This window comes from Escherichia albertii (assembly GCF_028622335.1).
GTDB lineage: Bacteria > Pseudomonadota > Gammaproteobacteria > Enterobacterales > Enterobacteriaceae > Escherichia > Escherichia albertii.
On record NZ_CP117568.1, the window covers coordinates 1,614,803 to 1,672,473 of the forward strand.

General features: G+C 51.5%; 55 protein-coding genes (2 of these 55 running past the window's edge). 13 read left to right on the forward strand and 42 right to left on the reverse strand.

The window, feature by feature from the left end; genetic code table 11:
• Positions 1–934: the 5' end (the start) of an alpha2-macroglobulin gene (gene yfhM, locus PS053_RS07840; protein ID WP_256879216.1), read on the reverse strand. It extends 4,037 nt beyond the left edge of the window; 934 of the gene's 4,971 nt are visible here — the first part of the coding sequence; it begins with the start codon at positions 932–934; its stop codon lies off the left edge, out of view.
• Between the two features lie 206 nt (positions 935–1,140).
• Here yfhM and sseA point away from each other — a divergent pair, with 206 nt between their 5' ends.
• On the forward strand, positions 1,141–1,986 hold the full coding sequence (gene sseA, locus PS053_RS07845) for a 3-mercaptopyruvate sulfurtransferase (RefSeq protein WP_000108595.1): 846 nt from the start codon (positions 1,141–1,143) through the stop codon (positions 1,984–1,986).
• Positions 1,987–2,032: 46 nt separating this feature from the next.
• Here sseA and sseB read toward each other — a convergent pair whose 3' ends face one another.
• The 11 genes from sseB to trmJ form a co-directional block, all read right to left on the reverse strand.
• Positions 2,033–2,809 carry an enhanced serine sensitivity protein SseB gene (gene sseB, locus PS053_RS07850; protein ID WP_256879215.1) on the reverse strand — a complete coding sequence of 259 codons (777 nt, stop codon included), beginning with the start codon at positions 2,807–2,809 and terminating at the stop codon, positions 2,033–2,035.
• Between the two features lie 141 nt (positions 2,810–2,950).
• The gene (gene pepB, locus PS053_RS07855) at positions 2,951–4,234 is read right to left on the reverse strand and encodes an aminopeptidase PepB (protein WP_059270934.1); all 1,284 of its coding nucleotides are present in this window, start codon (positions 4,232–4,234) and stop codon (positions 2,951–2,953) included.
• Between the two features lie 58 nt (positions 4,235–4,292).
• A complete protein-coding gene (gene iscX / locus PS053_RS07860) occupies positions 4,293–4,493 on the reverse strand; it encodes a Fe-S cluster assembly protein IscX (protein WP_000523614.1) in 201 nt (66 codons plus the stop codon).
• Between the two features lie 11 nt (positions 4,494–4,504).
• Positions 4,505–4,840, reverse strand: coding sequence for an ISC system 2Fe-2S type ferredoxin (gene fdx / locus PS053_RS07865; protein WP_001124471.1), 336 nt, complete (start codon positions 4,838–4,840; stop codon positions 4,505–4,507).
• 1 nt (position 4,841) lies between these two features.
• Positions 4,842–6,692: a Fe-S protein assembly chaperone HscA gene (gene hscA, locus PS053_RS07870; RefSeq protein WP_001196620.1), complete on the reverse strand. Its 1,851-nt coding sequence runs from the start codon at positions 6,690–6,692 to the stop codon at positions 4,842–4,844.
• Between the two features lie 16 nt (positions 6,693–6,708).
• Positions 6,709–7,224, reverse strand: coding sequence for a co-chaperone HscB (hscB, locus tag PS053_RS07875; protein ID WP_000384428.1), 516 nt, complete (start codon positions 7,222–7,224; stop codon positions 6,709–6,711).
• 96 nt (positions 7,225–7,320) lie between these two features.
• Entirely contained in the window at positions 7,321–7,644 is a 324-nt protein-coding gene (gene iscA, locus PS053_RS07880; RefSeq protein WP_000028953.1) for an iron-sulfur cluster assembly protein IscA, read from the reverse strand.
• A gap of 16 nt (positions 7,645–7,660) precedes the next feature.
• Positions 7,661–8,047, reverse strand: a complete 387-nt coding sequence (iscU, locus tag PS053_RS07885; protein WP_000331708.1) for a Fe-S cluster assembly scaffold IscU — start codon at positions 8,045–8,047, stop codon at positions 7,661–7,663.
• A gap of 27 nt (positions 8,048–8,074) precedes the next feature.
• Complete coding sequence (gene iscS / locus PS053_RS07890) at positions 8,075–9,289, reverse strand: cysteine desulfurase (RefSeq protein ID WP_001295373.1); 1,215 nt, start codon at positions 9,287–9,289, stop codon at positions 8,075–8,077.
• Between the two features lie 115 nt (positions 9,290–9,404).
• A complete protein-coding gene (gene iscR / locus PS053_RS07895; RefSeq protein ID WP_001241354.1) occupies positions 9,405–9,893 on the reverse strand; it encodes a Fe-S cluster assembly transcriptional regulator IscR in 489 nt (162 codons plus the stop codon).
• 267 nt (positions 9,894–10,160) lie between these two features.
• The gene (gene trmJ / locus PS053_RS07900) at positions 10,161–10,901 is read right to left on the reverse strand and encodes a tRNA (cytosine(32)/uridine(32)-2'-O)-methyltransferase TrmJ (protein ID WP_000940025.1); all 741 of its coding nucleotides are present in this window, start codon (positions 10,899–10,901) and stop codon (positions 10,161–10,163) included.
• Between the two features lie 118 nt (positions 10,902–11,019).
• On the opposite strand from trmJ, the gene suhB reads away from it, so the two are divergent.
• The 3 genes from suhB (at position 11,020) to csiE (ending at position 14,294) form a co-directional block, all read left to right on the forward strand.
• On the forward strand, positions 11,020–11,823 hold the full coding sequence (gene suhB / locus PS053_RS07905; protein WP_000553445.1) for an inositol-1-monophosphatase: 804 nt from the start codon (positions 11,020–11,022) through the stop codon (positions 11,821–11,823).
• A gap of 145 nt (positions 11,824–11,968) precedes the next feature.
• Complete coding sequence (locus PS053_RS07910; protein WP_025238575.1) at positions 11,969–12,823, forward strand: alpha/beta hydrolase; 855 nt, start codon at positions 11,969–11,971, stop codon at positions 12,821–12,823.
• A 190-nt stretch (positions 12,824–13,013) separates the two neighbouring features.
• Positions 13,014–14,294: a stationary phase inducible protein CsiE gene (csiE, locus tag PS053_RS07915; RefSeq protein ID WP_000982977.1), complete on the forward strand. Its 1,281-nt coding sequence runs from the start codon at positions 13,014–13,016 to the stop codon at positions 14,292–14,294.
• Here the strand turns inward: csiE and PS053_RS07920 are convergent.
• Positions 14,286–15,425 carry a 3-phenylpropionate MFS transporter gene (locus PS053_RS07920; RefSeq protein WP_256879214.1) on the reverse strand — a complete coding sequence of 380 codons (1,140 nt, stop codon included), beginning with the start codon at positions 15,423–15,425 and terminating at the stop codon, positions 14,286–14,288. The two genes, csiE and PS053_RS07920, sit on opposite strands and share 9 nt — an antisense overlap.
• A 414-nt stretch (positions 15,426–15,839) precedes the next feature.
• Here PS053_RS07920 and PS053_RS07925 point away from each other — a divergent pair, with 414 nt between their 5' ends.
• A complete protein-coding gene (locus PS053_RS07925) occupies positions 15,840–16,262 on the forward strand; it encodes a DoxX family protein (RefSeq protein ID WP_001094735.1) in 423 nt (140 codons plus the stop codon).
• Between the two features lie 47 nt (positions 16,263–16,309).
• Here the strand turns inward: PS053_RS07925 and PS053_RS07930 are convergent, their stop codons facing one another.
• The 6 genes from PS053_RS07930 to PS053_RS07955 all read right to left on the reverse strand — a co-directional run bounded on the left by PS053_RS07930 (position 16,310) and on the right by PS053_RS07955 (position 25,238).
• Complete coding sequence (locus PS053_RS07930) at positions 16,310–17,182, reverse strand: aldose 1-epimerase (RefSeq protein ID WP_001029472.1); 873 nt, start codon at positions 17,180–17,182, stop codon at positions 16,310–16,312.
• A 10-nt stretch (positions 17,183–17,192) separates the two neighbouring features.
• A complete protein-coding gene (locus tag PS053_RS07935) occupies positions 17,193–18,287 on the reverse strand; it encodes a zinc-dependent alcohol dehydrogenase family protein (RefSeq protein ID WP_256879213.1) in 1,095 nt (364 codons plus the stop codon).
• A 32-nt stretch (positions 18,288–18,319) separates the two neighbouring features.
• A complete protein-coding gene (locus PS053_RS07940) occupies positions 18,320–19,318 on the reverse strand; it encodes an ABC transporter permease (protein WP_025238570.1) in 999 nt (332 codons plus the stop codon).
• A gap of 24 nt (positions 19,319–19,342) precedes the next feature.
• Positions 19,343–20,854 (reverse strand): sugar ABC transporter ATP-binding protein, encoded by a 1,512-nt coding sequence (locus PS053_RS07945; RefSeq protein ID WP_105198417.1) that lies wholly within the window; start codon positions 20,852–20,854, stop codon positions 19,343–19,345.
• 22 nt (positions 20,855–20,876) lie between these two features.
• Positions 20,877–21,860 (reverse strand): substrate-binding domain-containing protein, encoded by a 984-nt coding sequence (locus PS053_RS07950; protein ID WP_025238568.1) that lies wholly within the window; start codon positions 21,858–21,860, stop codon positions 20,877–20,879.
• Positions 21,861–21,956: 96 nt separating this feature from the next.
• Positions 21,957–25,238, reverse strand: coding sequence for a DUF5107 domain-containing protein (locus tag PS053_RS07955; protein WP_054411145.1), 3,282 nt, complete (start codon positions 25,236–25,238; stop codon positions 21,957–21,959).
• Between the two features lie 117 nt (positions 25,239–25,355).
• Here PS053_RS07955 and PS053_RS07960 point away from each other — a divergent pair, with 117 nt between their 5' ends.
• A complete protein-coding gene (locus tag PS053_RS07960) occupies positions 25,356–26,549 on the forward strand; it encodes an ROK family protein (RefSeq protein ID WP_010342872.1) in 1,194 nt (397 codons plus the stop codon).
• Positions 26,550–26,750: 201 nt separating this feature from the next.
• Here the strand turns inward: PS053_RS07960 and glyA are convergent, their stop codons facing one another.
• The gene (glyA, locus tag PS053_RS07965) at positions 26,751–28,004 is read right to left on the reverse strand and encodes a serine hydroxymethyltransferase (protein WP_000919159.1); all 1,254 of its coding nucleotides are present in this window, start codon (positions 28,002–28,004) and stop codon (positions 26,751–26,753) included.
• Between the two features lie 329 nt (positions 28,005–28,333).
• Between glyA and hmpA the strand changes: the two genes are divergently transcribed.
• The gene (gene hmpA, locus PS053_RS07970; protein ID WP_059219101.1) at positions 28,334–29,524 is read left to right on the forward strand and encodes an NO-inducible flavohemoprotein; all 1,191 of its coding nucleotides are present in this window, start codon (positions 28,334–28,336) and stop codon (positions 29,522–29,524) included.
• Between the two features lie 47 nt (positions 29,525–29,571).
• On the opposite strand, the gene glnB is transcribed toward hmpA, so the two are convergent.
• From glnB to qseE, 4 genes are read right to left on the reverse strand one after another with little or no spacing between them, the layout of a single operon-like run.
• Positions 29,572–29,910 carry a nitrogen regulatory protein P-II gene (gene glnB, locus PS053_RS07975; RefSeq protein WP_000717692.1) on the reverse strand — a complete coding sequence of 113 codons (339 nt, stop codon included), beginning with the start codon at positions 29,908–29,910 and terminating at the stop codon, positions 29,572–29,574.
• Between the two features lie 60 nt (positions 29,911–29,970).
• Complete coding sequence (glrR, locus tag PS053_RS07980; RefSeq protein ID WP_256879212.1) at positions 29,971–31,305, reverse strand: two-component system response regulator GlrR; 1,335 nt, start codon at positions 31,303–31,305, stop codon at positions 29,971–29,973.
• Complete coding sequence (gene qseG, locus PS053_RS07985) at positions 31,295–32,008, reverse strand: two-component system QseEF-associated lipoprotein QseG (RefSeq protein ID WP_024164742.1); 714 nt, start codon at positions 32,006–32,008, stop codon at positions 31,295–31,297. The genes glrR and qseG overlap by 11 nt, the downstream gene beginning before the upstream one ends.
• 17 nt (positions 32,009–32,025) lie before the next feature.
• Positions 32,026–33,456: a two component system sensor histidine kinase QseE/GlrK gene (gene qseE / locus PS053_RS07990; RefSeq protein WP_256879211.1), complete on the reverse strand. Its 1,431-nt coding sequence runs from the start codon at positions 33,454–33,456 to the stop codon at positions 32,026–32,028.
• Positions 33,457–34,078: 622 nt separating this feature from the next.
• On the opposite strand from qseE, the gene PS053_RS07995 reads away from it, so the two are divergent.
• Positions 34,079–34,660 carry a GNAT family N-acetyltransferase gene (locus PS053_RS07995; protein ID WP_025238561.1) on the forward strand — a complete coding sequence of 194 codons (582 nt, stop codon included), beginning with the start codon at positions 34,079–34,081 and terminating at the stop codon, positions 34,658–34,660.
• Between the two features lie 68 nt (positions 34,661–34,728).
• Here the strand turns inward: PS053_RS07995 and purL are convergent, their stop codons facing one another.
• Positions 34,729–38,616 carry a phosphoribosylformylglycinamidine synthase gene (gene purL, locus PS053_RS08000; RefSeq protein WP_256879210.1) on the reverse strand — a complete coding sequence of 1,296 codons (3,888 nt, stop codon included), beginning with the start codon at positions 38,614–38,616 and terminating at the stop codon, positions 34,729–34,731.
• 257 nt (positions 38,617–38,873) lie between these two features.
• On the opposite strand from purL, the gene mltF reads away from it, so the two are divergent.
• Complete coding sequence (gene mltF, locus PS053_RS08005) at positions 38,874–40,430, forward strand: membrane-bound lytic murein transglycosylase MltF (RefSeq protein ID WP_025238559.1); 1,557 nt, start codon at positions 38,874–38,876, stop codon at positions 40,428–40,430.
• Between the two features lie 143 nt (positions 40,431–40,573).
• On the opposite strand, the gene tadA is transcribed toward mltF, so the two are convergent.
• The gene (gene tadA, locus PS053_RS08010; RefSeq protein WP_024164741.1) at positions 40,574–41,077 is read right to left on the reverse strand and encodes a tRNA adenosine(34) deaminase TadA; all 504 of its coding nucleotides are present in this window, start codon (positions 41,075–41,077) and stop codon (positions 40,574–40,576) included.
• Positions 41,078–41,134: 57 nt separating this feature from the next.
• Positions 41,135–41,770, reverse strand: coding sequence for a phosphatidylglycerophosphatase C (gene yfhb / locus PS053_RS08015; protein WP_000190666.1), 636 nt, complete (start codon positions 41,768–41,770; stop codon positions 41,135–41,137).
• 208 nt (positions 41,771–41,978) lie between these two features.
• Between yfhb and PS053_RS08020 the strand changes: the two genes are divergently transcribed.
• Complete coding sequence (locus tag PS053_RS08020) at positions 41,979–42,827, forward strand: MurR/RpiR family transcriptional regulator (RefSeq protein WP_137647028.1); 849 nt, start codon at positions 41,979–41,981, stop codon at positions 42,825–42,827.
• Between the two features lie 55 nt (positions 42,828–42,882).
• A complete protein-coding gene (gene yfhL / locus PS053_RS08025) occupies positions 42,883–43,143 on the forward strand; it encodes a 4Fe-4S dicluster ferredoxin YfhL (protein ID WP_001196296.1) in 261 nt (86 codons plus the stop codon).
• Positions 43,144–43,336: 193 nt separating this feature from the next.
• Here the strand turns inward: yfhL and shoB are convergent, their stop codons facing one another.
• The 13 genes from shoB to rseD all read right to left on the reverse strand — a co-directional run bounded on the left by shoB (position 43,337) and on the right by rseD (position 53,506).
• Positions 43,337–43,417 carry a type I toxin-antitoxin system toxin ShoB gene (gene shoB / locus PS053_RS08030; RefSeq protein ID WP_000128776.1) on the reverse strand — a complete coding sequence of 27 codons (81 nt, stop codon included), beginning with the start codon at positions 43,415–43,417 and terminating at the stop codon, positions 43,337–43,339.
• A 419-nt stretch (positions 43,418–43,836) separates the two neighbouring features.
• Positions 43,837–44,217: a holo-ACP synthase gene (gene acpS / locus PS053_RS08035; RefSeq protein WP_059224992.1), complete on the reverse strand. Its 381-nt coding sequence runs from the start codon at positions 44,215–44,217 to the stop codon at positions 43,837–43,839.
• Positions 44,217–44,948, reverse strand: a complete 732-nt coding sequence (pdxJ, locus tag PS053_RS08040) for a pyridoxine 5'-phosphate synthase (RefSeq protein ID WP_059277076.1) — start codon at positions 44,946–44,948, stop codon at positions 44,217–44,219. Before pdxJ ends, acpS begins: the two co-directional genes overlap by 1 nt.
• Positions 44,949–44,959: 11 nt before the next feature.
• A complete protein-coding gene (gene recO, locus PS053_RS08045; protein ID WP_024165400.1) occupies positions 44,960–45,688 on the reverse strand; it encodes a DNA repair protein RecO in 729 nt (242 codons plus the stop codon).
• A gap of 131 nt (positions 45,689–45,819) precedes the next feature.
• Positions 45,820–46,725 (reverse strand): GTPase Era, encoded by a 906-nt coding sequence (gene era / locus PS053_RS08050; RefSeq protein WP_000020751.1) that lies wholly within the window; start codon positions 46,723–46,725, stop codon positions 45,820–45,822.
• The gene (gene rnc / locus PS053_RS08055; protein WP_001068343.1) at positions 46,722–47,402 is read right to left on the reverse strand and encodes a ribonuclease III; all 681 of its coding nucleotides are present in this window, start codon (positions 47,400–47,402) and stop codon (positions 46,722–46,724) included. Before rnc ends, era begins: the two co-directional genes overlap by 4 nt.
• 274 nt (positions 47,403–47,676) lie before the next feature.
• The gene (lepB, locus tag PS053_RS08060) at positions 47,677–48,651 is read right to left on the reverse strand and encodes a signal peptidase I (RefSeq protein ID WP_000002550.1); all 975 of its coding nucleotides are present in this window, start codon (positions 48,649–48,651) and stop codon (positions 47,677–47,679) included.
• A gap of 15 nt (positions 48,652–48,666) precedes the next feature.
• Positions 48,667–50,466, reverse strand: coding sequence for a translation elongation factor 4 (gene lepA, locus PS053_RS08065; RefSeq protein ID WP_000790164.1), 1,800 nt, complete (start codon positions 50,464–50,466; stop codon positions 48,667–48,669).
• A 197-nt stretch (positions 50,467–50,663) separates the two neighbouring features.
• Positions 50,664–51,143 (reverse strand): SoxR-reducing system protein RseC, encoded by a 480-nt coding sequence (rseC, locus tag PS053_RS08070; RefSeq protein WP_059270953.1) that lies wholly within the window; start codon positions 51,141–51,143, stop codon positions 50,664–50,666.
• Entirely contained in the window at positions 51,140–52,096 is a 957-nt protein-coding gene (gene rseB, locus PS053_RS08075; protein ID WP_000812039.1) for a sigma-E factor regulatory protein RseB, read from the reverse strand. Before rseB ends, rseC begins: the two co-directional genes overlap by 4 nt.
• The gene (gene rseA / locus PS053_RS08080) at positions 52,096–52,746 is read right to left on the reverse strand and encodes an anti-sigma-E factor RseA (protein WP_001168444.1); all 651 of its coding nucleotides are present in this window, start codon (positions 52,744–52,746) and stop codon (positions 52,096–52,098) included. The genes rseB and rseA overlap by 1 nt, the downstream gene beginning before the upstream one ends.
• Positions 52,747–52,778: 32 nt before the next feature.
• Positions 52,779–53,354 (reverse strand): RNA polymerase sigma factor RpoE, encoded by a 576-nt coding sequence (gene rpoE / locus PS053_RS08085; RefSeq protein ID WP_001295364.1) that lies wholly within the window; start codon positions 53,352–53,354, stop codon positions 52,779–52,781.
• Positions 53,351–53,506, reverse strand: a complete 156-nt coding sequence (rseD, locus tag PS053_RS08090) for a rpoE leader peptide RseD (protein WP_010342848.1) — start codon at positions 53,504–53,506, stop codon at positions 53,351–53,353. Before rseD ends, rpoE begins: the two co-directional genes overlap by 4 nt.
• Before the next feature lie 255 nt (positions 53,507–53,761).
• On the opposite strand from rseD, the gene nadB reads away from it, so the two are divergent.
• Entirely contained in the window at positions 53,762–55,384 is a 1,623-nt protein-coding gene (gene nadB, locus PS053_RS08095; protein ID WP_059255860.1) for an L-aspartate oxidase, read from the forward strand.
• Here the strand turns inward: nadB and trmN are convergent.
• Positions 55,369–56,106 carry a tRNA(1)(Val) (adenine(37)-N(6))-methyltransferase TrmN gene (gene trmN / locus PS053_RS08100; protein ID WP_010318577.1) on the reverse strand — a complete coding sequence of 246 codons (738 nt, stop codon included), beginning with the start codon at positions 56,104–56,106 and terminating at the stop codon, positions 55,369–55,371. The two genes, nadB and trmN, sit on opposite strands and share 16 nt — an antisense overlap.
• A 131-nt stretch (positions 56,107–56,237) precedes the next feature.
• Between trmN and srmB the strand changes: the two genes are divergently transcribed.
• The gene (gene srmB / locus PS053_RS08105) at positions 56,238–57,566 is read left to right on the forward strand and encodes an ATP-dependent RNA helicase SrmB (protein WP_161538805.1); all 1,329 of its coding nucleotides are present in this window, start codon (positions 56,238–56,240) and stop codon (positions 57,564–57,566) included.
• 32 nt (positions 57,567–57,598) lie between these two features.
• Here srmB and PS053_RS08110 read toward each other — a convergent pair whose 3' ends face one another.
• Positions 57,599–57,671: the 3' portion of a LysR family transcriptional regulator gene (locus tag PS053_RS08110; RefSeq protein WP_256879209.1), read on the reverse strand. Its footprint extends 809 nt past the window's final position; 73 of the gene's 882 nt are visible here — the last part of the coding sequence; its start codon lies off the right edge, out of view; it ends in the stop codon at positions 57,599–57,601.

Consider the following 57,671-nt stretch of genomic DNA (forward strand, 5'->3'; position numbering starts at 1 on the left):
GGGTAAAGATATCCAGACGATTACGGTAACGGTGAGCCGACACGCCGATATCACTCAACGTAAACAACGTTGCCGGATTGCTATATTCATAATGTCCAGCCTGATTCATTACCGCCAGATAAACTCCCGCTTGCTGAAGTGGTTTGATATCGCCCAGCGGCAGCAATAATTTTTCGCGGGTGTTACGCGCAGGATTGAGATCAAAACGTCCGGTATAGACCAGGTCCGCCATCTGCAGCAGTTTGTCTGATTGCCAGTTCGCCAGAGAATTGCGGTATTCCCACTGGCTAATGAAAGCTGGAAGAGATTCAGGCTTCACACGGAAGAAATTAACATCGACATTGTTAACGTTGAGTGCCATTACCGGCAATCCTTCCACAACTTTACCGGGAAGCAATGAACCACGGCTGGCAAAACCGACGCTGGGCTGGATATCACGCGTAGTGATCGTTTTTTCGTAATCTTTACTGAAAGTGGCGTTATTGAGCGCCTTAATTTCTTGCCCAATAGTAACGATCAAATCACGTTTAGGCTCAAGGTGGCGTAAACGCAGTTCTTTAAGATTATCTGACAGTTCCCAGGCGCCATCCACTTTGCCGCTTTTTTTATCGACAACATGGACGACACGCGAGAAATCTTGCTCCGGGTCAAGCGGAATGGAAAAAGTCAGCACTAGCGTTGCTGCGCCATCCAGCTGTACTTCAGAAAGATCCAGCAAAGTTAGTGCTTTACCCGCACTCTGTTGTACCAGTTTTTGTCGTTCTGGCACGGAGAGTTTTGCAGAACTCGCGTTTTCCGAAGATGCCTCTTTCGTCACTTCAGAAGATTGTCCAGCAGGCGTCTCTTTTTTCACCGCTGTTGGCGCGTTATCGTTGTTATCACACCCTACCAGCGCCAGTATTAACATGCAGGCGGCTACGCGTAACTTTTTCATTTATCATCCCTGCCACAATGGCCCGTTATCAACGTCGAATAATTATTATGCGTGAGAATACACTTTATGTAATTCAGTATCACACCTACAGAATCTGAATTTTGGCGATAAATGTGGCTCAATCCGCCAAATTAACCTCTTTTACTTGTCGCTTTTCGGCAAACATCCGACAATTTAGCTTAACCCCGGCAAAAATGGAGATGCCTATGTCCACCACCTGGTTTGTTGGAGCCGACTGGCTCGCCGAACATATTGATGACCCGGAAATTCAGATTATTGATGCCCGCATGGCACCACCCGGGCAGGAAGATCGTAACGTTGCCCAGGAATATCTGCACGGTCACATTCCCGGCGCCGTTTTTTTCGATATAGAAGCGCTTTCCGATCAAACTTCCCCACTCCCGCACATGCTGCCTCGCCCGGAAACATTCGCCGTTGCAATGCGTGAGCTGGGCGTCAATCAGGACAAACACCTGATTGTCTATGACGAAGGCAATTTATTTTCTGCTCCGCGCGCATGGTGGATGCTGCGTACTTTTGGCGTAGAGAGGGTATCGATTCTGGGCGGGGGATTAGCAGGTTGGCAGCGCGATGATTTGCTGTTAGAAGAAGGCCCGGTGGAACTGCAAGAAGGGGAATTTAATGCCACGTTTACCCCAGAAGCCGTAGTAAAAGTGACCGATGTGTTGTTGGCAAGCCATGAAAAAACAGCACAAATTATCGATGCTCGCCCGGCGGCGCGTTTTAACGCGGAAATCGATGAACCCCGCGCAGGTTTACGTCGCGGACATATTCCCGGCGCGCTGAATGTTCCGTGGACGGAACTGGTGCGTGAAGGTGAACTAAAAACGACCGATGAGCTGGATGCGATATTTTTTAGCCGCGGCGTCAGCTATGACAAACCCATTATCGTCAGTTGCGGATCTGGGGTAACGGCAGCCGTCGTGTTGCTGGCGCTCGCGACGCTGGATGTGCCAAATGTGAAATTGTACGACGGCGCATGGAGTGAATGGGGCGCGCGGACAGATTTACCCGTCGAACCAGTGAAATAAGCCTTTGCAACAAGTAAGCCCGAATGCCGCCCTTTGGGCGGCATATTTAAATTATCCGATTCTGTTTAAAGTCACGCAAAAAGCCACCCCAGCGACGTTCATAGAATGGCGCAATATGTTCGGTAATAAAGTGGCTAATTCCTTTTTCCCCTTTTTTCACCTGGCAAATATCGATGGGTTCATCGCCAGGTAATGTATCAGTCGCCACACTTCCCGCTGCCTGAATAATTTCTTCAATATCGCCATCGGCTTCAATGCCAATAAGTAAATTAGGCTGTGCCTCTTCGCTCTCTTTAATTGAGCAAATAAAAGCACGCTTCACCGGCTTAATGGTTTTAAATAAGGTGGTGAGTGAATCAATCATTTGTGCTGGCGGCTCTGCGACTTCCGATAATATCAGCGACTCACCGCCTTCCAGTACTTCCTGACTGCTCAGCGGATTTCCCTCTTCACCAATTAGCAAACTGATTTCACGCGGCATAAATTCTTTACCGATTGGCAGTTTGGCATTAAGGAAGAGCGTTTCACCAAGGGTCATCTCAAACAGTGTGCGAACAGGCATGACGACAAATGCCTGTTCATCTTCAACCGCCTGTTGAAGTGCTTCTAACGAGGTGAAAAAAGGAATGACGCTGGTGCCATCTTCTTTTTCCCAGTGCTGTAAATCGAGCGCGCTGTCCTCAACCACAGCCTCGCCCTGCGCCGCCGTACCTGGCACCCAGACGGTGGATTCCAGTAGAGTACGGAAAAAGGCCGGACGGTGCGCCGGTTCGGTTGCTGCTTTTTCCAGCAGGTCTTCAAGTTCGTTTTTAATTTCGGACATAAGAACCACAATTCATTCAACGTTCGGGACGAAAGTGCCTGATGCGCTACGCTTATCAGGCCTACAAGGGAATCGCAATCTATTGAATTTGCAGAATTTGTAGGCCGGATAAGGCGTTTACGCCGCATCCGGCATATGAGTTTACGCCGTTAACAGATTAGCAATCGTGCGCACACCCAACCCGGTCGCCCCCGCAGACCACTGTTCAACCGGCGCTTTGCGATACGTTGCCGAGCAGTCGATATGCAGCCAGCCTTGTTGATAATTCTCAACAAAGTGCGACAGGAATCCCGCGGCTGTGCTCGCGCCTGCCGGATAAGCAGCACTACCTGTATTGTTCAGTTCGGCAAAGTTAGACGGCAACTGGTTGCGGTGAAACTCCGCCAACGGCAGACGCCAGAACGGTTCGTTCTCCTGGGCGGCACTCGCCAGCAAGCGTCCAGCCAGCGCATCGTCAAAGCTGAACAGCGCGTGATAATCATTACCCAGCGCAGTTTTCGCCGCCCCGGTGAGGGTCGCCGCATCAATAATCAGCTCTGGTTTCTGCGCACTGGCGTCAATCAGGCCATCTGCCAGAACCAGACGCCCTTCCGCATCGGTGTTCATCACTTCAACTTTTTTACCGTTGCGATAGGTGATGATATCCCCCAGTTTGAACGCATTGCCACTGATCAGGTTATCCGCACAGCAGAGGAACAGCTTCACGCGCTTGTTCAATCCGCGCGTAATGGCAAATGCCAGCGCCCCGGTAACCGTTGCCGCACCGCCCATGTCCGACTTCATCGAGTCCATAAACGCGGTCTGTTTGATGCTGTAGCCGCCGGAATCAAAGGTGATACCTTTACCTACCAGACACGCATACACCGGCGCTTCTTTATCGCCAGTTGGGTTGTAATCCAGCGCCAGCAATACCGGAGAACGTTCTGAACCGCGCCCGACAGTGTGCAGCCCCATATAACCTTGCTCACGCAGATCTTCGCCTTTGGTGATCCGATAAGTCACACGATCGCCCGCGACGTTGCTGATCAGATCCACAGCACGCTGTGCCAGTTGTGATGGCCCCAATTCTTCAGCCGGTGCGTTGATGGTGTCACGTACCCAGTCGATGATCATCAGGCGGTTATCCAGTTCCTGACGTTGGGCATCGTCCAGCTCAGGCCACTCGACTTTACGCGTGCCTTTCGGGGCTTTGTAACCTTGCCAGAATGCCCAACAGCGATCCGCATCCCAGCCTTCACCGCTTAACTGAACATGCTTGATGCCCAGACCGTCAATCTTGCGCGCCGCACGCTGGATAAGCCCCAGATCGTCTGCCCCGTTCAAATGCAGGGTAATGCCATCATTATTAATGCTGTAAGTTGCTTTATCTCCCCAGCGCGCGTCGGCAGGTTGGGTAGAAAGGGTAATTTTCATCGCTTCTGTCATTTTAGTTATCCTTATTCGTTTAACAGCAAAACGGGCTACCCCCAGGCAGCCCGTTCATTTACTCGGCCTCGTCAAGCCAGACCAACAAAATCGCTTCGAGGATTTTCTCGTTCGATGCCTGCGGGTCGTCGTCGAAATCTTCCAGCTCGCAAATCCACTGATGCATATCGGTGAATCTAACCGTTTTCGGATCAATATCGGGATACGCATCGTACAGTGCTTCGCCTATTTCGCGGCTATCGGTCCACTTAAGTCCCATACTAACCTCTGTTAATGCTCACGCGCATGGTTGATAGTGTAACGCGGGATTTCGACCACTAAATCTTCATCGGTGACGCGCGCCTGACAGCTTAAACGGCTTTCCGGCTCCAGCCCCCAGGCTTTATCCAGCATATCGTCTTCCTGCTCTGAGCTTTCCGGCAGCGAGTCAAAACCTTCACGAACGATGCAGTGGCAGGTGGTGCAAGCACAGGATTTTTCACAGGCGTGTTCAATCTCGATACCGTTACGCAGCGCAACGTCGAGAATGGTTTCACCGCTATTTGCTTCCAGAACAGCGCCATCAGGGCAGAGATCCTGATGAGGCAAAATAACAATCTTTGGCATATTAAACCTCGTCCACGGAATGGCCTTTCAGCGCACGACGAACCGACTGGTCCATGCGGCGAGCGGCGAAATCCTGGGTTTGTTTGTCTACGTTTTTAATCGCTTGTTCGATGGCGTCAACATCATCACCCTGCGCTACTTCACTCAAGTGAGCAGCAGCGTCATCAATGACCTGACGTTCTGCGGCGCTTAACAGCGCGGCATCAGCAGCCAGCGCACCGTTCAGGCTTTCCAGCACACGCGCCGCTTCTACTTTTTGTTCAGCCAGCATACGTGCTTTTACGTCCTGCTCGGCATAGCTCATCGAATCTTTAATCATTGAGGCTATTTCGTTGTCAGTCAGACCATAAGAAGGTTTGACCTGGATAGACGCCTCAACGCCGGTGGATTTCTCCATCGCGGTTACACTCAGCAGACCGTCGGCATCGACCTGGAACGTCACGCGGATATGCGCACCGCCAGCCGGTAACGGCGGAATACCGCGCAGTGTAAAACGCGCCAGCGAGCGGCAGTCCTGCACCAGTTCACGCTCACCCTGCATAACATGGATAGACATCGCTGTCTGTCCATCTTTAAAGGTGGTGAAATCCTGGGCGCGGGCCACCGGAATCGTGGTATTACGCGGGATCACTTTTTCTACCAGACCGCCCATGGTTTCGAGACCCAGCGACAGCGGGATCACATCAAGCAGCAGCATTTCACTGTCTGGCTTGTTACCCACCAGAATATCCGCCTGAATCGCCGCACCAATAGCGACGACTTTATCCGGGTCGATGGAGGTCAGCGGCGGACGACCGAAAAATTCACCCACCCGTTCACGCACCAGCGGCACGCGAGTAGAACCACCAACCATCACCACTTCCAGAACTTCATCGGCTTCTACGCCCGCATCTTTCAGCGCGCGACGACAAGCCAGTAAGGTCCGTTTTACCAGTGGCGCGATCAGTTCGTTGAATTGTTCGCGGCTGATTTCACCCTGCCAGCCCGCAACATTCACGGTCACAGAGTCCGCATCGCTCAGCGCGATTTTGGCCGCAATGGCGGCATCCAGCAATTCACGCTGAACGCGGTTATCGCTACGATCAGGAATACCTGCCTGTTCGCGAATGTAATCTGCTAACAGATGGTCAAAGTCATCGCCGCCGAGCGCGGAATCACCGCCGGTCGCCAGCACTTCGAACACGCCGCGACTTAAGCGCAGAATGGAAATATCAAAAGTACCGCCGCCAAGGTCATAAACAGCGATTACGCCTTCCTGACCGGAATCCAGCCCGTAGGCGATAGCCGCAGCGGTCGGTTCATTAAGCAAGCGCAGAACATGCAGCCCCGCCAGACGCGCCGCGTCTTTGGTGCCCTGACGCTGGGCATCATCAAAGTACGCCGGAACGGTGATAACCACACCATCCAGCTCGCCTGCCAGGGCTTCAGTCGCCCGCGCCGCCAGTGCTTTGAGGATGTCCGCGGAAACGCGCACCGGATTCAGCAGCCCCGCCGCCGTTTCAATCATCGGCAGACCGTTTTCGCTGGCCTGGAATTGATAAGGCAAATGCGGATAGCGTTGCTGGATATCAGCCAGCGAGCGCCCCATCAGGCGTTTAACAGAACTAATGGTATTGGCGGTGTCTAGCGCTGCGTTAGTACGCGCGTCATACCCCACTGAATGTCCTTGCTGTTGATAATGAACAACAGACGGCAACAGGTGACGGCCTTCATGGTCGGCTAACGTTTCGGCCTGACCACTGCGTACTGTCGCCACCAGCGAGTTGGTTGTGCCCAGGTCGATACCGGCCGCCAGACGACGCTGATGCGGCGCAGCACTCAAACCAGGTTCACTAATTTGTAATAAGGCCATGTTTAGCTTCCAGAAATTAAAAATCGAGCAGTTTTTCTTCGAGTTGTTCGGCACTGCTTCGCAGTTTATCGAGAAAACGCAGCTTACGCACGGTATCCGCCGCCGCGTCCCACGTCTCATTGTCTAACTGTTCAACCATCAGCTGATGGCGGGTATCAAACATTTTTTTCACACGTTTGATAAAGCTTTCCAGCCGCGCTTCATCTTTCGCCTGTTCGATCTCGTCCAGTTCTTCGCGCAGTTCCAGCTGTTCCATCAGAAAGGTCGTGTCGCGCACAGTATGCTGTTCGCTGGCGAGATCAAAACCGTGCAGCGAAAGCAGATATTCCGCCCGCATCAACGGATGACGTAACGTTTGCCATGCCTGGTTAATAGTTGCAGATTGCTGTACAGCGGCGAGTTGCTCCGCCGGGCTTCCACTGGCGAATTTATCAGGATGATACTGACGTTGTAGATCCTGAAAACGCAGGCTTAGCGCCTGGGTATCGACTTGATAACGGGCAGGCAAGCCAAAGAGGGTGAAGTAATCCATAACATTCTCAGGGCTGCGATCCACTGCAATAGCAGCGGATCAGGTAAAACAAACCCCACGCGCAGGCGACCACGGTGGGGTTATCGGGTATGCGCATCAAACGTGGAAGCTTTCGCCGCAACCACACTCATCTTTAACGTTCGGGTTGGTGAATTTAAACCCTTCGTTCAGGCCTTCTTTTACGAAGTCCAGTTGCGTACCGTCCAGAAATTGCAGGCTTTTGCCATCGACCACGACTTTCACGCCTTTGTCTTCAAACACGATGTCTTCCGGCGTCGGTTCGTCAACAAATTCCAGTACATAAGCCATACCTGAACAACCGGAGGTTCTCACGCCCAGACGCAGGCCAAACCCTTTACCGCGGTTAGCCAGAAAGGTATTTACTCGCGCTGCTGCACTGTCGCTCAGTGTAATCGACATAACCAAACCTCAACTCTTATTTTGCTTCACGTTTGCTTTTATAGTCCGCAATGGCGGCTTTGATCGCGTCTTCTGCCAGAATAGAACAGTGAATTTTCACCGGCGGCAGTTCAAGTTCTTCAGCAATATCGGTGTTTTTGATCGCTTGAGCTTCTTCCAGAGACTTCCCTTTCACCCATTCGGTCACCAGAGAGCTGGAAGCAATAGCGGAACCGCAGCCATAAGTTTTAAAACGCGCGTCTTCAATGATACCTTCATCGTTGACTTTAATCTGCAACTTCATCACGTCGCCACAGGCCGGTGCCCCCACCATGCCGCTGCCGACGTTCTCGTCGTTATTGTCAAAGGAACCCACGTTACGCGGATTCTCGTAATGGTCGATAACTTTTTCGCTGTAAGCCATTATAAATTCTCCTGATTCCGATACCGATTAATGATGAGCCCATTCGATGCTGTTCAGATCCACGCCCTGCTTGTACATTTCCCACAGCGGAGAAAGGTCACGCAGACGACCGATGGATTTACGAACTAACTCGATGGTGTAGTCGATCTCTTCTTCAGTAGTAAAACGACCTAAAGAGAAACGGATAGAGCTATGTGCCAGCTCGTCGTTCAGCCCCAGCGCGCGCAGCACGTAGGACGGTTCGAGGCTTGCAGACGTACAGGCGGAACCTGAAGAAACCGCGAGGTCTTTCAGCGCCATAATCAGCGACTCACCTTCAACGTAGTTGAAGCTGACGTTGAGAATGTTCGGCGCACCGTGTTCCAGGTCACCGTTCAGGTAAACTTCTTCGATATCTTTGATGCCGTTCCACAGACGGTTACGCAGGCCACGCAGACGTTCCATCTCGGTCGCCATCTCTTCTTTTGCGATGCGATAGGCTTCGCCCATACCGACGATCTGGTGAACAGGCAGCGTGCCGGAACGCATACCGCGCTCGTGACCGCCACCGTGCATTTGCGCTTCAATGCGTACGCGCGGTTTACGACGCACATACAGTGCACCGATACCTTTCGGGCCATAGATTTTGTGGCCGGAGAAAGACATCAGGTCAACTTTCAACTGGCTCAGGTCGATAGGCAGTTTGCCCACACTCTGAGTAGCATCAACGTGATAGATAATGCCACGAGCACGGCACATTTCGCCGATAGCCGCGATATCCTGCACCACGCCGATTTCGTTATTTACGTGCATGATAGAAACAAGGATGGTGTCGTCACGCATCGCCGCTTCGAGTTCTTTCAGATCGATAATGCCGTTACGCTGCGGCGCCAGATAGGTGACTTCGAAACCTTCGCGCTCCAGCTGGCGGCAGGTATCCAGTACCGCTTTGTGTTCGGTTTTACTGGTGATGATGTGCTTGCCTTTTTTCTGATAAAAGTTGGCAGCACCTTTGATCGCCAGGTTGTCAGATTCGGTTGCACCAGAGGTAAAGACGATTTCACGCGGGTCAGCACCAACCAGATCGGCAATCTGATTACGGGCGATATCTACCGCTTCTTCAGCCTGCCAGCCGAAACGGTGAGAACGGGAGGCCGGGTTACCAAAGGTTCCGTCCATCGTCATAAACTGCATCATTTTCTCGGCAACACGCGGGTCCACCGGCGTGGTTGCGGAGTAGTCGAGATAAATCGGTAATTTCATTGCTCTATAAACTCCGTACATCACTCAATGCAAGGAATCAGGCTACCGGCTGGATGTACGACCGTGTTTACGGAGCGCGATACGCCCCGGCCTGATTCTGAATACTTTTTATCTTTTATGCGCGCAACTTAACATCAATTGCATCGTTACGATTGCTGCGTGGCGCGTCGTGAGTATGCTGACGACCAGACACATCCAGCACTTCCTGGTTATTAACCAGTTCGCCTAAAGTAATGTTATTGAGAAAACCGGTGAGACGGTCGCTCAAATCACGCCACAGCGCGTGGGTCAGGCACTTATCGCCGCCCTGGCAGCCGCCTTTACCCTGACAACGGGTGGCATCTACAGATTCGTCAACGGCGCTAATCACTTCGCCAACGGCGATGCTGCTGGCATCTTTGCCTAACAGATAACCACCGCCTGGTCCACGTACGCTGGAAACCAGACCATTTTTACGCAGACGGGAAAACAGTTGTTCCAGATAAGAAAGGGAAATTCCCTGACGTTCAGAAATATCAGCCAACGGTACCGGGCCTGCTTCGGAGTTGAGCGCAACGTCCAGCATTGCGGTCACGGCATAGCGCCCTTTAGATGTCAGTCTCATGTCTTACTTCACCTCAAACTCGCCCCTGCCCGGGGTTTTTTATTGTAAAAGTGGGGGTATTGCATAGCAGGGTCAAGTCTGACATTCCCGAGTAATTTGGTCAACTATTTACTTGACTGATTTAGTCGGGTATTTAACCTTCAGTGCCATTTTTTTCGTGGCGTTTGTACCTGTTGTCGGATGCGGCGTGAACGCCTTATCCGACCTACGGGTCTGTACACTGTAGGCCTGATAAGACGCATTACGCATCACATCAGGCAATAACGGTTATTCGGCCTTGTTACCTTTATTCTGCTGCTCAATAGAAGCCAGAATCCCGCGCAGGATATTCAACTCCTGGCTTTCCGGGCGCGCACGGGTAAACAGACGACGCAGCTTATTCATCACCTGCCCCGGATGGTTTTCACGAATAAAACCGGTTGCCAACAGCGTTTGTTCGAGATGACCATAAAAACGCTCCAGATCATCGACCAGCGGATACGGCGTCTCTTCATGCTCAACCTGCTCGCCGTTTTCCTGAGTCGCCAGCCAGGCCATGCGCACTTCATAAGTAATAACCTGTACGGCCATCGCCAGGTTCAACGAGCTGTATTCCGGGTTAGCCGCAATCGCGACATGGTAATGGCATTTCTGCAATTCTTCATTGGTCAGGCCAACGCGCTCGCGACCAAAAACCAGCGCCACTGGCGTATTAGCGGCTTCGGCGACGCTTTTCAGCCCGCATTCACGCGGGTCGAGCATTGGCCACGGCAACGTGCGCGAACGCGCGCTGGTGCCAACCACCAGGCTACAACCGGCTAACGCTTCGTCGAGCGTATCGACGATGTGAGCATTACCAATCACATCGCTGGCCCCTGCGGCCAGGGCAATCGCCTGGGAGTCAGGTTTCACCAGTGGATTAACCAGCCACAGATTGGTTAATCCCATTGTTTTCATAGCCCGGGCAACAGACCCCATATTGCCGGTGTGTGACGTCTCCACCAGCACAATTCGAATATTTTGCAGCATTGTCTTTCTTCGTCTAAAGATTATTTGCGCATCTTATCATAAAACGAAGACAGATTCCGATCTCGCTGCTATACTCTGCGCCGTTTTCCCGTTCTTTAACATCCAGTGAGAGAGACCGATGCATCCGATGCTGAACATCGCCGTGCGCGCAGCGCGCAAGGCGGGTAATTTAATTGCCAAAAACTATGAAACCCCGGACGCTGTAGAAGCGAGCCAGAAAGGCAGCAACGATTTCGTGACCAACGTAGATAAAGCTGCCGAAGCGGTGATTATCGACACGATTCGTAAATCTTACCCGCAGCACACCATCATCACCGAAGAAAGCGGTGAACTTGAAGGTACCGATCAGGATGTTCAATGGGTTATCGATCCACTGGATGGCACCACCAACTTTATCAAACGTCTGCCGCACTTCGCGGTATCTATCGCTGTTCGTATTAAAGGCCGCACAGAAGTTGCTGTGGTTTACGATCCTATGCGTAACGAACTGTTCACCGCGACTCGCGGTCAGGGCGCACAGTTGAACGGCTATCGTCTGCGCGGTAGCACCGCTCGCGATCTCGACGGCACTATTCTGGCAACTGGCTTCCCGTTCAAAGCAAAACAGTACGCCGCCACCTACATCAACATTGTTGGCAAACTGTTCAGCGAATGCGCTGACTTCCGTCGTACTGGTTCTGCAGCGCTGGATCTGGCCTATGTGGCTGCTGGTCGCGTTGACGGTTTCTTTGAAATCGGTCTGCGTCCGTGGGATTTCGCGGCAGGCGAGCTGCTGGTTCGTGAAGCGGGCGGCATCGTCAGCGACTTTACCGGTGGTCATAACTACATGCTGACCGGTAACATCGTTGCCGGTAACCCACGCGTTGTTAAAGCCATGCTGGCGAACATGCGTGACGAGTTAAGCGACGCTCTGAAGCGTTAATGACTCAGGCGGGTGATATCCACTCACCCGCCCTCGCCTTTCAGGCGCTATTCCGAAATACTTCCTCACCGCTTTACTTTCTTTCGCCACTCTCCCACCATCTTTCCCCGATTAATGGATGATAAAGAAGTCACAAGGAAAGGTTATGGCGCTGCCAGTAAACAAACGCGTTCTCAAAATTCTGTTTATTCTCTTTGTTGCTGCTTTCTGCATTTATTTAGTACCGCGCGTCGCCATCAACTTCTTCTATTATCCAGATGACAAGATTTATGGTCCCGACCCCTGGGCGGCAGAATCTGTTGAATTTACTGCCAAAGATGGCACTCACCTGCAAGGATGGTTTATTCCTTCGTCGACGGGTCCCGCCGAAAAAGCCATCGCGACTGTTATCCATGCTCATGGCAATGCCGGGAATATGTCCGCACACTGGCCGCTGGTCAGTTGGTTACCCGATCGCAATTTCAATGTATTCATGTTTGATTATCGCGGGTTTGGTAAGTCAAAAGGAACGCCATCACAAGCCGGATTACTGGACGATACACAAAGCGCCATCAATGTGGTGCGCCATCGCAGTGATGTAAACCCACAACGATTGGTGCTGTTCGGTCAAAGTATCGGCGGCGCAAACATCCTCGATGTTATTGGGATGGGAGATCGTGAAGGTATACGCGCGGTGATCCTCGACTCCACATTTGCTTCTTACTCAACCATCGCCAACCAAATGATCCCCGGCAGCGGCTACTTACTTGATGAGAGTTACAGCGGCGAAAACTACATCGCCAGCGTCAGTCCGATTCCACTTTTACTGATTCACGGTAAAGCCGATCACGTTATCCCGTGGCAGCACAGCGAAAAATTGTATAACCTGGCGAAAGAGCCCAAACGTCTGATCCTGATCCCTGACGGCGAGCATATTGATGCCTTTTCCGATCGTCATGGTGATGTTTATCGCGATCAGATGGCAGATTTTATCCTTAGTGCGTTGAATCTGCAGAACTAACCTGTAACCGCCAGAGAGAGAAAAATTTATAAAATAACCTTAAGGCGAGGTATTTCACTATTCACAACAGTTTAACATGAGAAAAATTCTGTGACGTTGACCAACATTTCTGATGATTAGCATTCCATTCACCATTTCCATAAGCAAACTTTAGCTATTCTTATCAATTATGCTTATGGGAGGTCCACAGATGATGCCTACGCTTGCTCCACCATCTGTACTTTCAGCTCCCCAGCGCCGCTGCCAGATATTGCTGACGCTATTTCAGCCGGGGTTGCGTGCCACCACGGCAACTTTCAGCGAGCTTAACGGTGTGGATGATGATATTGCGGTGCGCGATATCAGCGAAACAGGACAAGAAATCCTCCGCTATCATCAACTCACACTCACTACTGGTTATGACGGCGGCTACCGGATTGAAGGTACAGTGCTTAACCAACGTTTATGTTTGTTTCACTGGTTACGACGCGGTTTCCGTTTATGTCCGTCATTTATTACCCACCGTTTCACTCCCGCTTTAAAGGATGAACTAAGGCGTCGGGGGATTGCCCGCAACTTTTATGACGACACAAATCTGCAAGCTTTAGTTAATCTCTGCTCGCGCCGGTTACAAAAACGCTTTGAAGCACGTGATACTCATTTTCTGTGCCTGTATCTACAATATTGCCTGTTGCAACATCATGCCGGAATCACGCCACAATTTAACCCGCTGCAACGTCGCTGGGCTGAATCCAGCCTTGAATTTCAGGTGGCGCAGGAGATTGGCCGCCACTGGCAACGCCGGGCACTCCAGCCAGTACCACCAGATGAACCGTTGTTTATGGCAATACTTTTTTCCATGCTACGGACCCCTGATCCATTGAGGGATACTCATCAACGCGATCGGCAATTACGTCAGGCTATCGTTCGTCTGGTACACCATTTTCGCGAGCTGGGAAATGTTAATTTCTATGATGAACAGGGGTTATGCGATCAGCTTTATACACATCTCGCCCAGGCATTACACCGCAGTTTGTTTGCTATCGGTATTGATAATACTTTGCCAGAAGAGTTTGGCCGACTCTATCCTCGTCTGGTCCGAACCACTCGCGCAGCGCTGGCCGGGTTTGAAAGTGAATACAATGTTCGTTTTTCCAATGAAGAAAGTGGCCTGGTAGCGGTGATTTTCGGCGCATGGTTGATGCAGGCAAATGAGATTCACGAAAAACAGATCCTTCTGCTGACGGGCAATGACAGCGAAAGAGAAGCCTATATTGAGCAGCAGTTACGTGAACTGACGCTACTGCCACTCAATATTAAGCATATGTCCGTGAAGACATTTTTAAAAAATGGCGCGCCGCGAAACGCTGCACTGATTATTGCGCCTTATACCATCCCGTTACCGCTCTTTTCGCCGCCACTAATTCATACGGACCAGAACCTGACCATACATCAACAGGAACAGATCCGAAAAATGCTTGAATCAGCATGAAGGAACGACTTTCGGGCGCAAAAACATTGCCGGAAGCGCCACTAAAGCCATCACCCAGAACACGCCGTGCCCCAGATATTGATACAGGAAACCGGCGAAGACGGTCATGATGGCAATACTTCCGCCCATCGCGACGGCAGAATAAACCGCCTGCAAACGGATGACTTCGCTGCCCTGACGGGCGGCTATATAGCGCATAGCGGCCAGGTGGCAAACAGTAAAGGTACCGCAGTGCAGAATTTGTACTAATATCAACCACGGCAATTCAGTAGTCGCGCCCATAATCCCCCAGCGAACCGCTCCGCAAATCGCCGAGATCAACAACATATCGCGAGCACTGCAGCGACGGAAAAGTTTATTACTCAGCGCAAAGATGATCACTTCTGCCACTACGCCCAATGACCACAAATACCCTACCGCCGAAGCAGAATACCCAGCAGCCTGCCAGTAAATGGCGCTAAAACCGTAATAGGCCGCATGTGCCCCCTGCAATAAACAAACGCAGGCAAGAAAACGCCAGTTCTGACGAACCAGCGCCAGCCATGCCGCCCAGCCTGTGCTCTCCTGCTGGCGACTAACCCCCTGCGGTTGAATGGTTGGGCGAAGCAGAAAACCAAGCAGCATGGATGCCACGCCTAGCGTCAACATCGTCAGAATGACCCGATAGTCGAACACGCTGACCAGTTTTCCCGTCAGCGCCGAACCTATGACAAACGCTACCGAGCCCCAAAGTCGTACTTTGCCGTAATCAAGAGGAAACTGCTTTTGCCAGGTATTGGCCAGCGCGTCGGTCAACGGAACCAATGGCGAGAAAAAAAGGTTGAAGCCGATCATGACGACCATCAGCCACGCTACGTGCGCCCCTGCCCAGAAGGCAATGGCAAAAAGCAGCGTCAGCAACGCCAGCACCCGCAGCGCGGAAATCAGGCGAGAAGGATCGCTTACACGCGGCGCAATTATCAAACTACCGAGGAAGCGGGCAACCAGTCCTGTCCCTAACAACAGACCGATAGTTTCTGGCGTTAAACCAACTCCCTCAAGCCAGACGCTCCAGAAAGGCAAAAAGATGCCGTAGCTAAAAAAGTATGTGAAATAACCGAGCGCCAACCAGCGCGTGGATTGCAAAACCATGAGTCCCTCCCGTCAGGAGGCGTTAGTCTGAAGTTAATCGAATGTTGGTGCAAGTTGAAAAATAAGAATATTCGAGTGAGCTTCCTGACGGTTGCCATGCTTATCAGAAAACGACAAAAAAGTGCGGCCCACGACGCAATATGGAAAAAAGAACAGAACGATGAGACGAGTGACAAAGGCTAAATTGCCCGATGCGCCTGGCTTATCACCTCTGGCAATTTATAAAACTGACAGATTCATGTCAGACGGACAAGGCGTTTGCACCGTATCCAACATGAAACAACGCGCACGTTGTCAACAATATGCCGTTATACCAGACCTGGATAATTAGCGAATATCTCAACGCCTGGAGCATGGCGAGGTGCAAGAGTGTGTATTACGTTTAAATCACATCATCTTGCAAAAGGATTGGTTATGAACACTCTACGTTATTTTGATTTTGGCGCCGCCAGCCCCGTTTTGTTATTAATTGCCCGAATCGCCATCGTTTTGATTTTCATTATTTTTGGTTTTCCCAAAATGATGGGCTTTGACGGTACAGTACAATATATGGCCTCACTGGGCGCACCGATGCCAATGCTGGCAGCAATTATTGCGGTCATTATGGAAGTGCCCGCGGCAATATTAATCGTACTTGGCTTTTTCACCCGTCCGCTGGCGGTGCTGTTTATTTTCTACACGCTGGGTACGGCGGTGATTGGTCACCATTACTGGGATATGACCGGTGATGCCGTCGGGCCAAATATGATTAATTTCTGGAAGAATGTCAGTATTGCTGGCGCATTTTTGCTGCTGGCGATTACCGGCCCGGGAGCGATTTCTCTCGATCGACGTTAGGAAAGATGCCGGATGCGGCGTGAACGCCTTATCCGGCATTTTATAAATTACAGCAACGCAACCCGCAACGACATCTCTGAGGTTGTTGATTCCCCCGGCGCAAGCGCAATGAGGTCACCACCTTTCGGGCGATGATGGTCATCCGGCGCATGGCTCATCGGTTCCAGACAGAAGAAATCAAACGCATACCCTTTATCAAACGCCGGGTCAGAAACAAAGATGAAATAACATGGTGCAGGCGGCGTCGTTTCCATGATGATGGCGTACCCCTCCTGCGGTTGCTCGATGCGGGCCTGACCATTCCAGCCAGCAAAGCCATTGTTCACCCACTGACGCGGTAACGGCGCGAGATGATTGAAATCCAGCTCCCGGGGTAACTGCTCGCAAAACTCACCTGCCAGCCACTGTTCCCGCTCCAGCCAGTAACCGCTTGCCTGCGCCTGAATCCGCGTTTGCGGCGCCAACGGAAAATAAGGATGCCAGCCAGTACCAAATGGCAGAGTTTCTGCGCTCAAATTCGTTACCGATAGCGTCACCTTCAGTTCATCCGTCGTCAGATGAAATGCCTGACTTGCCCGGTAATGATAAACACCGCTGCAATGTTCATACACCAGACACAAGCTATCATCGCTACGCGAGACGCATTGCCACTGACCCAGCCAGGCGTCCCCGTGCAGATAATGCGCATCCCATTCAACATTCGGTTGTAGTTGATATTCACGTCCCTGCCAGACAAAACGATTACCGCTCACCCGATTAGCAAACGGAACCAGCGGAAAACAGGAAGCGTCGGTAGCAACGCCGCTTTTTTTCCCCGGACGCAGCAGCGGGGCGGCGTCACGCCAGAAGCCTTCAATTACACCGCCCTGATCGGAAACCTCAAGCTTTAGCGCCCCCTGAGATAGGGTATAGATGGCCATCCTCTACTCCTTAATCCTGGAAGTTGATCACGACTTTCCCGCATTTGCCGCTCGCCATTAGCGCGTAAGCATCTCCCGCCTGCTCCAGTGAGAAGCGATGGGTAATAGCGTTACGCGGCCACAGTTTCCAGTCAGTCAAATCGTGGGCGCATTTTTCCATATGGAACAAGCTGGTCACCCAGGAGCCAATAATTCTGCGTTGGTGATGCATCAGGTCAGCGCTGACCTCAAATTCCACTTTTCCGGTTTCGCCAATGTAAACCACTCGCCCCCAGTCGGCGGTAGATTGCAATGCCAGCAAGCGCCCCGCAGCATTACCGGAACAATCAAGCGCAACATCCGCACCGCCATGAGTGAGTTCAGCGATGATCTGCGGCAGACCTTCGGTGGTCGCTAAATAGCCGTGATCCATCACCCCTAGCTGTTTCGCCATCGCCAGACGTTCCGGCAACATATCAACACCGATGATCCGTTTTGCACCGCGACCTTTCGCCAGCATCATCGCCATCATCCCGACCGGCCCCAGACCAACCACCAGCACGTTATCGCTACCGGAAACCTCGCCGCGCAAAATCCCTTCATACGCCGTACCAACACCGCAACTGATAAACGCGCCATCTTCGTAGCTCAGCGCGTCTGGCAGGAGGATCAGATCTTTTTCTTCCGCCAGCAGGTATTCGGCATGACCGCCGTCACGCTGCCAGCCGTAAGCGGCTTTTCCTTCACCGGTGCAGGAGATAGGAAAACCGCGACGGCAGTTCGGGCAAAAGCCACAACCGGAAATGTGATACACCAGCACGCGGTCACCCTCTTTGAAATGGCGACAGCCTTGCCCCATCGCCACAATCTGCCCGCACGGTTCATGACCGTTGATAAACCCCTGGTATAACGGTTTATCGGGCGCGGCTGCCGTGGCACGGTGTTGATGATAGATATAGTAGACATCGCTTCCGCAAATCCCGGAGGATTTCATTTTGATCAGTACCTGGTTAATCCCCGGCGTCGGCACCGCAACTTCCCGCAGATCGACGGTCGAATTTCCTGGTAAATAAGCTGCCAGCATCGTTTTCATAAATCCCTCATTAACAATACGATTAATTTTCATCCCTGCCGCACCCGCGCCAGGGGCGTTAAGGTTTAGCGTTTCGCTTTACTGCTTCGCTGGGTCAACAAGATATTCGCCAGGACTGCCACCACGATGATGACGCCGCGGACCACCTGCTGGAAAAAAGAGTTAATCCCGAGCAATACCAGACCGTTACCGATTAGCGTAATTACCAACACACCAAGCAGCGTACCGAATAACGAACCGCGCCCGCCGGAAAGCGCTGTGCCGCCGACCACGACCGCAGCAATCACGTCAAACTCCAGACCGTTTGCTGCCCCTGCGTTACCAGAACCGAGGCGCGCCGCCAACAAAATGCCGGTCACCGCCGCTAATAGTCCTGAAAGGGTAAAAATGAGAATGCGAACCCGCCGGACGTTGATGCCGCACAACTGCGCCGCCGTAGCATTACCGCCAACGGCAAAAACCGAGCGTCCGAAGGCGGTTTTGCGGCTGATGAACACAAACAACGCAAACAACACCATCATGATCAGCGCGGACACTGGCACACCGAGAAATTGTCCACCCAGCCAGTCCAGCACCTCGTTTTCGTCAATCGGCACGGGCAGGGCGTTAGTCATAAACAGGCCCATACCGCGCAGAGCGCTCCACAACCCCAGCGTGGCAACGAAACTTGGCACGTTAAACACACCGCGCAGCACCCCGGCCAGCGTCCCCATCAGCGCGCCTAACAGCAACACCAGCAGACAAGCAATCGCCAGCGGAACGTCAAATTGCAGCAAAAATGCCAGGCACACCGAGACAAAAGCCACCATCGGCCCAACGCTGACATCAATTTCACCGGAGATAATAATCAGCGTCATCGCCCAGGCGGCGATCCCGATGGTGGCAGCATCGCGCAGCACGTTCATCTGGTTATTCAATGAGATAAAGCCAGGCGCATTCAGAGAGAAGACCAGATACAGAATGGCAATCACCACCAGCAAACCGATCTCATTAATATGGCGACTGACAAATTGTTTGAGCGAGACGCTCTTGCCCTGCGGCAATGGTAATGACGAAGCAGACATCTTCAGGTTCCTCGGTAAAATTCATCAGTGCACAGACAGAATGGCGGACATCAGATCATCCACATTGACCGGAGAGTGAAACTCCTGCGAGAACGTACCGTGCTGTAACAACAGAATGCGGTCGCACACCAGCGGTAACTCCTCCACTTCACTGGAGATAAACACCACGCTTTTTCCTTCGGCTGCCAGTTCGCGGACAATACGGTAGATCTGCTGTTTGGCTTCGATATCGACGCCGCGCGTTGGCTCGTCGAGCAACAAAATCTGGCTGGCGGCATACACCCAACGACCAATCACCACTTTTTGCTGATTACCGCCAGAAAGCGTGCCGATGGGCGTTTCGCTACTGGCAGCCTTGACCGTCATCCGCTGCATCACCTCTTCGGTCAGGCGGCGGATAGTGGACCATTGCAGCACGCCGTTGGCGCTAATTTTTTGTCGATTAGTCAGCACTGTATTTTCGTCAACGCCCAGCCAGGGAATGATCCCTGCTTCTTTGCGGTTTTCTGGCGTATAGCCAATGCCGCGTTTCAGCATGTCGCCGTAATCGGGGCGCGTGATTTTCTCGCCGTTGACAACAATTTCACCCTGTTCATACGCCTCCAGGCCAACGATCGCTTTCAGCAATTCACTGCGCCCAGCCCCCAGCAGGCCAGCAATGCCGAGCACTTCGCCGCGACGCAGGGAAAAACTGATCTCCGTAAGTTTTGGTCTGTGGCGTAACGCGCGAACTTCCAGTACGGTCTGGTCCGCAATCTCCTGAGCTGCAACCGGTGCAATATCAACGTGATCGCGCCCGAGCATCAGCGACACAATATGGCGGGTTGAGGTGTTTTCGAGCATCACATCACCCGCCACCTGACCATCACGCATGACGGTGGCACAGGAGGCAATGCGGCGGATTTCTTCCATCCGGTGGCTGACATAAATAACCGCCACGCCCAGTGCTGACATTTTTTTCACGGCGCTAATCACCAGTTCAACTTCCGCACTGGCGAGCGAACTGGTGGGCTCATCAAGAATGACCACGCGCGGTTCACCCTTCATCACCCGCGCAATTTCCACTAGCTGTTTTTGCGCCGGGCTTAGCATAGAAACAAGCTGTTCAGGGCTAACATCGACACCCAACGCTTGTAAGCAACGTTGAGCATCCTGCGCCATTTGCGAGTAATCAATCATGCCGTTGCGTCGGGGCCATTGACCGAGGCAGAGGTTTTCCGCCACGGTCAATCCTTCCACCAGACTTAACTCCTGATAAACCGCCCGGACTCCAAGTTCAGCAGCGCGTCGGGTCAGTGTGGCTTCATCGCCTTCCAGCCGCGTCTCACCAATCCAGATATCACCGCTATCTGGTCGCTCGCTGCCGGTGAGCATCCGAATAAGAGTCGATTTACCCGCGCCGTTTTTACCTAACAGCGCGCGAACTTCGCCTTTATTGAGCGTGAAGTTGACGTTATCCAGCGCAACAACGCCGGGGTAACGCTTATTTCCTGCCACCACTTTTGCTACCGGAACTGCCTCTGTTGCCGTGAACATAGGAACCTCTGCGAGTCAGCGATTAGGGCAGACCATCAACGTGCGTTGTCAGCCACTGTTTACCGTCTTCCGTTTTGGTATAGAGGTCGATAGGCACCTGAATTACTTTTTCACCGTCGGCTTTTTTATCGATAATCTTCAACGTTTGGGCGAAAACAGCATTCCCCATCTTCTTACCAGAAATATCCACCACCGCTTTCAGTACCTGATTATTTTCCAGCTCCTGGGCAATTTCGGTGGTCATATCCGAACCAAAGACAGCAATTTTTCCAGCCTGATTTTGATTGCGTACCGCTTTTACCGCGCCGAGCGTCGCACCACCTGATTCCCCCATAATGGCGTTGAGATCCGGCGTAGAGATAATCAGTTTTTCACCAACGGAAATCGCTTTATCTAAAACAGTGCCTTCCTGATTAGCGACAATTTGTGCGCCGGGAACGCGAGCTTTTAATACTTCCTCGAAGCCTTTACGTCGTTGAACACAAACTTCAAAAGCTTCGCAATTGATGACGGCAATTTTCGGCTGGTCAATTTTGTTGGCAATAAAATAATCGGCGGCAGCATTACCCAATTTTTTACCAAATTCCAGCGGGTCACCTACCAGATAAGCCGAGACATATTTATCAACGCCTTTCTGATTAATACAGGTGTTGTAGCAAATCACCGGAATGCCCGCTTCACTGGCGCGGCGAACGGTACGGCTACTGCCATTTTCAGAAACTGCCGACAAAATAATGGCATCGACATTACGCGCTACAAGCGTATCGACAAAGGTACTTTCTTTCGAAATATCGCCCTGGGCGTTAGTTTCAATTAACTGTACCTGTACTGAGGAATCTTTTGCTGCATCCTGAACACCCTGACGCACACCGGCATAATATCCCTGAGTATCAAGGTATATTGCGCCAATGGTCATTTCTTTTTCCGAAGCGTTGGCAAATAGTGCGCTACCCAATAGCGTAACCATTAATAACAGATTACGGGTTGTTCTGATTTTTTTAGGCATAGTGCCTCCTGTAGGGTTTTTATTAACAACAGCTTATTTTAATTATTTGGCAATGAGCGGCAGTACGCGCCGCTCAAACATTACAGTTAACAAGCTTTAGTGAACGAGTTGAAAAATAAATGGCATAACGGTGGCGAATAATGCTGCTTTTGGCCATGCCGGATTAATCGCTGTCAATTCAAGACGAGCAGATTCATATTGCGCAATCTCGCCTAATCCCGCGGCCGCCAGCATTGCCACCATCAGGCATTTTTCTTTATGCTGCTGTTGCAAATCGCCATATAGCGATAACAAATCGGGTTGCGAGACAGCAAAGAAATCCGCTTCGATACTGGCTTTCGCCATCTCTTGCGCCCACTGTTTCATTTCACTAAACAGGTGTTGCGCAGTTTGTCGTTCGCCCAGCAGTCGCAGCGCCATTCCTTGCCAGAAGAGATAATCAACCGGCTGATCGTTGTAATAACTGTGGATGTTAATGGTGCGATCGCCGGTCGCCGCCAGACGTAAGCAGCGCGTCGCTTCAGTTTCATCGCCCTGTGCTTTGGCGCATATCGCCTGCCAGAACCAGATGTCGTTGTCAGTTTGCCCCGGTAAACGCCCTTCGCTCAAATTCTCCGGGTAGTGCAGAGCGGCATGAAGCAATTTGCCAGCTTCCTGCGGTTGTTTCGCAGCAAAGTGCTGCCAGGCGCGTAATAGCTGGTTGAGGATAAACTGACTGGTGACCTTCCCTTCCCCGCCTTCCCACGGGTGGAATTTGCGTGTGGCGAGAATGTCCGCCGCTTTGTCTGTCTGCCCGGTGAGATGCCACAGATTCAGCAGTTCTGCGGTCATGTCATCACGTTTCAGGGCAACATCAAGATGCGCTTCCAGACGTGTAAGTCGCTTTTCTGGTGATACGCCGGCTATTTTATCCAGCAAATCTCGTTCAAAAAGCAGGCGTGCATCCTGTGGCGCCAGTTGGTATGCATTATCAAGATAACGGGCAGCCAGCTCATAATCATGTTGTTTGTTCCACGCGTGGATCGCCAGCCCACGCCAGCCGTCGGCAAACTCCGGCGACATCTCAACACAACGTTGCCATAAGGCAATGGCTTTACTGTAACTGCGCTTGTTGTAGTAAAAACAGGCCAGTAAGTGACGAGCAAACCAACATTCATCGATACTCTCCAGCGCCGCGACTTCTTCCAGCGTATTGGGAAAGCGGACAAATTGCGGGAAGACATCAATAGCTTTTGCGACCAGTTCGCCGCGTTCGGCTTTCGGCAACAAGCTGGCTTGCAGGTAAAGCGGCAGCGTGCGCTGACAATCCAGCGCATTCAGCATCTCTGCCGCCAGGGCGGGCATTCCCCAGTTAATCAGTTGCCCGGCGGTCATCAGAGCGTTAACATCGCGCCCCTGACACAGACCGCGCCACCGGGCGAGGGCAGACTCGCTACGACCATCGAACCAGTTCAGCCACCACAGAGTGGCGTTCAGCGGATAATCGCGCAGCAGTTTTTCGCGCTGTAAACGCGCATTGTCCCGACGACCGCTTAACAGCAACAGTAGATTATGCAGGCAAAGCACTTCCTGGTTGGTTGGGCAGGCGCGCAGGCTTTGTTGGCAAAAATCGAGCCCAGCCTCGACGTTACCATCACGCGCTGCCAGCCGTGCCAGGCCGTAATAGCCGCCCGCTTTACTGTTGCCGCTCCAGACCGCACGCCAGAAATCTTCTTCGGCTTTTTGATATTGTCCCTGACGTTCGTAAGCACTGGCGCGAATCAAACTGGCTTGTCCGCACTGCGGATTTTTATTCAGCGCATGTGCGCGTTTCAGCGCCTGACTGGCATATACCACCGCTTGCGGGAAATCTGCGCGGTTATATTCCAGCATCGCCAGCGCCAGGTTGCAGCGATAATCGAGTGGATCCAACGCCACGCCGCGCAGGTAGTAATCGAATGGTGAACGGCTGGCGTGATGGTATTGCTCCAGATGCTGGCCGATAAACCAGGCTTCATCTGTACTGGCAATGTCTTGTGCTGCCAGCGGCGCTTTAGCGACGTCTGGCAACGGCAACGCTTGCGGCTGATGTTCCTGATAACTCAGTACAATATTGCCGTCGGCATCGGAAAGTTCGATGGTCAGCCTGCCCGGATCGATACCGTGCAATACGCCCTGAATAGCGGTCGCGGGCGTCAGTGCAACGGTATCGTCGAGTAACGCTTTGCATTTGCCGATTTCGCGGATCGCCAGACGATATCCACTCAGCGGGGAGATGGCATACAGCCCCCACTCAATGCCGCGCTCACTACGCTGTAATTTAATCACCGCATCGCGGGAGGCGTTTTGCACCATGCCCAGAGAATGGTAAGGCAGGAAATATTGCTCGAAACGCTTCTCTTCATAAGCATCCAGCCAGGTAAAATCAGGTTGGTTATCGGCAAAAATGCCGGTCATCAGTTCAATATACGGGCCATTGTTATCGGTCAGACTCTTATCCCACGCCTGACCAAATTCACTGTGTCCCCAGCTCCACTGTTTTTTACCTGGCGCAATGTGGTGGTTGGCAACGTGTAACAAACCACCATTTTCATCGTGACACCACGCACCAACAAAATCGTACTGTGATTTTTCGGCCATGTATGAGGTCGGTACGGGTACGTTTTTATAGCGAGAGATATCCACCCCAACAGAGTAGTCCACTTTGTAATAGGTGCCAGTGGCGATGGGGAAAGCGGAGACGGCCCGTTTGCCATGATCAAACACCGCAGTTACATCCGGTGGGAAAACACTCTGATGCCCTTCCCCGCCTTTCACTGCCGGATTAGCCCACCACAAAAAATGGCGTGGCGTAGCGTTACCGTTATAGACGCGGCTGGCGATTTCCAGCGCCGCACGCTCGGGGCGTAGCGTAAAACCGGTCATCACCTGAAGACCATGCATCGGCTCTGTTTCACCGACCCATACGGTCTGTGCGCCATCGTCATGCGCTTCAATGGTGAAATCAACGGGCATAAAGGTGGTTGGGCGATGGTGTTGCGGCCAGTTAAACTCGATGCCCCCGGAAATCCACGGCCCCAACAACCCCACCAATGCTGGCTTTATCACCTCATTGTGATAAACAAAATCACGCTGCTTTACTTTATCCCACGCGCGATGCACACGTCCGCCCAGCTCCGGCAGGATCATCACTTTGATGTAGTCGTTTTCCAGCCATACTGCCTGCCAGGATTTCAGGGTTTTCTGCTCGCTCAGCGTATCGGTCACACCGTAGGGATAAACCGCGCCGGACGATCCCTGATAAACGCGATTTTCCAGGAACATAGGGTGTATATCCTGCGGCCCGGTTTCATAAGTCGGGATCTCAACGCGCTCTTGCCACACTTTTACTGGAGTCATGGTGCCCTCAATATTAACAAGACATACTGAATTAAAAGATTTGTGGCAGTGTATTGAACAATCTGGCACTGTTTTCGCGGAATAATCACGCAATTAACTAAACAAGGTTTAGTGAATATGAAAGCCTGCATTAACAATCAACAGATCCGCCACCACAACAAATGCGTGATTCTGGAACTGCTGTACCGACAAAAACGCGCCAGTAAATCCACTCTTGCCCGGCTGGCGCAAATTTCGATTCCGGCGGTCAGTAATATTTTGCAGGAGCTGGAAAACGAAAAGCGGGTAGTGAATATCGACGATGAAAGCAAGACGCGCGGACATAGCAGCGGAACGTGGTTGATCGCTCCAGAAGGTGACTGGACGCTGTGTCTGAACGTTACGCCCACCAGTATTGAGTGTCAGGTTGCCAATGCCTGTTTAAGTCCGAAAGGTGAATTTGAGTATTTTCAGATAAATGCCCCGACACCGCAGGCGCTGCTGTCCGAAATCGAAAAATGCTGGCATCGCCATCGCAAACTGTGGCCTGAGCGAACCATCAACCTGGCACTGGCAATTCACGGTCAGGTAGATCCGGTAACTGGCGTGTCGCAAACGATGCCGCAAGCACCGTGGAAAACGCCAGTTGAGGTGAAATATTTACTGGAAGAAAAGCTGGGCATTCGGGTAATGGTCGACAATGACTGTGTGATGCTGGCGCTGGCGGAAAAATGGCAAAACAATGCACAAGGGCGCGATTTTTGCGTGATCAACGTCGATTACGGTATTGGCTCGTCGTTTGTGATTAACGAACAAATTTATCGCGGCAGTTTGTATGGCAGCGGACAAATCGGCCACACTATCGTTAACCCCGATGGCGTCTCCTGCGACTGCGGACGCTATGGCTGTCTGGAAACCGTTGCCTCGTTAAGCGCATTAAAAAAACAGGCGCGAGTATGGCTAAAATCACAACCGGACAATACTCAGCTTGATCCCGAAAAACTAACCACCGCGCAATTGATTGCGGCCTGGCTGAGTGGAGAACCGTGGATCACCAGTTGGGTTGACCGCTCTGCAAACGCCATTGGTTTGAGTCTGTATAACTTTCTCAACATCCTCAATATTAATCAGATTTGGTTGTACGGTCGCAGTTGTGCCTTTGGTGAGAACTGGCTTAATACCATTATTCGCCAGACGGGGTTTAATCCGTTCGACCGCGACGAAGGACCGAGCGTGAAAGCGACACAGATTGGCTTCGGGCAATTAAGCCGCGCACAACAGGTGCTGGGAATTGGCTATTTGTATGTTGAAGCGCAGTTACGCCAGATTTGATGGTGCGATAAGGTAAAAAAGCTTCCCGAAGGAAGCCTTTCAGACTAAAGACAAACGTAAAATTGCCTGATGCGCTACGCTTATCAGGCCTACATGCAGATTGCAATATATTGAATTTGCAAGATTTTGTAGGCCAAATAAGATGTTCACACCGCATCCGGCATGAACAACGAGCACATTGTCAGCAAATCACCGTTTTGCTTATGCGTAAACCGGGTAACGTGCGCAGATGTCGAGAACTTTACCTTTGATGCGCTCAATAACCGCTTCATCATTGATGCTGTCCAGCACGTCACACATCCAGCCAGCCAGCTCTTTCGCTTCTGCTTCTTTGAAGCCGCGACGCGTAATCGCCGGAGTACCCACGCGAATACCGGAAGTTACAAACGGGCTCTTCGGATCGTTTGGTACGCTGTTTTTGTTGACGGTGATGTTGGCACGGCCCAGAGCGGCATCAGCTTCTTTACCGGTCAGGTTTTTATCAACCAGATCAACCAGGAACAGGTGGTTATCAGTGCCGCCGGAAACCACTTTGTAGCCGCGCTCAAGGAACACTTCTACCATCGCTTTGGCGTTTTTCGCGACCTGCTGCTGGTAAGTTTTGAACTCTGGCTCCATTGCTTCTTTCAGCGCGACTGCTTTACCCGCAATAACGTGCATCAGCGGACCACCCTGACCACCTGGGAAGACAGCAGAGTTCAGTTTTTTGTACAGCTCTTCGCTACCGCCTTTCGCCAGAATCAGGCCGCCGCGCGGACCCGCCAGAGTTTTGTGAGTGGTAGTAGTCACAACGTGAGCATGAGGAACCGGGTTCGGATAGACGCCAGCGGCAACCAGACCCGCAACGTGCGCCATATCAACAAACAGGTAAGCGCCGATACTGTCAGCGATTTCACGCATTTTCGCCCAGTCAACCACACCGGAGTATGCAGAGAAGCCGCCGATAATCATTTTCGGCTTGTGTTCTTTGGCTTGTTTTTCCAGATCTGCGTAGTCGATATGACCGGTCGCATCAATACCGTAAGGAACAATGTTGTACAGCTTACCGGAGAAGTTAACCGGAGAACCGTGAGTCAGGTGGCCGCCGTGCGCCAGGTTCATACCCAGAACGGTATCGCCGGGTTCCAGCAACGCGGTGTAGACTGCAAAGTTAGCCTGAGAGCCGGAGTGCGGCTGAACGTTAGCGTAGTCAGCGCCGAACAGTTCTTTCGCGCGATCGATCGCCAGTTGTTCGACGATATCAACATACTCGCAACCGCCGTAGTAGCGTTTGCCCGGATAACCTTCAGCATATTTGTTGGTTAGCTGAGACCCCTGCGCCTGCATTACGCGCGGGCTGGTGTAGTTTTCGGAGGCGATCAGTTCGATGTGCTCTTCCTGACGTACTTTTTCCTGCTCCATAGCCTGCCACAGTTCGGCATCATAATCGGCAATGTTCATTTCACGCTTTAACATCCGCATCTCCTGACTCAGCTAACAATAAAATTTTTTCGCCTAATTTCGGCGGTCCTGATGGACAACGGCGAACAGTATAACCGAATCATTGTGCGATAACAGGTCTTGACAAAGGAATTTACGCAAACGATTACCTTTAAGCTGGACAAGGCTTTGGAGTATTAAGAACTTATGTCTGGTAACGGATTTCTTTTCAAGTTTGTGATGCAAATTATTCACCTTGTCACATTCTCAACGAAAAACGACAAAGAACCATTTACAATGCAGGGCTATTTTTTATAAGATGCATTTGAGATACATCAATTAAGATGCAAAAAAAGGAAGACCATATGCTTGACGCTCAAACCATCGCTACAGTAAAAGCCACTATCCCTTTACTGGTGGAAACAGGGCCGAAATTAACCGCCCATTTCTACGACCGCATGTTTACTCATAATCCTGAACTCAAAGAAATTTTTAACATGAGTAACCAGCGTAATGGCGATCAACGTGAAGCCCTGTTTAACGCCATTGCCGCCTACGCCAGTAATATCGAAAACCTGCCAGCCCTGCTACCAGCAGTAGAAAAAATCGCGCAGAAACACACCAGCTTCCAGATCAAACCGGAGCAATACAACATCGTTGGCGAACACCTGCTGGCAACGCTGGATGAAATGTTCAGCCCGGGACAGGAAGTGCTGGACGCCTGGGGTAAAGCCTATGGCGTGCTGGCGAATGTGTTTATCAATCGCGAGGCAGAGATTTATAACGAGAACGCCAGCAAAGTCGGTGGCTGGGAAGGTACCCGCGATTTCCGCATTGTGGCTAAAACACCGCGCAGTACGCTTATCACCAGCTTCGAACTGGAACCGGTCGATGGCGGCCCGGTAGCAGAATACCGTCCAGGACAATACCTCGGCGTCTGGTTGAAGCCGGAAGGCTTCCCGCACCAGGAAATTCGCCAGTACTCTTTGACCCGCAAACCGGATGGTAAAGGCTATCGAATTGCGGTGAAACGTGAAGATGGCGGACAAGTTTCCAACTGGCTGCATAACCATGCCAACGTTGGCGATGTCGTGAAACTGGTCGCTCCGGCGGGTGATTTCTTTATGGATGTCGCGAATGACACGCCGGTGACACTGATCTCTGCGGGCGTTGGGCAAACACCCATGCTGGCAATGCTCGACACGCTGGCAAAAGCAGGTCACAACGCCCAGGTTAACTGGTTCCATGCGGCAGAAAATGGCGATGTCCACGCCTTTGCCGATGAAGTTAAGGAACTGGGGCAATCACTGCCGCACTTTACCGCGCACACCTGGTATCGCCAGCCGAGCGAAACCGATCGCGCAAAAGGTCAGTTTGATAGCGAAGGTCTGATGGATTTGAGCAAACTGGAAGGCTCGTTCAGCGACCCGGCCATGCAGTTCTACCTCTGCGGCCCGGTTGGCTTCATGCAGTTTGCTGCGAAACAGCTAGTTGAGCTGGGCGTGAAGCAGGAGAATATTCATTACGAATGCTTTGGCCCGCATAAGGTGTTGTGATTTGAGATTGCCGGATGATGCCATTCATCCGGCAATCTTGACGCGGTTTAAATCGCCGCGTCGTCTTCCTCGCCAGTACGGATACGAATGACTCGCGCCACGTCGAAGACGAAGATTTTACCGTCACCGATTTTACCGGTTTGCGCCGTACGAGTAATAGTGTCTACGCAGATATCCACAATGTCATCTGGTACGACGATCTCAATTTTCACCTTCGGCAGAAAGTCCACCATATACTCCGCGCCACGATACAGCTCGGTATGGCCTTTCTGACGGCCAAAACCTTTCACTTCGGTGACCGTCATACCGGTAATGCCGACTTCAGCCAGCGCTTCGCGGACATCGTCCAGCTTGAAGGGTTTAATAATCGCATCAATCTTTTTCATGCTATTCCTTGAAAAGGTCGCCTGTCTTTTGATCTGCTAAACGTAACACATTACCTCGATTCATTCCTTGAAATCGTTTGCATCCAGCTCGTGTCGGGAAAGCAGTTTATAAAATTCTGTCCGGTTGCGCCCCGCCATTCTCGCCGCATGAGTGACGTTGCCTTTGGTAATTTGCAGCAGCTTACGCAAGTAGTTGAGCTCAAATTGATTACGCGCCTCAACAAAAGTTGGCAGCGCCGTATTTTCGCCCTCCAGCGCCTGCTCCACCAGCGCATCGCTAATCACTGGCGATGAAATCAGCGCCACGCACTGTTCAATCACGTTGACCAACTGGCGCACATTACCCGGCCAGGCGGCGGCCATCAGACGCTTCATTGCATCGGTGGAGAACGCGCGGACAAACGGTTTATGTCGCTCTGCCGCCTGGCGCAACAAATGGTTTGCCAGTAGGGGAATATCTTCCGTGCGCTCCGCCAGTGTCGGAATTTTCAGGCTGACGACGTTGAGGCGGTAATAGAGATCCTCACGGAACTCTCCACGCGCCATTGCTTTTGGCAGGTCACGGTGAGTCGCGGAAATAATCCTCACGTCAATATCAATATCGCGGTTGCTCCCCAACGGACGGACTTTACGCTCCTGCAATACACGCAGCAGTTTGACCTGCAACGGCGCGGGCATGTCGCCAATCTCATCGAGAAACAGCGTACCGCCTTCCGCTGCCTGAAATAAGCCTTCGCGATTGCTGACCGCGCCAGTAAACGCGCCGCGTGCATGACCGAACAGTTCTGATTCCAGCAACTGCTCAGGCAATGCGCCACAGTTAATAGCAATAAACGGTTTGCTGTTGCGCGGGCTGGCATTGTGGATAGCCTGGGCAAAAATCTCTTTCCCGGTGCCGCTCTGACCATTAATCAAAACGCTAACATCTGACTGCGCCACCAGCCGCGCCTGTTCCAGCAAACGCAACATTAGCGGACTGCGGGTGACTATCGCCTCACGCCAACGTTCATCAGTGGCTGGCGCGGATTGCTCCAGCGCATCGTCAATCGCCTGATACAGCGCGTCTTTATCAACGGGTTTAGTCAGGAAACTGAACACGCCCTGCTGTGTTGCAGCAACCGCATCGGGAATGGAGCCATGCGCGGTGAGGATAATTACCGGCATTCCCGGCTGCACTTTCTGGATTTCAGCAAACAACTGCATGCCGTCCATTTCATCCATGCGCAAATCGCTGATCACCAAATCCACTTTTTCGCGATTGAGTACTCTCAGCCCCTCAGCGCCGCTTTCCGCCGTGACCACGCTGTAGCCCTCGCTGATCAAGCGAAGACCAAGTAATTTCAGTAACCCTGGGTCGTCATCAACCAATAATAAATGCGCTGATTTATGGCTCATTTGGAGTGACCTCATTGGTGGATGGCGCAGACTTTTCAGTCTCGTGCGACGTATCCGGCACAAAATTTCCGCCCGGTTTTCGGGTCGAAAGCTGACGTTCAATATCCGTCAGATTTTCCAGCTTGCGGGTCGTCAGTTCCAGTTGCTGCTGTAAGAGTTGATGTTGCTGACGCAAGGTATCCAGTTCGTTGTCACTGGTCTGCTGAAGTTTACTGTAGCGTTGACGCTCTTCCGCCAGTTGCAATTGCAGCGCCTGACCGTCGCGCCAGAGTTGATACAACGGGCGCACTTGCGCCGGGATCTCGGTACTTAACGCATCAATGCGCGCGACCAGCTGGCGGCGTTCATAAGGCGTGATTTTGGCGTCGGCAAGCAAGATCCCTTGTTTAAAGGTATTTTGCCAGCTACCGTCGTCATATTTGCGGGCTTGCTGACGCGACTGCGCTGGCATTAAACGTTCAGCACAATCCATCGCCCGCAACCAATAAAGTGGGTTAGTTTCGGTTGATTTACCTTGCAGCGCCCAGATATCGCTACACTCGGTTGCCAGATAATCAGCCAGTTGATAAACCGGAATTTTTTCTTCTGCTGATGTATCAATAGCGGGCTTATTATGGCTCTGCACACAGCCCAGCAACGCCAGACAAGGCAACCCCGCCAGCCACAGCCGTCGGGACAAAATTCGTTGAAAAATATGTCGCATATTCACCAGACTTAGCATTATTTCTTCGTGTTTTTCGACGACGGTAATTCAATGCGAAAACAAACGTCTTGCCCGCTCTCGTCGACCAGATACAGTTCCCCCTGCATACGGCGAATACAATCTCTGGCAATGCTTAATCCCAGACCGCTGCCCTTCACCGCCCCTTTTCGCTGGTGGCTTCCCTGAAAAAAGGGTTCGAAGATCATGGCGCGTTCCTCTTGCGGAATGAGCGTGCCTGTATTGATGACATCAATATAAACCCGCGCGCCATGTAAACTGCTGCGAAGGCAAATGTTACCGGATTCGGCTCCGTAGTGCACCGCATTGGAGTAAAGATTATCCAGCACGCTCAGCAGCAGCATCGGCTCGGCCAGGCAGGTAGTAACCGAAAGATCGGCGTTGGTATGCATCATTTTAGCCCGAGCTGGCAGACTGTGAGCAGAGACTACCATCTCCACCAGCGGTGCGAGATCGACCTCTTCCAGTTCCACCGCTCCGTCTGCCTGTTTGCGGTTATAATCAAGCAGTTGCTCGATCAGTTTTTGCAAATTACGGCTGCTGCTATCAAGGATGCTCACCACCTCTTTTTGCTCTGGCGTAAGCGGCCCGACAACCTGATCGGCAAGTAATTCGGTGCCTTCACGCATACTCGCCAGCGGCGTTTTTAATTCATGGGATAAATGACGCAGGAACTGATGGCGTTGGGACTCCAGCCATGACAGACGCTCGCTTAACCAGATGATTCGCTGCCCGACCGAACGTAACTCACGAGGCCCACTAAACGAAGCACTATTACCCAGTGAACGTCCTTCCCCCAGTCGGTTGATCATCCGCTCGATATTCTTCACCGGGCCGATAATCATCCGCGTAAAAAGCAGCACCATCGCCAGACTCACCAAAAACAGTACCAGAGACTGCCAGCCGAAATACTGCCCGCGCTCGGCTATTTCCCGCTGGAGCTGCTGCCCGCGTGAGAAGACTACAGAGCGAGTGGCCTGCACCATTTCAGTATTGCTATTGGCAAAAGCTTCCAGACGCGCGGCGGCAGCGGCATCAGGACCGCTGTTGTTGCATTGAAGTTGAGCGAGATTATTCAGATCCTGGCGTAATGCCTGGTAGAGTTTATCGTCTGGCAGCACGCCTGCGTGGGCATCAAGCATTTCGCTGTAGCGCTTGCGCTGGCTTTGATAGACCTTCGCCAGAGTGGGGTCGTCCAGCACACAATACTGACGGTAGCTACGTTCCATCTCCAGCGCCGCGTTGGTCATTGCTTCACTACGGCGGGCATCGATAAGTGTCGTGCGATTGACCAGCGCCGCCTGATCGCTAAGCGCATTAAGGCTTTGCCAGGCTTGCCATGCCAGCACCAACAGGGGCAGCAGAATCAGCAAAAATGCCAGCATTACCAATTGTCGTAATGAACGGGGAAAAACGGGCCAGCGTTTCAAGGCGTTACTCTCGTCAGAAGCGAATAACCAAATGCTAACCGAGGGGAAGTGCGGATACAACAAAGCCGGGAATGACCCGGCTTTGTTATGGAATAAGGCGGTGCCTAACTCGACGTTTCGCCCGAGGGTTGATATAGCTAAGCTGATATCAGAAGTTGGACGGCAGGCACCTTGTTGTGCGTCATTCGAATTTTATGTAGCGCGTCCCGAAGGGGCTGACATAAATGGGTGAATGAGCCACTGCGTTGTATTATGCAGAAAGCATGCCACAATGCAAACAACAAATTAACCCATTGAATATTAATAACTTTACATTACCTCATCTTCCAGCGCTATAAGCTTGTTTTTTAAACACACTGTCTCCAATCAGAGACACAATAATGCAAAAAACAGCAAATCATTTAAAATCAATAAACTAAACGTCTCTTTTTGGAGACACTCATTCTCCCGATCGTCGCAAATTACCGACACTTTCCTGAGAGTGTCATCACTGTATCGGCGATATGAGATGAGTACACTTTCCGGCAATACCTGAGATAAAAAGGTATTGCGTCGGTAACATATCTATAAGAGCACCACTCTCACTAATAGTGGCGCGACTCATAATCAGGGAAATAAAGTAATGAATTTTGAAATCGTAACGGAAGGCGATATAGAACAATGTCGGGCACTCTGTAATGAGCTTATGCAGCATCAATACAAGATGTCAGTACAGCAACGACATATTTTTGCCGGTATGAACTTCGATACACGGTTAAAACCCAGTTTTGAAAATGCATCGGAGAAAATGCTGGTTATTGCTAAAGATGAAGGTAGCCCTATCGGTTATCTGTATGTGGATATCGATATTATTCATGAGGAAAATATAAATCCGACACTTGAACAGATCCCGCCATGGGCCAGGGCGCTATATCAGCCCGGCGAATCGATTGAAGGTTTATACCCATCATGGATAACACCACAAAAAGTGGGACATTTAAATAATTTATATGTCAAACCTGAATATCAAAAACGGGAATTAGGGCGCAAATTTATGGATATTGCGCTGGATTATTTTCATCGCCACGAAGAAGTCAGCAACGTTTTCGTTCATATTTCTAACGGCAACGATGCTGTTATCGATTTCTATAAGAAATTTGGTTTTTCCCATAGCCATGATGTCTTCAAAGGCATTATCTATGGTTATCTGTTAAAAATTAGGTGATCAATAAAAAAGCCCTTTGCACAGACAAAGGGCTCATATTTTAGCACCGACTAGTTGTTGTGATGTTATTACCCCAACTGCTTACGCGCATTGCGGAAAATACGCATCCACGGGCCATCCTCGCCCCAGTTTTCCGGGTGCCAGGAGTTGCTGACAGTACGGAAAACACGTTCCGGGTGCGGCATCATTATGGTGACACGACCGCTTTCGGTGGTAACCGCCGTAATGCCGTTTGGAGAACCGTTCGGGTTAGCCGGGTAGGTTTCGGTGACTTTACCGAAGTTATCGACATAGCGTAATGCTACCAGCCCTTTGCTTTCCAGTGCCGCGAGGTGCGCCGCATTACGTACTTCAACGCGCCCTTCGCCGTGAGAAACGGCAATCGGCATCTGCGACCCTACCATCCCCTGCAACAGCAGCGACGGACTTTGGGTCACTTCAACCAGACTGAAACGCGCTTCAAAGCGATCGGAGGTGTTACGCACAAAACGTGGCCACAACTCACTACCTGGGATCAGTTCGCGCAGGTTAGACATCATCTGGCAACCGTTACATACCCCCAGCGCCAGCGTTTGCGGGCGATGGAAGAAGGTTGCAAACTCATCGCGTACACGGTCATTGAACAGGATAGACTTCGCCCAGCCTTCACCGGCACCCAGCACGTCACCGTAGGAGAAACCGCCGCATGCTACCAGGGCATGGAAATCCTCCAGGCCCGTGCGTCCAGCCAGCAGGTCGCTCATATGCACATCGATAGCATCAAAGCCCGCACGGTGGAAAGCTGCCGCCATTTCAACATGGGAGTTCACGCCCTGCTCACGCAGCACAGCAACTTTCGGACGCGCGCCAGTGGCAATATACGGTGCAGCCACATCTTCGTTGATATCGAACGACAGTTTCACATTAAGGCCCGGATCGGCGTCGTTTGATTTCGCCTGATGTTCCTGATCGGCACACTCCGGGTTGTCACGCAGGCGCTGCATTTGCCAGGTCGTTTCTGCCCACCAGACACGCAACGTGGTGCGGCTTTCGCTGAATACAGTCTGCCCGTTGGCGGTAATCACAAAACGATCGCCGGAAACCGCCCGGCCAACATAATGGACGCAATCAGCAAGCCCATGTTGTGCCAGTACAGCTTCAACCGCCTCGCGGTCAGCGGCTCGAACCTGAATCACCGCACCCAGTTCTTCGTTAAACAACGCCGCCAGGCGATCGTCACCCAGAGTAGCGATATCCGCCTCAATACCGCAATGACCAGCAAATGCCATTTCCGCCAGCGTCACCAGCAGGCCGCCGTCAGAGCGGTCGTGATACGCGAGCAGCTTACGCTGTGCAACCAGCGCCTGAATCGCGTCATAGAAGCCTTTCAGTTGGGCAACATCACGTACATCTGCCGGTTTGTCGCCAAGCTGACGATAAACCTGCGCCAGCGCCGTTGCACCCAGCGCATTATTGCCAAGGCCCAGATCAATCAGCAGCAGTGCGTTATCTTCGGTAGAAAGCTGCGGCGTGATGGTGTGACGCACATCTTCCACGCGGGCAAATGCAGAAATCACCAGCGACAGCGGCGACGTCATTTCGCGCTCTTCATTACCTTCCCGCCAGCGGGTTTTCATCGACATAGAGTCTTTACCCACCGGGATCGTCAGGCCCAGCGCCGGACAAAGCTCTTCGCCCACCGCTTTAACAGCTTCATACAGGCCAGCATCTTCACCAGGATGACCCGCCGCCGCCATCCAGTTAGCGGAAAGTTTGATGCGTTTGATATCGCCAATCTGCGTAGTGGCGATGTTGGTTAACGCTTCACCGACCGCCAGACGGGCAGAGGCAGCGAAATCCAGCAGCGCAACCGGCGCACGTTCGCCAATCGCCATCGCTTCACCGTAGTAGCTGTCGAGGCTGGCGGTAGTGACTGCGCAGTTAGCGACCGGCACCTGCCACGGCCCCACCATCTGATCGCGCGCCACCATGCCGGTTACGCTGCGATCGCCGATAGTCACCAGGAAGGTTTTCTCTGCCACGGTCGGAAGATGCAGCACACGTTTGACCGCATCAGCAATGGTGATATCCGCACGATTCAACGCATCGCCCTTCGCTTTCAGCGTTTGTACGTTGCGGGTCATTTTCGGCGTTTTGCCGAGCAGCACATCCAGCGGCAGATCTATCGGCTGATTATCAAAATGACGATCGTGCAAAGAGAGATGTAATTCTTCGGTGGCCTCACCAATCACCGCGTAGGGCGCGCGTTCACGCTTACACAGTTCATCAAACAGCGGCAACTGATCGGCAGCAACCGCCAGTACATAACGTTCCTGGGATTCGTTACACCAGATTTCCAGCGGGCTCATGCCCGGTTCGTCACTCAGGATATCGCGCAGTTCAAATTTACCGCCGCGCCCGCCGTCGCTTACCAGTTCAGGCATGGCGTTAGAAAGTCCGCCCGCGCCGACGTCATGGATAAACAGAATCGGGTTCGCGTCGCCAAGCTGCCAGCAACGGTCGATCACTTCCTGGCAGCGACGCTCCATCTCCGGGTTGTCGCGCTGTACGGAAGCAAAGTCGAGGTCGGCATCAGACTGACCAGACGCCATGGAAGACGCCGCGCCGCCGCCAAGACCGATATTCATCGCCGGGCCGCCAAGAACGACCAGCTTCGCACCAACGTTGATCTCGCCTTTTTGTACGTGATCGGCACGAATGTTGCCGATCCCGCCCGCCAGCATGATCGGTTTGTGATAACCGCGCAGCTCTTCGCCGTTGTGGCTGTTCACTTTTTCTTCATAAGTACGGAAGTAGCCGTTCAGTGCCGGACGACCAAATTCGTTGTTAAATGCCGCGCCGCCCAGCGGGCCTTCGGTCATGATGTCCAGCGCGGTGACAATGCGCTCAGGCTTACCAAAATTCTCTTCCCACGGTTGTTCAAAGCCGGGAATACGCAGGTTGGAAACGGAGAAACCAACCAGACCGGCTTTCGGCTTCGCGCCGCGCCCGGTGGCGCCTTCATCGCGAATTTCGCCGCCGGAACCGGTCGCCGCACCCGGCCACGGAGAAATTGCCGTCGGGTGGTTGTGAGTTTCGACTTTCATCAGAATATGCGTCGGTTCCTGATGAAAATCGTAGCGGCCCGTTTCGTGGTCAGCAAAGTAGCGGCCCACTTCGGAACCTTCCATCACGGCGGCGTTATCTTTATAAGCAGAGAGAACGTGATCCGGCGTGGTTTCGAAGGTATTTTTGATCATCTTAAACAGCGATTTCGGCTGCTGTTCACCGTCGATAATCCAGTCGGCGTTAAAAATCTTGTGGCGACAGTGCTCGGAGTTCGCCTGAGCGAACATATAAAGCTCGATGTCGTTCGGGTTACGACCAAGCTTAGTGAAAGCATCTTGCAGATAGTCAATTTCATCATCCGCCAGTGCCAGACCGAGACGCAGGTTAGCATCAATCAGTGCCTGACGGCCCTGCCCCAGCAAATCAACGCTGGTGACCGGAGTTGGCTGATGATGAGCAAACAGTTGTTCTGCATCATCTAAAGCAAAAAAGACCGTTTCCATCATGCGGTCATGCAGTTCAGCGGTAACCTGCTGCCATTGCTCATTGGTCAGCGTACCGGCTTCTATATAGTAAGCAACACCGCGCTCAAGGCGATTAACCTGCTGCAGCCCACAGTTATGGGCGATATCAGTCGCTTTCGAAGACCAGGGAGAGATGGTGCCAGGACGCGGAATCACCAGCAGGAGTTTGCCTTGCGGGACGTGGCTGGCGAGTGCCGGACCATATTTCAACAGGCGCTCAAGTTGCGCGTGCGCTTCTTCGTTTAACGGCCCATTGAGGTCAGCAAAATGGACATACTCGGCGTAAATGTTGTGAACCGGGAGCCTGGCAGCCTGAAAACGCGCCAGCAGTTTGTTGATTCGGAATGCCGACAGTGCAGGCGAACCACGCAGAATTTCCATCATAAGTCTCTCGTCTTCTAAGCTTTCGGTGTACCCAAGGGGGGGAAACGGGCGTCATTATAAAGAATCTGATGCGCCGACGAAACCGTTTGCGTGGAAATAAAATCACCATCGTGAATTAGCAACGCGTGCCGCCAATGACTGTAATAAGTTGCCAACTGACGCAGGTTTACGCAAAATGCCGCTCATTTATGATTAGACCTTTCTTTAGTACTACGATTTTTCAAGCTGGGACGCGCACGACACAGAGAATTAACTAATTGAAAAAATTAAAGATTAATTATCTGTTCATCGGCATTCTGGCACTGCTCCTCGCGGTCGCTCTCTGGCCATCCATTCCCTGGTTTGGTAAAGCCGACAACCGTATCGCCGCCATACAAGCGCGGGGAGAGTTGCGTGTGAGCACTATCCATACTCCCCTGACTTATAACGAAATCAACGGTAAACCTTTTGGCCTGGATTACGAACTGGCGAAACAGTTTGCCGATTACCTCGGCGTAAAACTGAAAGTGACCGTGCGGCAAAATATCAGCCAGCTTTTTGACGATCTCGATAACGGTAACGCCGATTTGCTGGCAGCAGGGCTGGTCTATAACAGTGAGCGAGTAAAAAATTATCAGCCCGGCCCTACCTATTATTCCGTGTCGCAACAACTGGTTTATAAAGTGGGTCAGTATCGCCCGCGTACGCTGGGCAACCTGACGGCGGAACAACTGACTGTCGCGCCAGGGCACGTCATTGTTAACGATCTGCAAACGCTGAAAGAGACTAAGTTCCCGGAATTAGGCTGGAAGGTAGACGACAAAAAAGGCTCTGCGGAGCTAATGGAAGATGTCATCGAAGGCAAGCTGGATTACACCATTGCCGATTCTGTCGCTATTAGCTTGTTTCAGCGCGTTCACCCGGAACTCGCCGTGGCACTCGATATCACCGATGAACAACCGGTGACCTGGTTTAGCCCGCTAGATAGCGATAATACACTTTCCGCCGCCCTGCTCGACTTCTTCAATGAAATGAATGAAGACGGTACTCTGGCACGCATTGAAGAGAAATATCTCGGGCATGGCGATGATTTTGATTACGTCGATACACGTACATTTTTACGCGCCGTCGATGCCGTTCTGCCGCAGTTAAAGCCGTTATTTGAGAAATACGCCGGGGAAATTGACTGGCGTTTACTGGCGGCAATTGCCTATCAGGAATCACACTGGGACGCGCAGGCGACTTCGCCCACGGGTGTGCGCGGCATGATGATGTTAACCAAAAATACCGCGCAAAGTCTGGGGATTACCGATCGCACCGATGCCGAGCAAAGCCTCAGCGGCGGCGTGCGTTATTTACAGGATATGATGAGCAAAGTACCGGAGAGTGTACCGGAAAACGAACGCATTTGGTTTGCGCTCGCCGCCTACAATATGGGCTACGCACACATGCTGGATGCCCGTGCGCTAACGGCAAAAACGAAAGGAAATCCTGACAGTTGGGCCGACGTAAAACAACGTCTGCCCTTGCTGAGCCAGAAACCTCATTACAGCAAGCTAACGTACGGCTATGCACGCGGTCATGAAGCTTACGCTTATGTAGAAAACATTCGTAAGTATCAAATTAGCCTGGTGGGTTACCTGCAAGAAAAAGAAAAGCAGGCGACAGAAGCAGCGATACAACTGGCGCAAGATTATCCGGCAGTATCGCCAGCTGAATTGGGTAAAGAAAAATTCCCCTTTCTCTCGTTTCTTTCCCAGTCATCATCGAACTATCTGACACACTCTCCTTCGCTGCTGTTTTCCAGGAAAGGAGGTGAGGAGAAACAAAATTAATCCGCAGATTGCTGACAAAGAGGGCTTTGTTCATGCCGGATGCAGCGTGAACGCCTTATCCGGCCTACATTCAATACATTGCAGAGATTACACTGGTCTGATTAGGCGTAGAGTATCTGGCAATTTTGCATCTGCCATCAGCCTCAATCCGTTGATGATTGCGCTTTTTTCCGGGCCTTAATTTCCTGGCGGCGCATGCGAAAGAAATCACTGAGCAGCGCCGCGCACTCATCCGCCAGAATACCTTCCGTGATTTCCACTCGATGGTTCATTCCCGGATGATGCAGCACATCCATTAATGATCCCGCGGCACCGGTTTTCGCGTCACGCGCACCAAAAACCACACGACCGATACGGCTGTGAATCATCGCCCCGGCACACATCACGCACGGTTCGAGCGTGACATACAATGTCGCATCAATCAGACGATAATTTTGCATTACCAGGCCGCCCTGACGCAGGGCCATGATTTCTGCATGCGCAGTAGGATCATGGCGGCCAATAGGACGGTTCCAGCCTTCTCCGATAACGCGATTATTATGCACTAATACCGCGCCGACCGGAACTTCCCGCTCGTCCCAGGCACGTTTCGCCAGCGTCAGTGCATGACGCATCCAGTATTCGTGGCTAAATTCGACTTCAGACAAAAAGAAAACTCCGGTTATAAAAGCGCGGCGCATTATACACAGCCGCTATGCTTAACACTATTCCAGTTGCTGGAGTTCGCCACGCGACGTTACGCGCCAGCGATGCTGGCAAAAATAAAGCAGCGGATTGTCCTGATTACTGTCGCTGTAGCCACTATATAGCCGTAACGGCGTACCGATTTTACGTTCCAGTTGTGCGACTTTCTCATGCCCCAGGCAACGCATCGTCAATACCCAGCCGCCATAGCCACGCTGGATCTGGCTGGCGATAAGATTAACCCGCGGCAGCCACGGCGTATCGAAATAAACCGCTTCAACCAGCGGCTGTGGGGAACCGGTAATCAACCAGATATCTGCATCGGAACTTAACAGGTAGGTGGTCAGACGCTCCTGCACCAACGGGAAGGCAGTAACATTGTCGCGAAACCAGTGTACAAAATCGGCCTGCAGCACCTGTAAACGCGCTTCGCTGTGACCAAAAGTGCATCCCCACAAAAGCAGGCTCATCGGCCAGCGGGCCGCACGACCTTTTATCAATAGCGCAATGACAATGATCGGCAACAACGGCAGGACAAGCAACACATTCAGCGGTTGACGACGCAATAAATAGCGCAGAAAACTGCCGAACATATCTTGTTGATGCAGCGTTCCATCTAAGTCAAAAAACACCACACGACGCTCGTGAGTTGCCAAACCCTACTCCTATGGACTGAAATATCCTGATTAATCTTTGCTACTAAATAGCCTAACAGATAGATCATCACTTTTCCGGCAACAATCCACAGCATAATGACTGAATGGAATTTTTAATTCATAGTTCTTACCGACAATGGAATATAATATTCGTTTGCTTGTGTCTCATATTGCCTGTTGTCGCCATTATTTCATTGCGAGGAAAGATATGAACGGCTTACTTCGTATCCGTCAGCGTTATCAGGGGCTTGCCCAGAGTGATAAGAAGCTGGCGGATTATCTCCTGCTACAGCCTGATACCGCCCGCCATCTTAGCTCCCAGCAACTGGCCAACGAGGCCGGAGTCAGCCAGTCCAGCGTAGTAAAGTTCGCGCAAAAACTCGGCTATAAAGGTTTTCCAGCTTTAAAACTGGCATTGAGCGAAGCACTGGCAAGCCAGCCGGAATCATCCTCTGTCCCCATTCATAACCAAATTCGCGGTGATGATCCTCTGCGACTGGTCGGCGAAAAACTGATCAAAGAAAATACTGCCGCCATGTATGCAACGCTGAACGTTAATAGTGAAGAGAAGCTGCACGACTGTGTGGCGATGTTGCGCTCTGCGCGGCGGATTGTTCTGACGGGTATTGGCGCCTCTGGTCTGGTAGCACAAAATTTTGCCTGGAAACTGATGAAGATTGGTTTTAATGCTGCAGCAGAGCGCGATATGCATGCGTTGCTCGCCACAGTACAAGCTTCGTCACCAGACGATCTGTTATTAGCCATTTCCTACACTGGCGTGCGGCGCGAGTTAAACCTGGCGGCAGATGAAATGTTACGCGTGGGCGGCAAAGTGCTGGCAATCACCGGTTTCACCCCCAATGCCCTACAACAGCGAGCTTCTCATTGCCTGTATACCATCGCCGAAGAGCAAGCGACAAATAGCGCGTCGATCTCCGCTTGCCACGCACAGGGATTGTTAACCGATCTCCTGTTTATTGCGTTGATCCAGCAAGATCTGGAACTGGCACCAGAACGTATTCGTCATAGTGAAGCATTGGTGAAAAAACTGGTTTGAGTAAAGAATGCGCGTATAATGCCCGCCCGGTTTGTGTTGTTTTGAGAGTTTCCTTATGGCGCTGTTAATCACTAAAAAATGCATCAATTGTGATATGTGTGAACCCGAATGCCCCAATGAAGCGATTTCAATGGGCGAACATATCTACGAGATTAACAGCGATAAGTGTACCGAATGCGTAGGTCACTACGAAACGCCGACCTGCCAAAAAGTGTGTCCAATCCCCAATACCATTGTAAAAGATCCGCTACATGTTGAGACGGAAGAACAGTTGTGGGATAAGTTTGTGCTGATGCATCATGCGGATAAAATTTAATATCCCACTCTGGAAGTAGAGTGTTAATTATTTTATAGAGAAACATTGACGCTATTATATTTATTTAATTGATGTCGTTAACATAATTATTCACAAAATGAATTTATATAATATCTGCGCAGACATTTATTTATAATTATTAAAGGCGCGCCTGGCTAGTTAACCTGACGCGCCTTAAGTACGTTTCCTTGTGTTATAAGAACAGAAGGATCAGCTGTAAAACAGCAATGATGATTTTGATGACCCGTTTAATCAGGTATCGGCAATCAGTCATTCGTTTTTCCTTAAACAAGGAATGCAGCCGTTCAGATTAGCTCTTACATCTCCCCAAAACTGAACGTGCGAGTTATTGAGGATGCGTGCTGCACTCCACACCAGAGCTTTGACGACACCACTCGTTTCAATGGGGGAATTCTGTGGCATGGTGTAAAGCACAGCAAAATCGCCAATAACGAAGCCAATTTTAATGTACTTACGAATTGGCGGTCACGTTAATCTTTCCATCAATATTGCTTTCTTCGTAAAGGCTCGAGTTTTTATGATAAAGATTGCAAGTTGCTTGTAAAAGATAACTGCCCTGATCCATAATCGCTCTTGTTGAGGGTGCGTGCCGCACAAAATTAAAGTTGTAAAGTAAAACCCCCGTTCCTTACCAGTTCGGGGGTTTTACTTTTTAAAGAGAACGGTATTATTTTAACTTTCAATAATTACCGTGGCACAAGCATAGTGGCGTTCATCTGCCAGCGTTACATGCATATTTACAACACCCAGTTTTTCCGCCAGTTTTAGTGCCTCGCCCCACAGCCGCAATTGTGGCTTGCCGAGTTCATCATTGAACACCTCAAACTGATTAAATGCCAGACCATTGCGAATGCCTGTGCCAAACGCTTTTGCCGCTGCTTCTTTCACAGCAAAACGCTTTGCCAGAAAACGCACCGGCTGGTGGTGCGTTTTCCAGATTTCCCATTCGTTATCGCTTAATACGCGACGTGCCAGGCGCTCACCGGATCGGGCGATCACCGCTTCTATACGAGCGATCTCCACGATATCCGTGCCTAAACCTAATATTGCCATCAGCCTCTGGCTTCCAGCATCAGGCGCTTCATTTCAGCCACGGCATCTTTCAGTCCGGTCATCACTGCACGACCAATAATGGCATGACCGATATTCAGTTCGTGCATCTCAGGAATGGCGGCAATGGCTTTCACGTTGTGATAGGTCAGACCGTGACCAGCGTTAACTTTCAGACCGAGACTTGCGGCAAAGCTCGCTGCTTTGGCGATACGCGCCAGCTCTTGCACCTGTTCGGAGTCAGTTTTGGCATCAGCATAGCAACCGGTGTGGATCTCGATAAACGGTGCGCCAACCTCTGCCGCAGCTTTGATCTGCTCTTCATCGGCGTCGATAAACAGAGAAACCTGAATCCCGGCATCCGCCAGACGTTTGCAGGCATCACGCATTTTGTCACGCTGCCCTGCGACGTCCAGGCCGCCTTCGGTTGTCACTTCCTGGCGCTTTTCCGGTACCAGACAGCAAAAATGCGGCTTCGTCTCAACTGCGATCGCCAGCATCTCTTCAGTGACAGCCATCTCCAGATTCATGCGGGTATCCAGCGTCTGACGCAGGATGCGCACGTCGCGGTCAGTAATGTGGCGGCGATCTTCACGCAAATGCACGGTAATGCCATCTGCGCCAGCCTGCTCGGCAATAAACGCCGCCTGCACCGGATCCGGGTAAGCAGTACCGCGTGCGTTACGCAGCGTTGCAATATGGTCAATATTGACGCCCAACAGTAATTCAGCCATGACAATCCTCATTAGTCATTATGTGTTTTCACCGTTCGCTTAGGCATAAACTGCCGGAACAGTTCCCTGCTCTTTAAAGGTTTACCGCCAAGATAAGGCTTTAGCGCCATTCGGGTAAAGCGTTTCGCAGCCCGCAGTGTGTCTGCGTCAGGAAATTCCCGCGCGTGTAACGCTTTCAACTGCCTTCCGGTGAAGGTTTTGTTGTCAATAACGACGCTTGCGATAAACCCTTTTTCTTCTCGATAACGGTATGTCATGGTGTCATCCACCGGTTCGCCGCTACCAGCACAGTGCGTAAAATTAACGCCATATCCCAGATGCCCCAACAGCGCCAGCTCAAAGCGACGTAATGCCGGTTCTGGCGTACCAGTGGCGCCAGCCAGAGACTGAATACAGTGCAGATAATCGAAAAAGAGTTCCGAGAAGCGTGTTTCGTATTCCAGCACGCGGGAGAGAAGTTCGTTAATGTAAAGACCGCTGTAAAGCGTAATACCGCTTAATGGCAGCGCCAGCGACACTGCCTCAGCACTGCGCAGCGTTTTGATTTCACCACGTCCGCCGAAACGTAGCAAGAGAGGCGTGAAAGGCTGTAATGCGCCTTTCAGAGTAGAACGTTTAGAGCGTGCGCCTTTGGCAACCAGACGCACGCGACCCGATTCCTCCGTGAAGACGTCCAGCATCAGGCTGGTTTCGCTCCACGGGCGGCTATGCAGGACAAATGCGCGCTGCCAGCCTTCCATCATACTCGTCGCCTTTCAAGTTGCAGGTGCCTTGACTGCACCCGTTCACCCTGGTCACTTACTTTAGTAAGCTCCCTGGGATTCATGGTCTTGCCGCCTTCCTGCACCTCGAAAGTCATAGAGTATGCTAATTAAAGATCGTCAACATAACCGAGACTGCGCAGTGCGCGTTCGTCGTCGGCCCAACCGGATTTCACTTTCACCCACAGCTCCAGGTGGACAGGCGCTTCAAACATTTCCTGCATGTCTTTACGCGCTTCAATACCGATGGTTTTAATCTTGGCCCCTTTGTTGCCGATGACCATCTTCTTCTGCCCTTCACGCTCAACGAGGATCAAACCGTTGATGTCATAACCACCGCGTTCGTTAGAGACGAAACGTTCGATCTCCACGGTCACGGAGTACGGCAGTTCAGCGCCGAGGAAACGCATCAGTTTTTCACGGATAATCTCGGAGGCCATGAAACGCTGCGAGCGATCGGTGATGTAATCTTCCGGGAAGTGATGCGTCGCTTCAGGCAGGTGTTTGCGCACGATTGCCGCGATAGTGTCAACGTTAAGTCCGGTTTCGGCGGAGATTGGCACGATATCGAGGAAATTCATCTGGCTGGCAAGAAACTGTAAGTGCGGCAGCAGATCGGCTTTTTCCTGCACGTTGTCCACTTTATTCACCGCGAGGATCACCGGCGCTTTGCCATCACGCAGTTTGTTGAGCACCATTTCGTCATCTGGCGTCCAGCGGGTGCCTTCGACCACAAAAATCACCAGCTCAACGTCGCCAATGGAACTGCTTGCCGCTCTGTTCATCAGGCGGTTAATGGCGCGTTTTTCTTCCATATGCAGACCAGGGGTATCGACGTAGATAGCCTGATACACGCCTTCAGTATGAATCCCCACAATGCGGTGACGGGTTGTCTGCGCTTTACGGGAAGTGATGGAGATCTTCTGTCCCAACAGTTTGTTTAGCAGAGTGGATTTGCCAACGTTCGGACGTCCGACGATGGCAATAAATCCGCAGTAACTTTTATCGATGCTCATTCCAGCTCCAGTTTTTTCAACGCCTGTTCGGCGGCAGCCTGCTCAGCCTTACGACGGCTTGAACCTGTGCCTACCACCGGTTCACTCAGGCCGCTGACCTGGCAGTGGATAGTAAATTCCTGATCATGCGCTTCGCCACGGACCTGGACCACCAGATAAGTCGGCAGCGGCAGATGGCGGCCCTGCAAATATTCCTGCAGACGCGTTTTCGGATCTTTTTGTTTATCGCCTGGACTAATTTCATCCAGACGCGTTTGATACCAGTTAAGGATTAATTTCTCGACGGTCTGAATATCGCTGTCGAGGAATACGCCGCCAATCAATGCTTCAACGGTGTCGGCGAGAATTGACTCACGACGAAATCCACCGCTTTTAAGTTCACCTGGTCCCAAACGTAAGCACTCGCCTAGCTCAAATTCGCGCGCCAGTTCAGCCAGCGTATTACCACGGACTAAAGTAGCGCGCATCCGGCTCATATCACCCTCATCCACACGCGGGAAGCGGTGATACAGCGCATTGGCGATAACGTAGCTCAAAATAGAGTCGCCTAAAAATTCTAAACGCTCGTTGTGTTTGCTGCTGGCACTACGATGCGTTAATGCCTGCTGCAACAATTCCTGATGATTAAAAGTGTAGCCCAGCTTCCGTTGAAGCCGATTAATTACGATGGGGTTCATGCGATACCAATAAATAAATGCGTCAACAATTCAGCACACGAAACAGACCTGATATACATGGGCTCTGCTCCCCCGCTTTGCTGCGGATTCATTATGCCAGTATATGGAAACCAACGCTGTTTCGTGTGCCGTGGCAACCAGGAGGCGCCAACCTTAAACTTCGGGGGAATATTCTATACACAACGACAAGGGATGTCGTTAGCCAGGGGAGATTTATCGCATAAATAATTTACGTTGCCGCCAAAATGACGGCAACGTAAACGGTGAGCAGCAATTAGTGGATACCACCAATGCGATTTAAGCGTACGCCTGTCGGCCATTCGCCTTCTTGCTTATCGAAACTCATCCAGATAGCCGTTGCCCGACCAACCAGGTTAGCTTCCGGCACAAAGCCCCAATAACGGCTGTCCGCGCTGTTATCGCGGTTATCACCCATCATGAAATATTGACCCGGCGGCACAATCCAGGTTGCCACTTGTTGTCCTGGCTGCCGGTAATACATCCCAACCTGATCCTGCGCGATTGGCACAGTCAGAATGCGATGTGTCACATCACCCAGCGTCTCTTTACGTTCGGAAAGACGAATACCATTTTCTTTGGTTTCACCTTTCGGCACTTCAAAGAATCCGCTGGTCGCTTCTCCGCCGTTGCGACGTGAGAAAGTCTGTACGAAATCACTCGGTTCAACGTTGGAGTAAGTAATCGGCAGCGCCTTTTCACACGCCTGACCGGAACTGCATCCCGGTTGAATCGTTAGTTCCTTCGTGACCGGATCGTAAGTGACTTTATCGCCAGGCAAGCCCACCGCACGCTTGATGTAATCAAGCTTCGGATCTTCCGGGTATTTAAAGACCACGATATCACCACGTTTCGGATGACCGGTTTCGATCAACGTTTTTTGATAGATCGGATCTTTAATGCCATAAGCAAATTTCTCCACCAGAATGAAGTCACCGATTAACAAAGTCGGCATCATCGAACCTGACGGGATCTGGAATGGTTCATAAATAAATGAACGCACAATTAACACAACAGCCAGCACCGGAAATACAGAAGCGCCAGTTTCCAGCCAGCCCGGCTTCGGCGCAACTTTTTTCAGCGTTGCTTTATCCAGTGAGTCCCCGGCAGCCGCCTGCGCCGCTGCCTGACGTTCCCGTCGCTTAGGTGCGAAAAAGAATTTATCCACGCACCATAAAATGCCCGTCACCAATGTGGCAATCACCAGAATCAGGGCAAACATATTCGCCATGCCAACTCCTAAGGGTTATTTGTTGTCTTTGCCGACGTGCAGAATGGCGAGGAACGCTTCCTGCGGCAGTTCGACGTTACCGATCTGCTTCATACGTTTCTTACCTTCTTTCTGCTTCTGCAACAGCTTTTTCTTACGGCTGATATCACCGCCATAACATTTAGCCAGTACGTTTTTACGCAACTGTTTAACGGTAGAACGCGCAATAATGTGCGTACCAATCGCGGCCTGAATAGCGATATCAAACTGCTGACGCGGGATCAGATCTTTCATCTTCTCCACCAGCTCGCGACCGCGGTTTTGTGAATTATCACGGTGGGTGATCAACGCCAGCGCATCAACACGTTCACCGTTGATTAATACGTCAACACGCACCATGTCAGACGCCTGGAAGCGTTTGAAGTTATAATCCAGAGACGCATAGCCACGCGAAGTGGACTTCAGGCGATCGAAGAAGTCGAGCACCACTTCCGCCATCGGGATCTCGTACGTCAGCGCCACCTGATTACCGTGGTAAACCATGTTGGTCTGTACGCCACGTTTTTCTACGCATAGCGTAATAACGTTACCGAGATATGCCTGCGGCAGCAGCATGTGGCATTCCGCAATCGGTTCGCGCAGTTCATAGATGTTATTTACCGCTGGCAGCTTAGATGGGCTGTCGACGTAGATAACTTCTTTTGCCGTAGTTTCAACTTCATACACTACGGTCGGCGCCGTGGTAATCAGGTCCAGATCGTACTCACGCTCCAGACGCTCCTGGATGATCTCCATGTGCAGCAGACCGAGGAAGCCACAGCGGAAGCCAAAGCCCAGCGCACTCGAACTTTCTGGTTCGTAGAACAGCGAGGCATCGTTCAGACTCAGTTTGCCCAGTGCGTCGCGGAAGGCTTCATAGTCGTCGGAGCTTACCGGGAACAGGCCGGCATATACCTGCGGTTTGACTTTCTTAAAGCCAGGCAGCGCCTTTTCTGCCGGATTACGCGCCAGCGTTAAGGTATCGCCTACTGGAGCGCCGTGGATGTCTTTGATTGCACACACCAGCCAACCGACTTCACCGCATTTCAGTTCAGTACGATCAACCTGTTTCGGCGTGAAGATCCCCAGGCGGTCGGCGTTATAGGTCTGCCCGGTGCTCATAACTTTCACTTTGTCACCCTTACGCAGGGTGCCGTTTTTAATACGGATAAGTGAAACAACCCCCAGGTAGTTGTCGAACCAGGAGTCGATAATCAGCGCCTGCAACGGACCTTCTGGATCGCCTTCCGGCGGCGGAATATCGCGTACCAGACGTTCGAGAACGTCCTGCACGCCTACACCAGTTTTCGCGGAACAACGTACAGCATCGGTGGCGTCGATACCGACAATATCTTCAATCTCTTCCGCCACGCGCTCAGGATCTGCTGCCGGTAAGTCAATCTTGTTCAGTACCGGCACCACTTCGAGATCCATTTCCATCGCGGTATAACAGTTCGCCAGGGTTTGCGCTTCAACCCCCTGCCCGGCATCAACCACCAGCAATGCCCCTTCACAGGCAGCCAACGAGCGAGAAACTTCATAAGAGAAGTCGACATGACCCGGAGTGTCGATAAAGTTAAGTTGATAGGTTTCGCCATCGGACGCTTTATAGTCCAGCGTCACGCTCTGCGCTTTGATAGTAATGCCACGCTCACGCTCAAGATCCATGGAATCGAGAACCTGCGCCTCCATTTCACGGTCAGACAGGCCACCGCAGATCTGGATAATACGGTCAGACAGCGTCGATTTACCGTGGTCAATGTGAGCAATGATCGAAAAGTTACGTATATTCTTCATAAAGTATGATTATTGTGCCTTAACGCCCGGCTAACCAGGCTTTTAAAAGTCGCTGTTCTGAGCTTAACGTCTGTATTAATAGAAACGCCGCATTCTACACTACAACATTGAGGCGAGGAAATGTTCATGCCGTATGGATTGTGGTATCTGGAAACGTCCTCGCATTTGTTATGCAAAATAAAACAAAGCCAGTGAAATCACTGGCTCGCGTCTTCCGAAGATGTTTCAAATCGCACAAGGCCGGGCGGCAATGCCACGTTTAAAATGATCGGTTGCCATTCTGTTCGCGCAGCAAACTTACGTGAGTAGCCGCGCGCAATCAGGAACCCGCCAACGCCGCCGAGGATCGCACCGCATAAGGCTGCAATATCTGAAGCAAAGAGTAGCTGAAATAGCGAAGCGACAAGGAATAATCCCACCAGCGGCGACATATAAACCAGCAATGCAGAGCTTAGCAGGCTGCCTTCAGCGATTCCAAGTTCGACTTTTTGCCCCGGCACCAGCGGTTCATCACAGGGCACGACGATAGTGTGAGTCGTTTGCGGCCCAAGTTTATTCAACACTCGGCTACCGCAACCTGTGCGGGAAGCGCAACTGCTGCATGAGGATTTAACATCACAACTGACCAGCGCCTGTCCATTTTGCCAGGAGACGACAGTTGCCCACTCTTTGATCATTGTGCCGCCCCGAACTTAATATTCTCGGCAATGCGTTTCGCGGTTTGCGGCGGCAGTTCACCGACGATGGTGATTTCCGCGTTATCGCGCACACTGGTGCTGACGGTTCTGCGTCCGGTGCGCAACATCTGATCGGTGCTCGATGGCGTAGCGCGGTTAACGTTTACCGAGAAGCTGAATAATCCATCGGAATAGAGACGCGATTCGATGGGCATGTTATCCATCGTCGGTAACGGGCGTCGGCTACTGGAGACTTCGCTAAAGCCCTGCGGCAACCAGGCTGGAGTCCAGTTGAATTTGGCTTTTTCACCTACAGGAACAGAAAGCAGCGGCGGCAAATTAGCCTTCGCCAGCGTCTGCATACTGCTGCTGATATCCTGATTGATGTTAAAAGCAATCACGCGAAATTGCTCCAGCGTTTCACCATCGCGATCAAGGAGATCAACCCGCATCGGTAATTTCGATTCGGTATCCATCCACACGATGTAGCTGTAGCGTGTGCCATCACGAGCGACTACGCGAATTACCTCACATAAGCGGTCAGCAATACGGGTACGCCCTACAGAGATAAAATCGTAGTAAGGAGAAAGGCGTTTGAAATCGGTATAGATGAGCGATGGCAGAGAATCAACAATGTAATCGCCATTAAGCGTGAACGGTTCAAGGCCCGGCTCAAAGTAGCTGATTTCATTGCCGCGCTGTACCACTTCCCGGCGCGGGCCATCCATTTGCAGCAGTTGCGCAAGAGGACGGTTATCGAGGCGTGCATGTCGATAACGCAGAGACTCAACACCTTGTTTATTGATGCTGATGAATGACAGCTCGTAATTCAGTGACTGGCTGGCCAGATTCATCTGCTGTAATAACGCCCCGGACGCGGGTGTCGCCGAGGCGTTAGCAGAGAATAGCAGGCTACCTGTCACTAATGACATGGCAAACCAAAGTTGCTTCATTACTGCGATTGCGTTCCTAAAGTTTGAATTCCTGGCACCTGGACAGCAGCTTGCTGTGTCTGGGCCTGCTCAAACTGAAGCTGTTCGGAGTGGAGTCGGCGTTGCAGTTCGTAATCCTGCAACATAGCATTAATGCGACGACGCTGCTCCTGTACCTGCTGCTGTTGACCATTGTTTGCAGTCGCTTCAGAAGGTACTCCCAGGCTTACCGGACTGGCTTTACCCATCATCGGCAGTGTATTAAATACCGGTGTTTCAGGCTGCTGGGACGTTTCAGATTGTCCATTATAGTGCTGGACGCCAACGATAACTGCAAGCGATACGCATGCTGCTACGCCCATTTGGGTAAGCTGCGCCGCCCACGGACGAACTTTCTGCCAGAATGGCATTTTCTGCCATTGGTGTGGAGCAGGCTGGGCCTCCGGGATTAATGTCGCTGGTCGGCGAACTGGCTCTTCTTCAATGGCTGCCATCACGCGTGAAGAGATATCGAAATGAAGTACCTCGGGAGTATCACCCCGCATAGAATCACGGATTAAGTGATAGCTTGCCCAGGTTTTCTGCATTTCTGGGTTATGAGCCAGTTCGTTAAGCAGCTCACTATCCAGCGTTTCGCCATCCATTAAAGCGGAAAGTTGTTCTTTCTGCATGCCTAATACCCTTATCCAGTATCCCGCTATCGTCAACGCCTGATAAGCGGTTGAACTTTATTATCAATAGCTTCCCTCGCTCGGAAGATACGTGAACGCACCGTACCTACCGGACAATCCATGATAGCGGCTATCTCTTCATAGCTCAGGCCATCCAGCTCCCGCAAGGTTATTGCCATGCGTAAATCTTCCGGGAGGGACTCAATAGTTCGGAAAACTATCTGTCTCAGTTCTTCTGACAACATTAAGTTCTCAGGGTTCGAAATTTCTTTCAGCGCGCCGCCACTTTCGAAGTTTTCTGCTTCAATGGCATCCACATCACTGGAAGGTGGACGACGCCCCTGAGCAACCAGGTAATTTTTTGCTGTATTAACAGCAATCCGATACAACCATGTATAAAAAGCGCTATCTCCCCGGAATGAATCCAGCGCACGATAGGCTTTAATAAAAGCTTCTTGTACCACATCGGGAACATCACCCGACGGCACATAGCGGGAAACCAGACTCGCCACTTTATGCTGATAGCGTACTACCAGTAAGTTAAAGGCTTTCTGATCTCCCTTCTGGACCCGTTCAACCAGGACCTGGTCCGTTAACTGCTCGCTCATCCGAGGTAAAGTCTCCCCAAACCAAATATCCACGCGCTATCGAAACGCCACTCCATTAGCTGCAATTCGAGCAAGCAAAGGGTTAGAGTGTCTCGTTTTTGTAAAGTTCCGTAACGCATCTGTTTTTGTTTGTCATGCTGTAGACGGATCATTATCTATCATTATAAGTCTACAGAATCTGAACAACGCATTATCTGTGTAGAAATGCTCATTTAACTGCCTGAAGAGTAACCCAACGGCCTTTTTATTTCATCACCTAATCCTTCGCCAGCGAGCAACTTCTCTTTTTTCCTCCGCACTGGCCCGCTCTGTTTAGCCATTGTAACAAGCATTAAAATAGCAGGTGTTTATTTGCACAACATGATGCTATGCTGACCGAACTGTGTTTAGTAAATTAAACAAACAAAATGAATACTCTCCCTGAACATTCTTGTGATGTGCTGATTATTGGTAGTGGCGCGGCCGGGCTTTCACTGGCGTTGCGTCTGGCGGATAAACATCGGGTTATCGTTCTTAGCAAAGGTTTGGTTACAGAAGGCTCGACGTTTTATGCTCAGGGCGGAATTGCCGCCGTGTTTGATGAAACTGACAGTATCGGCTCGCATGTGGAAGATACATTAATTGCCGGTAGCGGAATCTGCGATCGCCATGCAGTCGAGTTTGTCGCCAACAATGCACGCTCCTGCGTACAATGGTTAATCGATCAGGGGGTGTTGTTTGATACTCACATTCAGCCAAATGGCAAAGAAAGCTACCATCTGACACGCGAAGGTGGTCACAGCCATCGCCGTATTCTCCATGCTGCCGACGCCACAGGTAAAGAAGTAGAAACCACGCTGGTAAGCAAGGCGCAGAACCATCCGAACATTCGTGTGCTGGAACGTAGTAATGCCGTCGATCTGATTATTTCCGATAAAATTGGGTTGCCGGGAGCACAACGGGTTGTCGGTGCATGGGTATGGAATCGTAATAAAGAAGCTGTAGAAACCTGTCATGCAAAAGCGGTGGTGTTGGCAACTGGCGGCGCATCGAAAGTTTATCAATATACTACCAATCCAGATATTTCCTCTGGCGACGGTATTGCCATGGCCTGGCGTGCTGGTTGCCGGGTCGCCAATCTCGAATTTAATCAGTTTCACCCTACCGCGCTGTATCATCCGCAGGCACGCAATTTCCTGTTAACGGAAGCTTTACGCGGCGAAGGCGCTTATTTGAAACGCCCGGACGGCACGCGGTTTATGGCCGATTTTGATGAGCGTGGCGAACTAGCCCCACGCGATATTGTCGCCCGCGCCATTGACCATGAAATGAAACGCCTCGGCGCAGATTGTATGTTCCTTGATATCAGTCATAAGCCCGCCGAATTTATTCGCCACCATTTCCCGATGATTTATGAAAAGTTGCTGGGGCTGGGTATTAATCTCACTAAAGACCCCGTACCGATAGTGCCTGCTGCACACTACACCTGTGGCGGCGTGATGGTGGATGATTATGGGCGTACCGATGTTGATGGCCTGTATGCCATTGGCGAAGTGAGTTATACGGGCTTACATGGTGCTAACCGCATGGCCTCTAACTCCTTGCTGGAGTGTCTGGTCTATGGCTGGTCGGCGGCGGAAGATATTACCAGGCGCATGCCTTATGCTCACGGCGTCAGTATGCTACCGCCGTGGGACGAAAGCCGGGTTGAGAACCCTGACGAACGGGTAGTGATTCAACATAACTGGCACGAGTTACGCCTGTTTATGTGGGATTACGTTGGGATTGTGCGCACAACCAAGCGCCTGGAACGCGCTCTGCGGCGGATCAATATGCTGCAACAAGAAATAGACGAATATTACGCCCATTTCCGCGTATCAAATAATTTGCTGGAGTTGCGTAATCTGGTACAGGTTGCCGAGTTGATTGTTCGCTGTGCGATGATGCGCAAGGAGAGCCGTGGCCTGCATTTTACGCTGGATTACCCGGAGCTACTCACGCATTCCGGTCCGTCGATCCTTTCCCCTGGCAACTTTTACATAAACAGATAAAAAGCCTGGGTCAGCGCAGTGTACGCTTCGGAATAGTTCTGGTCTGGCCCACGTATCACTAAGCGATCGCTAAAAAACTCCCCTGCTTGTGGGGAGAATGCCAACAGCACCCGATGCGGCAATCGCGCTTCGTTTTCCGCCACATCCGTCCGCAAACGTAAATGCCAGCCCATACTTAATGCCAGTTCAGTAAAACCATTACCAATTTGCTCTGGCAACACCACACAGAAAAATCCCTCTTCGGTCATGCACTCCGCCGCGCAGTTCAGTAACGACTGGTGATCCAGCGTAGTGGTATAGCGTGCCTGCTCCCGCTGCGGCGTCGCACACTCGACGCCCTGCTGATAATACGGCGGATTACTGATAATTAAGTCAAAACGCGTGGTCTGTCGGGATATCCACTGCTGAATATCTGCCGTATGGACATTAACACGATGTGCCCACGGGGACTGGGCGACATTTTCCTGCGCCTGAGTTGCTGCTTCACTGTCCAGCTCAACGGCATCAATCATCACGCTATCGTCGGTGCGCTGCGCCAGCATCAACGCCAGCAACCCGCTACCGGTGCCGATATCAAGACAGCGCTTTACGCCAGCAACCGGAGCCCATGCGCCCAGCAAAATACCATCCGTTCCCACTTTCATCGCACAGCGATCGTGGGCGACAAAAAACTGTTTAAAAGTAAATCCATTACGACGAAGCACGGATGTAGACTGTGACATGTAAATAAAACCTTGCTGGAAAAATGGCGATAGCACCGGGTGAGAACAATACCTGAGAAGCGATATCCATACAAACAGATGAAGATTGCAGCCGTAACGTCTATAATCAGCGCCCCACACAGAGGTAGAACATGACTGTAACGACTTTTTCCGAACTTGAACTCGACGAAAGCCTGCTGGAAGCCCTCCAGGATAAAGGTTTCACTCGCCCGACCGCCATTCAGGCTGCCGCCATTCCGCCTGCGCTCGATGGCCGTGATGTACTCGGTTCTGCGCCGACAGGCACCGGTAAAACGGCGGCGTATCTGCTGCCAGCGTTGCAGCACCTGCTCGATTTCCCACGTAAGAAATCCGGTCCGCCGCGTATTTTAATCCTTACCCCGACTCGCGAACTGGCGATGCAGGTGGCCGATCATGCCCGCGAACTGGCGAAACATACGCATCTTGATATCGCCACTATCACCGGCGGCGTGGCCTATATGAACCATGCGGAAGTGTTCAGCGAAAATCAGGATATCGTGGTCGCTACGACAGGCCGCCTTCTGCAATATATAAAAGAAGAAAACTTCGATTGCCGCGCAGTTGAAACGCTGATCCTCGACGAAGCGGACCGTATGCTGGATATGGGCTTCGCCCAGGACATCGAGCACATTGCTGGCGAAACCCGCTGGCGTAAACAGACCCTGCTCTTCTCAGCAACGCTGGAAGGCGACGCTATTCAGGATTTTGCTGAACGTCTACTGGAAGATCCAGTGGAAGTTTCTGCCAATCCATCCACCCGTGAGCGCAAAAAAATTCATCAGTGGTATTACCGCGCTGATGATCTTGAACATAAAACCGCGCTGCTGGTGCATCTGTTAAAACAGCCGGAAGCAACTCGCTCAATCGTATTTGTGCGTAAGCGTGAGCGGGTGCATGAACTGGCAAACTGGCTGCGCGAAGCGGGTATCAACAACTGCTATCTCGAAGGCGAGATGGTACAAGGCAAGCGTAACGAAGCGATCAAGCGTCTGACCGAAGGTCGCGTAAATGTACTTGTTGCGACTGACGTTGCCGCACGTGGTATCGATATTCCTGATGTCAGCCACGTATTTAACTTCGATATGCCGCGCAGTGGCGATACCTATCTACACCGCATCGGACGTACCGCTCGCGCCGGTCGTAAAGGAACGGCGATTTCGCTGGTTGAAGCTCATGACCATCTGCTGCTGGGCAAAGTAGGCCGCTATATTGAAGAGCCGATTAAAGCTCGTGTAATTGATGAGTTACGGCCAAAAACTCGCGCGCCAAGCGAGAAGCAGAGCGGCAAGCCATCGAAGAAAGTGTTGGCGAAGCGTGCCGAGAAGAAAAAGGCTAAAGAGAAGCCGCGGGTGAAAAAACGCCATCGCGATACCAAAAATATTGGTAAACGCCGCAAACCAAGCGGAACAGGCGTACCGCCGCAAACGGCAGAAGAGTAATCATAATGCCGGGTTTAAGCCCGGCATTATTTTTACCCAAGCAAAAAACACTCCTCAACACACTGAATAAAAGTTTGCATTGACGGACTAACCGCTTTTCCAGCA

What these genes read in the sequence shown, in the direction of transcription:
- iscA (WP_000028953.1), bottom strand. Translation starts at nt 7,644, where the DNA reads ATGTCGATTACACTGAGCGACAGTGCAGCAGCGCGAGTAAATACCTTT.
- rseB (WP_000812039.1), bottom strand. Translation starts at nt 52,096, where the DNA reads ATGAAGCAACTTTGGTTTGCCATGTCATTAGTGACAGGTAGCCTGCTA.
- rnc (WP_001068343.1), bottom strand. Translation starts at nt 47,402, where the DNA reads ATGAACCCCATCGTAATTAATCGGCTTCAACGGAAGCTGGGCTACACT.
- hscA (WP_001196620.1), bottom strand. Translation starts at nt 6,692, where the DNA reads ATGGCCTTATTACAAATTAGTGAACCTGGTTTGAGTGCTGCGCCGCAT.
- PS053_RS07950 (WP_025238568.1), bottom strand. Translation starts at nt 21,860, where the DNA reads ATGCCTAAAAAAATCAGAACAACCCGTAATCTGTTATTAATGGTTACG.
- fdx (WP_001124471.1), bottom strand. Translation starts at nt 4,840, where the DNA reads ATGCCAAAGATTGTTATTTTGCCTCATCAGGATCTCTGCCCTGATGGC.
- PS053_RS07955 (WP_054411145.1), bottom strand. Translation starts at nt 25,238, where the DNA reads ATGACTCCAGTAAAAGTGTGGCAAGAGCGCGTTGAGATCCCGACTTAT.
- rpoE (WP_001295364.1), bottom strand. Translation starts at nt 53,354, where the DNA reads ATGAGCGAGCAGTTAACGGACCAGGTCCTGGTTGAACGGGTCCAGAAG.
- PS053_RS07940 (WP_025238570.1), bottom strand. Translation starts at nt 19,318, where the DNA reads ATGTCTGCTTCGTCATTACCATTGCCGCAGGGCAAGAGCGTCTCGCTC.
- nadB (WP_059255860.1), top strand. Translation starts at nt 53,762, where the DNA reads ATGAATACTCTCCCTGAACATTCTTGTGATGTGCTGATTATTGGTAGT.
- trmN (WP_010318577.1), bottom strand. Translation starts at nt 56,106, where the DNA reads ATGTCACAGTCTACATCCGTGCTTCGTCGTAATGGATTTACTTTTAAA.
- PS053_RS07960 (WP_010342872.1), top strand. Translation starts at nt 25,356, where the DNA reads ATGAAAGCCTGCATTAACAATCAACAGATCCGCCACCACAACAAATGC.
- sseA (WP_000108595.1), top strand. Translation starts at nt 1,141, where the DNA reads ATGTCCACCACCTGGTTTGTTGGAGCCGACTGGCTCGCCGAACATATT.
- trmJ (WP_000940025.1), bottom strand. Translation starts at nt 10,901, where the DNA reads ATGCTGCAAAATATTCGAATTGTGCTGGTGGAGACGTCACACACCGGC.
- hscB (WP_000384428.1), bottom strand. Translation starts at nt 7,224, where the DNA reads ATGGATTACTTCACCCTCTTTGGCTTGCCTGCCCGTTATCAAGTCGAT.
- iscU (WP_000331708.1), bottom strand. Translation starts at nt 8,047, where the DNA reads ATGGCTTACAGCGAAAAAGTTATCGACCATTACGAGAATCCGCGTAAC.
- acpS (WP_059224992.1), bottom strand. Translation starts at nt 44,217, where the DNA reads ATGGCAATATTAGGTTTAGGCACGGATATCGTGGAGATCGCTCGTATA.
- rseA (WP_001168444.1), bottom strand. Translation starts at nt 52,746, where the DNA reads ATGCAGAAAGAACAACTTTCCGCTTTAATGGATGGCGAAACGCTGGAT.
- pdxJ (WP_059277076.1), bottom strand. Translation starts at nt 44,948, where the DNA reads ATGGCTGAATTACTGTTGGGCGTCAATATTGACCATATTGCAACGCTG.
- PS053_RS07930 (WP_001029472.1), bottom strand. Translation starts at nt 17,182, where the DNA reads ATGGCCATCTATACCCTATCTCAGGGGGCGCTAAAGCTTGAGGTTTCC.
- pepB (WP_059270934.1), bottom strand. Translation starts at nt 4,234, where the DNA reads ATGACAGAAGCGATGAAAATTACCCTTTCTACCCAACCTGCCGACGCG.
- recO (WP_024165400.1), bottom strand. Translation starts at nt 45,688, where the DNA reads ATGGAAGGCTGGCAGCGCGCATTTGTCCTGCATAGCCGCCCGTGGAGC.
- sseB (WP_256879215.1), bottom strand. Translation starts at nt 2,809, where the DNA reads ATGTCCGAAATTAAAAACGAACTTGAAGACCTGCTGGAAAAAGCAGCA.
- hmpA (WP_059219101.1), top strand. Translation starts at nt 28,334, where the DNA reads ATGCTTGACGCTCAAACCATCGCTACAGTAAAAGCCACTATCCCTTTA.
- PS053_RS07945 (WP_105198417.1), bottom strand. Translation starts at nt 20,854, where the DNA reads ATGTTCACGGCAACAGAGGCAGTTCCGGTAGCAAAAGTGGTGGCAGGA.
- rseC (WP_059270953.1), bottom strand. Translation starts at nt 51,143, where the DNA reads ATGATCAAAGAGTGGGCAACTGTCGTCTCCTGGCAAAATGGACAGGCG.
- PS053_RS08020 (WP_137647028.1), top strand. Translation starts at nt 41,979, where the DNA reads ATGAACGGCTTACTTCGTATCCGTCAGCGTTATCAGGGGCTTGCCCAG.
- era (WP_000020751.1), bottom strand. Translation starts at nt 46,725, where the DNA reads ATGAGCATCGATAAAAGTTACTGCGGATTTATTGCCATCGTCGGACGT.
- iscX (WP_000523614.1), bottom strand. Translation starts at nt 4,493, where the DNA reads ATGGGACTTAAGTGGACCGATAGCCGCGAAATAGGCGAAGCACTGTAC.
- iscS (WP_001295373.1), bottom strand. Translation starts at nt 9,289, where the DNA reads ATGAAATTACCGATTTATCTCGACTACTCCGCAACCACGCCGGTGGAC.
- yfhL (WP_001196296.1), top strand. Translation starts at nt 42,883, where the DNA reads ATGGCGCTGTTAATCACTAAAAAATGCATCAATTGTGATATGTGTGAA.
- PS053_RS07935 (WP_256879213.1), bottom strand. Translation starts at nt 18,287, where the DNA reads ATGAAAATTAATCGTATTGTTAATGAGGGATTTATGAAAACGATGCTG.
- srmB (WP_161538805.1), top strand. Translation starts at nt 56,238, where the DNA reads ATGACTGTAACGACTTTTTCCGAACTTGAACTCGACGAAAGCCTGCTG.
- glnB (WP_000717692.1), bottom strand. Translation starts at nt 29,910, where the DNA reads ATGAAAAAGATTGATGCGATTATTAAACCCTTCAAGCTGGACGATGTC.
- rseD (WP_010342848.1), bottom strand. Translation starts at nt 53,506, where the DNA reads ATGATCCGTCTACAGCATGACAAACAAAAACAGATGCGTTACGGAACT.
- lepA (WP_000790164.1), bottom strand. Translation starts at nt 50,466, where the DNA reads ATGAAGAATATACGTAACTTTTCGATCATTGCTCACATTGACCACGGT.
- glrR (WP_256879212.1), bottom strand. Translation starts at nt 31,305, where the DNA reads ATGAGCCATAAATCAGCGCATTTATTATTGGTTGATGACGACCCAGGG.
- PS053_RS07995 (WP_025238561.1), top strand. Translation starts at nt 34,079, where the DNA reads ATGAATTTTGAAATCGTAACGGAAGGCGATATAGAACAATGTCGGGCA.
- PS053_RS07920 (WP_256879214.1), bottom strand. Translation starts at nt 15,425, where the DNA reads ATGGTTTTGCAATCCACGCGCTGGTTGGCGCTCGGTTATTTCACATAC.
- purL (WP_256879210.1), bottom strand. Translation starts at nt 38,616, where the DNA reads ATGATGGAAATTCTGCGTGGTTCGCCTGCACTGTCGGCATTCCGAATC.
- shoB (WP_000128776.1), bottom strand. Translation starts at nt 43,417, where the DNA reads ATGACTGATTGCCGATACCTGATTAAACGGGTCATCAAAATCATCATT.
- glyA (WP_000919159.1), bottom strand. Translation starts at nt 28,004, where the DNA reads ATGTTAAAGCGTGAAATGAACATTGCCGATTATGATGCCGAACTGTGG.
- suhB (WP_000553445.1), top strand. Translation starts at nt 11,020, where the DNA reads ATGCATCCGATGCTGAACATCGCCGTGCGCGCAGCGCGCAAGGCGGGT.
- lepB (WP_000002550.1), bottom strand. Translation starts at nt 48,651, where the DNA reads ATGGCGAATATGTTTGCCCTGATTCTGGTGATTGCCACATTGGTGACG.
- PS053_RS07910 (WP_025238575.1), top strand. Translation starts at nt 11,969, where the DNA reads ATGGCGCTGCCAGTAAACAAACGCGTTCTCAAAATTCTGTTTATTCTC.
- qseG (WP_024164742.1), bottom strand. Translation starts at nt 32,008, where the DNA reads ATGCGACATATTTTTCAACGAATTTTGTCCCGACGGCTGTGGCTGGCG.
- csiE (WP_000982977.1), top strand. Translation starts at nt 13,014, where the DNA reads ATGATGCCTACGCTTGCTCCACCATCTGTACTTTCAGCTCCCCAGCGC.
- iscR (WP_001241354.1), bottom strand. Translation starts at nt 9,893, where the DNA reads ATGAGACTGACATCTAAAGGGCGCTATGCCGTGACCGCAATGCTGGAC.
- PS053_RS07925 (WP_001094735.1), top strand. Translation starts at nt 15,840, where the DNA reads ATGAACACTCTACGTTATTTTGATTTTGGCGCCGCCAGCCCCGTTTTG.